Annotated in this window: 52 protein-coding genes, 6 tRNA genes and 1 other annotated feature (1 of these 59 running past the window's edge); of the genes, 5 read left to right on the forward strand and 53 right to left on the reverse strand. The window is 37.2% G+C overall.

What is annotated here, in order from left to right:
- Nucleotides 1–117 precede the first annotated feature (117 nt).
- From D1839_RS03365 to D1839_RS03380, 4 genes are all read right to left on the reverse strand, one after another.
- Nucleotides 118–2,022, reverse strand: a complete 1,905-nt coding sequence (locus D1839_RS03365; protein WP_120378674.1) for an LTA synthase family protein — start codon at nucleotides 2,020–2,022, stop codon at nucleotides 118–120.
- A gap of 667 nt (nucleotides 2,023–2,689) precedes the next feature.
- Nucleotides 2,690–3,673 carry an ROK family glucokinase gene (locus tag D1839_RS03370; RefSeq protein ID WP_286164723.1) on the reverse strand — a complete coding sequence of 328 codons (984 nt, stop codon included), beginning with the start codon at nucleotides 3,671–3,673 and terminating at the stop codon, nucleotides 2,690–2,692.
- Nucleotides 3,674–3,675: 2 nt separating this feature from the next.
- Nucleotides 3,676–3,888, reverse strand: a complete 213-nt coding sequence (locus D1839_RS03375) for a YqgQ family protein (RefSeq protein WP_120378673.1) — start codon at nucleotides 3,886–3,888, stop codon at nucleotides 3,676–3,678.
- Nucleotides 3,889–4,108: 220 nt separating this feature from the next.
- Nucleotides 4,109–5,566 carry a spore germination protein gene (locus tag D1839_RS03380; RefSeq protein ID WP_120378672.1) on the reverse strand — a complete coding sequence of 486 codons (1,458 nt, stop codon included), beginning with the start codon at nucleotides 5,564–5,566 and terminating at the stop codon, nucleotides 4,109–4,111.
- Nucleotides 5,567–5,709: 143 nt separating this feature from the next.
- Here D1839_RS03380 and D1839_RS03385 point away from each other — a divergent pair, with 143 nt between their 5' ends.
- Nucleotides 5,710–6,570, forward strand: coding sequence for a hypothetical protein (locus tag D1839_RS03385; RefSeq protein ID WP_120378671.1), 861 nt, complete (start codon nucleotides 5,710–5,712; stop codon nucleotides 6,568–6,570).
- Nucleotides 6,571–6,898: 328 nt separating this feature from the next.
- Here D1839_RS03385 and D1839_RS03390 read toward each other — a convergent pair whose 3' ends face one another.
- The 4 genes from D1839_RS03390 to rpmG all read right to left on the reverse strand — a co-directional run bounded on the left by D1839_RS03390 (nucleotide 6,899) and on the right by rpmG (nucleotide 9,974).
- Nucleotides 6,899–8,458 carry a rhomboid family intramembrane serine protease gene (locus tag D1839_RS03390; protein ID WP_120378670.1) on the reverse strand — a complete coding sequence of 520 codons (1,560 nt, stop codon included), beginning with the start codon at nucleotides 8,456–8,458 and terminating at the stop codon, nucleotides 6,899–6,901.
- A 385-nt stretch (nucleotides 8,459–8,843) separates the two neighbouring features.
- Nucleotides 8,844–9,032, reverse strand: a complete 189-nt coding sequence (locus D1839_RS03395) for a hypothetical protein (RefSeq protein ID WP_120378669.1) — start codon at nucleotides 9,030–9,032, stop codon at nucleotides 8,844–8,846.
- 89 nt (nucleotides 9,033–9,121) lie between these two features.
- Nucleotides 9,122–9,679: a 5-formyltetrahydrofolate cyclo-ligase gene (locus tag D1839_RS03400; protein WP_120378668.1), complete on the reverse strand. Its 558-nt coding sequence runs from the start codon at nucleotides 9,677–9,679 to the stop codon at nucleotides 9,122–9,124.
- Between the two features lie 145 nt (nucleotides 9,680–9,824).
- Nucleotides 9,825–9,974, reverse strand: coding sequence for a 50S ribosomal protein L33 (gene rpmG / locus D1839_RS03405; protein WP_050353076.1), 150 nt, complete (start codon nucleotides 9,972–9,974; stop codon nucleotides 9,825–9,827).
- 321 nt (nucleotides 9,975–10,295) lie between these two features.
- Here rpmG and D1839_RS03410 point away from each other — a divergent pair, with 321 nt between their 5' ends.
- Together D1839_RS03410 and D1839_RS03415 are read left to right on the forward strand one after the other, a co-directional pair.
- On the forward strand, nucleotides 10,296–10,514 hold the full coding sequence (locus D1839_RS03410; RefSeq protein WP_120378667.1) for a hypothetical protein: 219 nt from the start codon (nucleotides 10,296–10,298) through the stop codon (nucleotides 10,512–10,514).
- A gap of 17 nt (nucleotides 10,515–10,531) precedes the next feature.
- A complete protein-coding gene (locus tag D1839_RS03415) occupies nucleotides 10,532–11,119 on the forward strand; it encodes an endolytic transglycosylase MltG (RefSeq protein ID WP_120378666.1) in 588 nt (195 codons plus the stop codon).
- Between the two features lie 98 nt (nucleotides 11,120–11,217).
- Here the strand turns inward: D1839_RS03415 and phoU are convergent, their stop codons facing one another.
- The 12 genes from phoU to D1839_RS03475 all read right to left on the reverse strand — a co-directional run bounded on the left by phoU (nucleotide 11,218) and on the right by D1839_RS03475 (nucleotide 20,722).
- Nucleotides 11,218–11,874 carry a phosphate signaling complex protein PhoU gene (phoU, locus tag D1839_RS03420; RefSeq protein WP_120378665.1) on the reverse strand — a complete coding sequence of 219 codons (657 nt, stop codon included), beginning with the start codon at nucleotides 11,872–11,874 and terminating at the stop codon, nucleotides 11,218–11,220.
- A 447-nt stretch (nucleotides 11,875–12,321) separates the two neighbouring features.
- Nucleotides 12,322–14,394 (reverse strand): peptidoglycan D,D-transpeptidase FtsI family protein, encoded by a 2,073-nt coding sequence (locus D1839_RS03425; RefSeq protein WP_120378664.1) that lies wholly within the window; start codon nucleotides 14,392–14,394, stop codon nucleotides 12,322–12,324.
- Nucleotides 14,395–14,524: 130 nt separating this feature from the next.
- Nucleotides 14,525–15,796: an MFS transporter gene (locus D1839_RS03430; RefSeq protein ID WP_120378663.1), complete on the reverse strand. Its 1,272-nt coding sequence runs from the start codon at nucleotides 15,794–15,796 to the stop codon at nucleotides 14,525–14,527.
- 253 nt (nucleotides 15,797–16,049) lie between these two features.
- Complete coding sequence (locus D1839_RS03435) at nucleotides 16,050–16,661, reverse strand: superoxide dismutase (RefSeq protein WP_120378662.1); 612 nt, start codon at nucleotides 16,659–16,661, stop codon at nucleotides 16,050–16,052.
- Between the two features lie 284 nt (nucleotides 16,662–16,945).
- A tRNA-Phe gene (locus D1839_RS03440) sits at nucleotides 16,946–17,021 on the reverse strand.
- Nucleotides 17,022–17,057: 36 nt separating this feature from the next.
- Nucleotides 17,058–17,150 (reverse strand) — tRNA-Ser (locus D1839_RS03445).
- Between the two features lie 10 nt (nucleotides 17,151–17,160).
- Nucleotides 17,161–17,237: transfer RNA gene (locus D1839_RS03450), tRNA-Ile, on the reverse strand.
- A 14-nt stretch (nucleotides 17,238–17,251) separates the two neighbouring features.
- Nucleotides 17,252–17,327, reverse strand: a tRNA-His gene (locus tag D1839_RS03455).
- A gap of 19 nt (nucleotides 17,328–17,346) precedes the next feature.
- A tRNA-Met gene (locus tag D1839_RS03460) sits at nucleotides 17,347–17,420 on the reverse strand.
- A 4-nt stretch (nucleotides 17,421–17,424) separates the two neighbouring features.
- Nucleotides 17,425–17,499: transfer RNA gene (locus tag D1839_RS03465), tRNA-Asn, on the reverse strand.
- Nucleotides 17,500–17,771: 272 nt separating this feature from the next.
- Nucleotides 17,772–19,397: a Na/Pi cotransporter family protein gene (locus D1839_RS03470; RefSeq protein ID WP_120378661.1), complete on the reverse strand. Its 1,626-nt coding sequence runs from the start codon at nucleotides 19,395–19,397 to the stop codon at nucleotides 17,772–17,774.
- A gap of 695 nt (nucleotides 19,398–20,092) precedes the next feature.
- A complete protein-coding gene (locus D1839_RS03475; RefSeq protein WP_120378660.1) occupies nucleotides 20,093–20,722 on the reverse strand; it encodes an NfeD family protein in 630 nt (209 codons plus the stop codon).
- An 80-nt stretch (nucleotides 20,723–20,802) separates the two neighbouring features.
- Here D1839_RS03475 and D1839_RS03480 point away from each other — a divergent pair, with 80 nt between their 5' ends.
- Nucleotides 20,803–21,129, forward strand: a complete 327-nt coding sequence (locus D1839_RS03480; RefSeq protein ID WP_120378659.1) for a hypothetical protein — start codon at nucleotides 20,803–20,805, stop codon at nucleotides 21,127–21,129.
- 150 nt (nucleotides 21,130–21,279) lie between these two features.
- Here the strand turns inward: D1839_RS03480 and D1839_RS03485 are convergent, their stop codons facing one another.
- Entirely contained in the window at nucleotides 21,280–21,651 is a 372-nt protein-coding gene (locus D1839_RS03485) for a hypothetical protein (RefSeq protein WP_120378658.1), read from the reverse strand.
- Between the two features lie 176 nt (nucleotides 21,652–21,827).
- Between D1839_RS03485 and D1839_RS03490 the strand changes: the two genes are divergently transcribed.
- A complete protein-coding gene (locus tag D1839_RS03490; RefSeq protein ID WP_120378657.1) occupies nucleotides 21,828–22,112 on the forward strand; it encodes a DUF2624 domain-containing protein in 285 nt (94 codons plus the stop codon).
- A 581-nt stretch (nucleotides 22,113–22,693) separates the two neighbouring features.
- On the opposite strand, the gene D1839_RS03495 is transcribed toward D1839_RS03490, so the two are convergent.
- The 32 genes from D1839_RS03495 to dnaK form a co-directional block, all read right to left on the reverse strand.
- A complete protein-coding gene (locus D1839_RS03495; protein WP_120378656.1) occupies nucleotides 22,694–23,587 on the reverse strand; it encodes a deoxyribonuclease IV in 894 nt (297 codons plus the stop codon).
- Nucleotides 23,588–23,612: 25 nt separating this feature from the next.
- Entirely contained in the window at nucleotides 23,613–24,923 is a 1,311-nt protein-coding gene (locus tag D1839_RS03500) for a DEAD/DEAH box helicase (RefSeq protein ID WP_120378655.1), read from the reverse strand.
- Between the two features lie 32 nt (nucleotides 24,924–24,955).
- The gene (locus D1839_RS03505; protein ID WP_120378654.1) at nucleotides 24,956–26,071 is read right to left on the reverse strand and encodes a Nif3-like dinuclear metal center hexameric protein; all 1,116 of its coding nucleotides are present in this window, start codon (nucleotides 26,069–26,071) and stop codon (nucleotides 24,956–24,958) included.
- Complete coding sequence (locus D1839_RS03510) at nucleotides 26,061–26,768, reverse strand: tRNA (adenine(22)-N(1))-methyltransferase (protein WP_120378653.1); 708 nt, start codon at nucleotides 26,766–26,768, stop codon at nucleotides 26,061–26,063. Before D1839_RS03510 ends, D1839_RS03505 begins: the two co-directional genes overlap by 11 nt.
- Before the next feature lie 714 nt (nucleotides 26,769–27,482).
- Nucleotides 27,483–27,860, reverse strand: coding sequence for a cytochrome c550 (cccA, locus tag D1839_RS03515; RefSeq protein ID WP_120378652.1), 378 nt, complete (start codon nucleotides 27,858–27,860; stop codon nucleotides 27,483–27,485).
- A gap of 171 nt (nucleotides 27,861–28,031) precedes the next feature.
- Entirely contained in the window at nucleotides 28,032–28,280 is a 249-nt protein-coding gene (locus tag D1839_RS03520) for a hypothetical protein (protein WP_147358272.1), read from the reverse strand.
- 343 nt (nucleotides 28,281–28,623) lie between these two features.
- On the reverse strand, nucleotides 28,624–29,748 hold the full coding sequence (gene rpoD / locus D1839_RS03525; protein ID WP_120378650.1) for an RNA polymerase sigma factor RpoD: 1,125 nt from the start codon (nucleotides 29,746–29,748) through the stop codon (nucleotides 28,624–28,626).
- A 30-nt stretch (nucleotides 29,749–29,778) separates the two neighbouring features.
- Complete coding sequence (dnaG, locus tag D1839_RS03530; protein ID WP_120378649.1) at nucleotides 29,779–31,596, reverse strand: DNA primase; 1,818 nt, start codon at nucleotides 31,594–31,596, stop codon at nucleotides 29,779–29,781.
- Between the two features lie 634 nt (nucleotides 31,597–32,230).
- Complete coding sequence (locus D1839_RS03535; protein WP_120378648.1) at nucleotides 32,231–33,031, reverse strand: pyruvate, water dikinase regulatory protein; 801 nt, start codon at nucleotides 33,029–33,031, stop codon at nucleotides 32,231–32,233.
- 24 nt (nucleotides 33,032–33,055) lie between these two features.
- Nucleotides 33,056–33,685 (reverse strand): helix-turn-helix transcriptional regulator, encoded by a 630-nt coding sequence (locus D1839_RS03540; RefSeq protein ID WP_120378647.1) that lies wholly within the window; start codon nucleotides 33,683–33,685, stop codon nucleotides 33,056–33,058.
- 360 nt (nucleotides 33,686–34,045) lie between these two features.
- Complete coding sequence (gene glyS, locus D1839_RS03545; protein ID WP_120378646.1) at nucleotides 34,046–36,127, reverse strand: glycine--tRNA ligase subunit beta; 2,082 nt, start codon at nucleotides 36,125–36,127, stop codon at nucleotides 34,046–34,048.
- A gap of 1 nt (nucleotide 36,128) precedes the next feature.
- A complete protein-coding gene (gene glyQ, locus D1839_RS03550) occupies nucleotides 36,129–37,007 on the reverse strand; it encodes a glycine--tRNA ligase subunit alpha (protein WP_120378645.1) in 879 nt (292 codons plus the stop codon).
- Nucleotides 37,008–37,064: 57 nt separating this feature from the next.
- Nucleotides 37,065–37,237 (reverse strand) — a binding site (T-box leader).
- A gap of 55 nt (nucleotides 37,238–37,292) precedes the next feature.
- Nucleotides 37,293–38,036, reverse strand: coding sequence for a DNA repair protein RecO (recO, locus tag D1839_RS03555; RefSeq protein ID WP_120378644.1), 744 nt, complete (start codon nucleotides 38,034–38,036; stop codon nucleotides 37,293–37,295).
- Between the two features lie 39 nt (nucleotides 38,037–38,075).
- Nucleotides 38,076–38,222 carry a YqzL family protein gene (locus D1839_RS03560; RefSeq protein ID WP_120378643.1) on the reverse strand — a complete coding sequence of 49 codons (147 nt, stop codon included), beginning with the start codon at nucleotides 38,220–38,222 and terminating at the stop codon, nucleotides 38,076–38,078.
- Nucleotides 38,223–38,424: 202 nt separating this feature from the next.
- Nucleotides 38,425–39,327: a GTPase Era gene (era, locus tag D1839_RS03565; protein WP_120378642.1), complete on the reverse strand. Its 903-nt coding sequence runs from the start codon at nucleotides 39,325–39,327 to the stop codon at nucleotides 38,425–38,427.
- A 427-nt stretch (nucleotides 39,328–39,754) separates the two neighbouring features.
- On the reverse strand, nucleotides 39,755–40,117 hold the full coding sequence (locus D1839_RS03570; protein ID WP_286164722.1) for a diacylglycerol kinase family protein: 363 nt from the start codon (nucleotides 40,115–40,117) through the stop codon (nucleotides 39,755–39,757).
- Entirely contained in the window at nucleotides 40,107–40,577 is a 471-nt protein-coding gene (ybeY, locus tag D1839_RS03575; protein WP_120378640.1) for an rRNA maturation RNase YbeY, read from the reverse strand. The genes D1839_RS03570 and ybeY overlap by 11 nt, the downstream gene beginning before the upstream one ends.
- The gene (locus D1839_RS03580) at nucleotides 40,578–42,725 is read right to left on the reverse strand and encodes an HD family phosphohydrolase (RefSeq protein ID WP_199689938.1); all 2,148 of its coding nucleotides are present in this window, start codon (nucleotides 42,723–42,725) and stop codon (nucleotides 40,578–40,580) included.
- A gap of 642 nt (nucleotides 42,726–43,367) precedes the next feature.
- Nucleotides 43,368–44,342 carry a PhoH family protein gene (locus tag D1839_RS03585; protein WP_120378639.1) on the reverse strand — a complete coding sequence of 325 codons (975 nt, stop codon included), beginning with the start codon at nucleotides 44,340–44,342 and terminating at the stop codon, nucleotides 43,368–43,370.
- Nucleotides 44,343–44,344: 2 nt separating this feature from the next.
- Nucleotides 44,345–45,553 (reverse strand): sporulation protein YqfD, encoded by a 1,209-nt coding sequence (gene yqfD, locus D1839_RS03590; protein ID WP_120378638.1) that lies wholly within the window; start codon nucleotides 45,551–45,553, stop codon nucleotides 44,345–44,347.
- The gene (gene yqfC, locus D1839_RS03595; RefSeq protein WP_050353107.1) at nucleotides 45,537–45,845 is read right to left on the reverse strand and encodes a sporulation protein YqfC; all 309 of its coding nucleotides are present in this window, start codon (nucleotides 45,843–45,845) and stop codon (nucleotides 45,537–45,539) included. Before yqfC ends, yqfD begins: the two co-directional genes overlap by 17 nt.
- Before the next feature lie 470 nt (nucleotides 45,846–46,315).
- Nucleotides 46,316–46,834, reverse strand: a complete 519-nt coding sequence (locus D1839_RS03600; protein ID WP_120378637.1) for a hypothetical protein — start codon at nucleotides 46,832–46,834, stop codon at nucleotides 46,316–46,318.
- 31 nt (nucleotides 46,835–46,865) lie between these two features.
- Nucleotides 46,866–47,858: a flotillin-like protein FloA gene (floA, locus tag D1839_RS03605; protein WP_120378636.1), complete on the reverse strand. Its 993-nt coding sequence runs from the start codon at nucleotides 47,856–47,858 to the stop codon at nucleotides 46,866–46,868.
- A gap of 72 nt (nucleotides 47,859–47,930) precedes the next feature.
- Nucleotides 47,931–49,271, reverse strand: a complete 1,341-nt coding sequence (locus tag D1839_RS03610) for an NfeD family protein (RefSeq protein ID WP_199689937.1) — start codon at nucleotides 49,269–49,271, stop codon at nucleotides 47,931–47,933.
- Between the two features lie 480 nt (nucleotides 49,272–49,751).
- Complete coding sequence (locus D1839_RS03615; protein ID WP_120378634.1) at nucleotides 49,752–50,201, reverse strand: GatB/YqeY domain-containing protein; 450 nt, start codon at nucleotides 50,199–50,201, stop codon at nucleotides 49,752–49,754.
- A gap of 14 nt (nucleotides 50,202–50,215) precedes the next feature.
- Nucleotides 50,216–50,392 (reverse strand): 30S ribosomal protein S21, encoded by a 177-nt coding sequence (gene rpsU, locus D1839_RS03620; protein ID WP_019377991.1) that lies wholly within the window; start codon nucleotides 50,390–50,392, stop codon nucleotides 50,216–50,218.
- Nucleotides 50,393–50,528: 136 nt separating this feature from the next.
- A complete protein-coding gene (gene deoC / locus D1839_RS03625) occupies nucleotides 50,529–51,197 on the reverse strand; it encodes a deoxyribose-phosphate aldolase (RefSeq protein WP_120378687.1) in 669 nt (222 codons plus the stop codon).
- Nucleotides 51,198–51,401: 204 nt separating this feature from the next.
- On the reverse strand, nucleotides 51,402–52,754 hold the full coding sequence (mtaB, locus tag D1839_RS03630; protein WP_120378633.1) for a tRNA (N(6)-L-threonylcarbamoyladenosine(37)-C(2))-methylthiotransferase MtaB: 1,353 nt from the start codon (nucleotides 52,752–52,754) through the stop codon (nucleotides 51,402–51,404).
- Nucleotides 52,742–53,512, reverse strand: a complete 771-nt coding sequence (locus D1839_RS03635) for a 16S rRNA (uracil(1498)-N(3))-methyltransferase (protein WP_120378632.1) — start codon at nucleotides 53,510–53,512, stop codon at nucleotides 52,742–52,744. The genes mtaB and D1839_RS03635 overlap by 13 nt, the downstream gene beginning before the upstream one ends.
- 19 nt (nucleotides 53,513–53,531) lie before the next feature.
- Nucleotides 53,532–54,476 carry a 50S ribosomal protein L11 methyltransferase gene (gene prmA, locus D1839_RS03640; protein ID WP_120378631.1) on the reverse strand — a complete coding sequence of 315 codons (945 nt, stop codon included), beginning with the start codon at nucleotides 54,474–54,476 and terminating at the stop codon, nucleotides 53,532–53,534.
- Nucleotides 54,477–55,007: 531 nt separating this feature from the next.
- On the reverse strand, nucleotides 55,008–56,135 hold the full coding sequence (dnaJ, locus tag D1839_RS03645; RefSeq protein ID WP_120378630.1) for a molecular chaperone DnaJ: 1,128 nt from the start codon (nucleotides 56,133–56,135) through the stop codon (nucleotides 55,008–55,010).
- A gap of 193 nt (nucleotides 56,136–56,328) precedes the next feature.
- Nucleotides 56,329–57,671 carry the 3' portion of a molecular chaperone DnaK gene (dnaK, locus tag D1839_RS03650; RefSeq protein ID WP_120378629.1) on the reverse strand. It continues 496 nt past the right edge of the window, so 1,343 of the gene's 1,839 nt are visible here — the last part of the coding sequence; its start codon lies beyond the right edge, outside the window; it ends in the stop codon at nucleotides 56,329–56,331.

Below are 57,671 nucleotides of genomic sequence, written 5' to 3' on the forward strand. Positions count from 1 at the left end.
CACCTCGTATCATACCAAGGGGGCATTTTTTATTCAATCCTCATTTTGCTTTATTACAGGAATGCTTTCTTATCTTTTTAAAAAAAGCTGACCCCAATGGTCAGCTTTTTTTATTGCTTATTTTTTATTAAAGTTGATAAAACGGAACAAATCACCATAAATCAAATCATCAGAATATCCTAGTTCTTTTTCTACTTGCTCCCGAATGGAATCGCAAGCATTAGGAGCCGGGTTACTTTCAGATTGCTCATCCGTTTCTTCTATTATCGGTTCTCCTGTCTCTCGATTGTAGCACGTATCACTTGTGTATATATATTCATTGCTTATAAAGCTGCCATCACGTAAAGCAATAAAATCTTTACGCTGATCGCTAAATAAATCATTCCCGAATTGAATATCCTGCTTATTCTTAATGCCTAACAAGTTTAGCAGTGTCGGTTTCATATCGATTTGACCAGCTACCTCGGATTTCACCTCGCCATTTCCATAACCAGGTATATGAATAAATAATGGGACACGTTGTAATTGGACATAATCATATGGCGTAATTTCCTCTTTCCCTAAATATTGACTCATTGCGCGATTATGGTTTGCACTAATCCCATTATGATCACCCATAATAACAATTATGGAATCGTCATAAAGTCCAGCTTGCTTTAACTCCTCAAAAAACAATTCAATCGACTCGTCCATATACCTTACTGTTGGAAAGTAGTTATTCAACGTATTGGAATTGGAATCATACGGCTCAATTGAACGATCCTCTTCTTCTAGATCAAACGGAAAATGATTGGTTAAGGTAATTAATTTAGAATAAAACGGTTGTTCCATCTTCTTTAAAATATCGGTTGATTGTTCAAAGAAAGACTTATCCTTCAATCCCCAGCCAATCGAATTCGCTTCTGTAACTTCATATGACTCTTCACCATAGTAGCGATCGAATCCTAAACTCTTATACATCTGATCTCGATTCCAAAAACTTTTGTTGTTGGCATGTAATACACTCGTATAATATCCATTTTTACCTAAAATTTCTGGCATGGCATGATATTCATTCTGTCCATGGGTAAAGAATACAGCGCCTCGAGAAAGCGGATATAACGAGTTTTCAACGAGAAACTCTGAATCAGACGTTTTACCTTGTTCTGTCTGATGATAAAAATTTTCAAAGTAAAACGTATCTTTATCCTTCGTTAAGGAATTTAAAAACGGTGTAATTGGCGCTCCATTTACTTTATTATTAATCACAAAGCTTTGAATGGACTCCGCATTAATAAAAATCACATTTCTATTCTTTGCTACACCAAACAATTCAGACGCTTCACTTCTCTTCATATTCTCATCCATATAAGCTTGAATTTCCGGTAATTCAGTACCATCTGCAAATACGCGTTGTGTTTTCGCTTTTGCTTGTGTCGCAATATCATAAATATGGTAATTAAACAAACCAATATTCTTCACTAAATACTCACGATCAAATGCACGAGTAAACAATTGCGGACGTTCCATTTCCGCCAAAAAGAAATTTCCGGCTACCAATACAAGTGACATCGCTAGCGCAAAAACTTTCCCGCTTTTTGGATAGCGCGCCACCATTTGCTCGGGACGCCGCTTGCTGATAAGCCAAATAATAATCACATCTGCGAACAGTAAAATATCATACGGCTTAATTAGTGTTAAAATACTTGATCCCAAATCAGCAGCATTACTTGCTTGAAAAAGCTGTGGAATGGTTATAAAATCGGTAAAAGAACGATAGAATACGAGATTCGCATAAATAATCAATGAACCAATTAAAACCGCATATCGCAAAAACTTCATTTGCCTTTGTTGTTTTTTAAACCAGACGCTTATAGCAAAAACTAAAAATGCAGATACGAACGGATTAATAAATAAAATAATCTCTTGCATCATATTCTCTAAATCAATGGAGAACATAAATCGGTATACAAGGTACGTTTTTGTTCCAAACAAAAACGTTGCTAAAATAAACAAAGGTAATTTGTTAAATTGTAACTTCATACAACTTCCTCCTAGTTCTTTTCCCCTCTCTTCTTGGTTTAACAAGTAAAAGTTTTTTATTTATGTTGGTTGCTAATTCAAGCCAGTTATTCTCTCATGCGCTGAAATAGTCTGACATGATGTGAATTACAGAAAGATCGTTAGCAAAATTAGTAGAACAAAACATACTGCATGATATATGCATCTTACAACATGAAGGTTACAGTTCTAGATAAGTTTCTATACCCTTTCTTTTTACGAATTAAACCTTTTGTAAAGGCTTGTATACCTGTAAAAACCTGCTGCTTGTCACAAATAAGTTATTGCAATATCATTCAATACTTTTAAAACACTCTTGATAAAGACAAAATTAGCGGCTCACAAAACCAGACGCAAGTGATCAATAAAGTGAATCTTCCATCAGAATGGGTTTTTTTATCCCCTACTGATTGTCCGTAATGGTATGACCTAAAGACTGCTTACGAAATAGGGCATTTAGGTGCTGTTAGCTCCACTTAGACATAAGTGTAGGTTGATTCTCCAATTCTTGAAGTGAGATCCTTACAGCACTTTATATGCAGAGCAAATTTTACTGCTTCAAACAATGAATTTCAACTACTTCTTTAAATTTCTATAAACAGACATATATAATTAGACGTTTTAGTTATTAAAAAAGTTTCATAGATTGCTAAATTTCTTCACCAAATATTTTTTTCTCCAGCTTCTGCTTAACTAGAAAAGCTGCTCCAATAATCCCTGCATCATTTCCCAACTGAGCTAATTTCAATTCACAATTCTCACTTATCTTAGGGAGTGCATAGCGAACAAACGCTTCTTCAATAGCCGTCAGTAAAGGTTGTCCAGCTTTTGAAACCCCTCCACCAATTAATACTTTTGCTGGACTAAGTGTCACACACATATTTGCAATAGCCATGCCTAAAACGTCCATTGTATATGCAACAATTTCCTTTGCCTCTGGATCACCTTCTTCCGCTAATTGAAAAACATCTTTAGAAGTCAACGCTCCGTTTGTAGCTAAGATTTTTGCTAATCCGCTTTCAGGTGAAGACTGTGCTTTTTCTACCGCCTGTCGTGCAATACCAGTAGCAGAAGCTATGGTTTCCAAGCAACCTTTCCTACCACAATTACAATTAGAACCATTTACATCGACAATGACGTGACCGATCTCTCCTCCAATACCTGCTTCTCCACTAACAACTCTACCGTTTGCAATAATACCGCCGCCTACACCAGTACCAAGTGTAATCGCTATTAAATTAGCTACTTGATTGCCTGCTCCACGCCAGTTTTCTCCCAAAGCAGCTACATTTGCATCATTGTCAACAAACACTGGAAGCTTGGATCTTTCGCTGAGCAATTCGCCTAATGGATAACTTTTCCAACCAATATTTACCGCTTCATATACAAACCCTGTCTTATCTTCTATAAATCCAGGAGCACCAACCCCTATCCCAAGTATTTGGCTTTGTTTATATTGTAATTCATGCAGCTTTTGACTAACCGAATTCCAAATATCATCTACTATATGTTGACCCCCGCCCTCGGTATTTGTTGGGACTTCCCATTTGTAGATAATATCACCTATGTCACTAATCAGGCCTAATTTTGCAGTTGTTCCACCAATATCCATGCCAATAATAATTTGTTCCACAGCTATAGACTCCCCTTTTTCTGCTTTTGCATTGTTGTTATCTCTTTTTTTAGTAATAATTTTGCTTCCATGAATAGTTTGTTTTCTATAAAGCCAAGCTGATATAGTTCATTCATTTCTAACTCCATCATCTGCAAATCTCCTAATCGACTCCCAGTATAAATAAATGTACCATATTTCCTTAAAAATTGCTGTATTTCGTAAATCGATTTCATAAAATCACCAAATTTATTATACTAAATATACGAACGAAAGAAAATTACTATGAAAAAAATGAAACTTTTTTCAAAACTTGACCAAAACTGCTCTTATTCTCAAGTATTGCATTAATATTAATATATTTCGTTTATATAAAAAAACTCGACTTCAAGCGCCGAGTTTTTTCCAATTCGTTTGTAAATACGTTTGCCTTCAAGATGGCAAATCTACATCCGACTACCGATCTGGATCTTTTGGATGTAAAAAAGCGGGTCTGCGATTTTTCAGCGGAATTGGCGATCGTAGAAACACATCTCGGAAAGGACGGTACGAAAATGGGATAAATGGCCAAAAGTAGGCTACGTGGAAAGATTCCATTCTGACCAAATATAGTATCCAAATTGTTATCCCTGCAATATAGCCAACTCCCCCGAATAAAGCTACAGCCAAAAGCAAGAAAATACGTGCTAAACGATTTGCTAAGCTTAACTCATAACTCGGTGTCGCATATGTACCAATAGCAGCTACCGCTAAATACAACACAACCTCATGGGAAAACCAGCCTACCTGAACCGAAACTTCACCAATCATAATAGCTGCCACTAAACCAAGAGCGGTCGCTAATGAAGAAGGGGTGTGAATAGCTGCCATACGTAAAACGTCTATCCCCACTTCTGCCAATAAAAATTGAACAAGCAGCGGCACGACACCTGTTTCATCAGGTCCAATATACTGCAGATTCGCTGGCAAATAATCAGGATGCTTTGTAAATAAATAATATAAGGGAAGAATAAAAATGGAAGCTAAAACTGCAAAAAAACGTACAAACCGCAAATATGCTCCGACTAAAGGTTTTTGTCTATATTCCTCGGCATGCTGCAGGTGGTGGGCATATGTAGCAGGGGTTATCGTTACACTTGGTGAACCATCAATAATAATAATGACGTGTCCCTCATAAAGATGTGTTGCTGCTGTATCAGGGCGTTCTGTATATCTGACTGTTGGATAAGGGTTCCAGTGCCTTCCACTAATATATTCTTCAATCGTCTTTTCTGCCATGGGAAGTCCATCTGTATCAATCGCTTTGAGCTTTTTCTTTAAACTATCTACTCTGTGTTCATCAGCTATGTCTGCTAAATAGCAAATACAAATATCCGTTTTCGACCTTCTACCAATTTGCATATATTCCATGCGCAAGGAACGATCTCGAACCCTTCTCCTCGTCAATGCTGTATTAAAAATAATCGTTTCCACATATCCGTCCCTAGAACCGCGGACAACTCTCTCTAAATCTGGTTCCTGTGGAGTACGAGCAGGGTACGTTCTGGCATCAATAATGATGATTTTGTCTGCCCCTTCTACAACTAAGGCGGCAGGTCCACCAAGAATGAGATCACTCGCCTCATTTAAATCATCCGCTTCATCCACTTCGATATAAGGAATATATCTTTCCAATAATTTCTTTAGTGCATCCGGTTCCAAATCTTCGGCATCCAGTTCCGCGAATAGCTGCATGATATAAAGTAAAATATCATCCTTACCAAAACCATCAATGACAAATAAAGCCATTTTAATACCTGCATACTCCAAATCACGTTGAATAATATCAAAGCTTTGGTCGACCGCCAATCGCTCATGGATATAGTCGCGATTTTTTTCAAATGATGAAAATAGTGGTTGTCCTTCCTTTTGCATATGCTCACCTGTTCCATTTTAATTACTATGGATAGTGTTCAACAACAAGCAACGTTCTATACATTTCCTGCATAAAACCAGCATACCTCTCATGAACGCAACATAGAATGTATGAGACAAGCATGCTAAAAGGACGTGGATTGATGAAAAAATGGTCTATCATAATCATGATTGTTGCATTAGCTAGTTTTATTACCTTTGTCTATATAATTAGTTTACAGGCTAAACCTACGATTACTTATTTTCCAATCGATGAAGAGCTCTCTTTTACGGCTGCTGAAACAGATTTACAACTCCTTACTGAAAAAGGGAAAGATGACTATGAAATCATGTGGAAAGCATCTTCTACAACGGAAACTCCCGTGTATTTAAGGCAGGACATTTCCTTATTATTTGATAATGGAAGGCTCAGGGGAGCGGTGTCTAAGTGGATACAGGATACGGATGCGGTTCATTTAAAAAAAATGCTTACTTTAGAAGATAGTAGTTTATATGAGGCTATTTCATTCCATCATGGCGAAATTCATAAACAAGGTAACCAAATTAATAGTGTCCAGCAAATGTCAAGTGATCATCTTTACGTTATTGACTCACCTGCTGCAGCATTAGATTCATTCAAAACGCCGTCTACACGTTACGAAAAAGAGTGGAAAGCTTTACTCGACCGTGCATCTATGCAACAACTTACATACTGTTGGAACACTTTATTTGATTATTTCAAGATTGATGAAAAAGCGTATTATCATGTGCCAGTAACACATTTGGATAAATTTAATAATCAGGCTCTTCCCGGTTTAACACAGGCGCAAACTGATAAGGTTATTGGACAACTTTGGGAAGGTTTATATAAGAATTATCTATTACCCATCGTAAACGCTGAAAAAGAGGTTGACAGCTATATTCCAATCATTCTATTTGATAAACAAAACAAGCATTTGCTTGTGCTTTATGAAGTGAATGGGAAAAAGGAAAAGCTGATTCAAAATTATTCCTTTTCCCAATAAGTCCTTATTCGATAAATATTATATAACCTTGTTTGATTATAAAGATAAACAAAAAAGGTTATCCGTATATAAGGTGCTCCGCTTTAGGAGTTGGATAGTCATACTGCAAACAAGTATAAGTTGGAGCTAACAGCACCTAAATGTCCAATTTCGTAAGCAGTCTTTAGGTTATACCATTATGGTACGAACAATCAGTAGGGGATTAAAAGAAACCCCACTTTGATGGAAGATTCACTATATTTGGTGGTGAAAATTTTTATGCAGATATAAGTTGCTTTGTGTAAATGATGCGCCCTTTCCTGTTTGTTTATGGTTAAGAAGCAAGATGTTAGTTAACTTTTTCACCTGTGATCTGCTCATACATATCGACAAAATCATCATTATTAGGATCTAATTGATAAGCTTTTTCGATTAATTTTTCTGCTTCCTCCATATTTCCTTGCTGATAGTAAACTAAAGCAAGGTTATAATGCGCTTCGGGAAAATTTCGATCCATTTGTATACTTTGTTTTAAATCTTTGATGGCTAAATTCTGTTGATTTAATTTTATATATGCATAAGCACGGTTAAATAATATTGCCGCTTTCCATTCTTCGTCACCTTCACTATTACGTAATGCATCGTTTGCTTCCGTGATAACTTGTTCATAATTTTCTTCTTTTACTAATTCATCGATTTGCATCATATAATACATTGGTGAACTCATGTTATTAGCTACTCCATATTGTATGATTCCATAAGCAAGTGCTAAGTAGACAAGAACTGCACCAATTTGCTTTCTCCATTCTTTTTGTTTAGGTAAATGGACAATGCCAGAAGCAATAAAACCTGCAACTAAACCACCAAGATGAGCGCCGTTGTCGATTGCAGGGATCGAAAAGCCAAACACAATGTTAATACCAATTAACATAAGCACGTTGGTTCCTATCGTTTGAAAAAAAATCCGGCGATGATGAAGGCCAAAAAATAGTAAGGCTCCGAATAAACCAAATAAAGCCCCTGACGCACCTGCAGCAATATTTGCAGAGAAGGCAAAGCTTGCTATCCCGCCCCCAATTCCGGCAAGAAAATAAATGATTAAAAATCGAAGCGAACCGTAAATCCGCTCGACTAATGCACCCAAGTAGTAGACAGCAATCATATTCATCACTAAGTGTAACAAACCAATATGTAAAAACATGGAGCTGACGAGTCGCCACCATTCTCCGTTTTCGATGATGGCAGGGTTAAATTTAGCACCAAATTGTATCAGTGTTTGTATATTTTCGCTCCCACCATTTGTTTCCAACAAGAGAAATAAACTCACACATAAAAGTAATATAATATATGTAAGTCTAGGCTTTCCAAAAGAAAACATCCCTTCTGTATGTTTCTTATCATCCAAAACCCGCTGTCTTAAAAATTGTTTGTAAGTAGCTACTCGTTCTTCTTTTACTGTTTCTTCATTTAAGAAATCAACATCGAGATACGGAATTCCAATTTCTTTTTCCAATCTTTGCTTTTCTTCTTCATAATGAGAATGAGACAAATAATATAATTTCATCGTGATTGGTTGTTTTTCATTTAACTTCATCGGTTGCTTTAAGAACTCCCAAGAATCAACAGGAGCGTACTTTGATATATAAATATTATGTATTTGAATATGTTTTGCTCTTAAAAACTTCTTCATTGCTTTTACTTTTTGAAAAACAACTGCGATATCTTTTTTTAAATGGTTCTTCCAATCAAATCCTTGATTGATCAATCGTAAGACCTTCGAGTCCTTCCCAGCATTTTTTTCTAGCCAAATTTCATTTCCTTGTTCATTTACATAAAGAACATCATATTTATCGCGGGAAACAAATTGATAAGCCATCCTATACATTGCATACTGTTCATCTAAATACATTATCACATCTCCCCTAACGTTCTCTGTTTCTATTATTCTTTCCTATTTCCTTTTGTACAAGTTATTTTACCATTTATGTATAATCAAGACGAATTCATAGTCTCTATATGTATTATTTATTGAAGATAACGTTTACGGGACTTCTTCTGTTTCCAAATCATTCAGCCCCCACTAATAGCATCCATTTTCACAAAGCGAATATCCTATTAGGGGGGATTCCTCCCCCACTGATTATTGGTATCGCAAGGGTATGACCAAACGGTTCTTAAACGAATCAGAAATTTATGCAACTTTATTTGCCACTTAGCCTTTTTAGATCGCAATTCTTAAAGTAAGCGTTTTACGGAATTTTATATTCTTATAAAAAATCGTAATCCGAATATTCTCAATTGGATTTGCCTTGAAACATCCATGGAATAAATTTACGGCGGATGGAAGGAGAACTCATAGATAACTGTACAGCAAATTTTCTTAAAATGCCAATTGCCAATATTGTATTTAATATCCGATAACGCCATCTAAATACTAAAGCAACCACAGCCATAGCACCAGCAAATAATACGATCATACGCATAGGAACACCTCTTTATCATTGATGTTCTTAGTTATGAACACAGCTGGTATATTTTATGCAGACAAAACCAATCTACCATCTACTTTTTTCTAAAGCACTAAACCTGCTTCTGTAATTAAATGCTGTACGGGTATATCAAATACGTTCTTTGGTATAGATCCAATTAATTGACTGCTATGTAAAATGGATATAGTAAAATTCGGAAAACCTACTAAAAATCGATCATAATACCCGCCTCCGAAACCAATGCGGTAGCCTTTCTGATCAAATACAATACCTGGTACCACTAATAAATCAATGTTAGCAGGAAGTATACATACGGTTTTACTTGGGTCTGGCTCTAACAGATGATAATAAACAACTTCTAATTGATCATATGTATGAAATGCGTAAAAATCCATTGTTTTTGTTGCAGGCACGCACTTTGGTGCACAAACGGTTTTACCTTGTTCCCAAGCTTGTTTAATTAGCTCATTTGTATCCCATTCAAAACCTTTCGAAATCGTAATCCCAATTGTATCTGCATTGTTCCAAAGGGATGAAGTAACCAATTGATGATGTAACTGCTGTTCAACTTTTTCACGTTGCACCGCATCCATTTGATTTAAGATAGCTATGGTGGACTTTCGAAGTTGTTCTTTTGTCATTAGAGATCTCCTCCCTTTTTAAAATTGAAAAGATTTGTGCGGAAATATTAATAGAATATTTAGCATGTGATTTGAATTTCCGTTTTTATGTATTGAAAATAATAATAAAACCCTTATCTCAAAGATAAAGGTTCTATTATAATCGTTATTTTGTTTCACGATGTAAAGTATGTTTTTTAAGACGTGGACTGTATTTCATAAGCTCAAGACGCTCAGGATTAGTACGTTTATTTTTAGTTGTAATATAATTACGATCTCCCGTTTCTGTACAAGCTAAAGTAATGTTAACGCGCATCATTTTTCCCTCCAAACTTTACCAAATTGTTGCTTCATTAGCGATAATTTCATTTCAGACTTATTTATAATACCAAATGTTAGACAAACAAGCAAGAATTTAAATGAGATAAACTTTATCGTTAGGGATATTTCGAAAGTAAACCTGTTTAAAATGGGAATCCAATGTACATACATGGCTCCTTCCATAGAAACGTATATATGTTTTTTGTATTGTTTAGAAGCATATTTCTGCTTCTTTCTGCAAAATATAATAAATTTGTAATGGCATTTCGACATCATTTTATGTTATAACTAGTATTGAATAGAAGGAGGGAAGCAGATGATATATGCAATTATTTCCATTATTGCAGTCGGAATCGTTTTACTTGCTATATCCTTTTTCATGAATGATCGAATCGAGCAGGTTGAAAGTCAATTAGAACAATTTTCCATTACAACGATGCAAGATACATATCAAATGAAAAAGAAAATTAAGATTCTGGAAGAAGAACTATTAACTGATAACTTCACAGACAATCGTATAGAAAACAAATCGTAACAAGGGAGGAGGACAAAATGAAACAGCCTATACGCCTATTTGGTATTGGCCTCTTAACAGCTGGTATAATCATGTTAGGGGTTTATTTTTTCACGAATGGAAACATTCAAACCGCTGACAACCTCTCTGATGAAGAGCTGGTTACATTGGTGGAGGATAAAGGTTACCATGTACTGACAAATTCTGAGTATATTGCGGTATCTGTAGATGAAGATGAAGCAACCGCTGCAAAAAAGCAGCAACAGCCAGGTACAAAAGCTAACTCTGCAGAAAATAAATCCGATAACAACGAAGAAAAGCAAGAAAACCAGAATGCCAATAGAGAAGATAAAAACAAAGCTAAGCAAAATGATGATAAAAAGCAAGCAGCGGACAAAGAAGAAAATAAAGAAGATGAAAAGAAGACATTTACAGTAAATATTAAAGAAGGGATGCCTTCTTCAGAAATTAGTGACCAGCTCGAAGCAAATGATATCATTGATGATGCTGCAAAATTTAGTGCGTATTTAGAAGACAATGATTATAGTCAAAAAGTACAGCTGGGTAAATTTAAAGTGTCCAGTGACATGAGTTTACAAGAAATTGCTGAAGCAATTACAAAATAAAGCTGAGAAGCAGAACTAAACTGCTTCTCAGCTTTTTTATTTTCATACATTAGTAATGCGACAGCAGCAATTGAAGCGAATGTGCTAATTTAATAGAGTTAATTTAAATTATAATTTTCACCTTTAATCAAGTATAAAATACTTTCTCCGATATTTGTAATATGATCCCCAAAGCGCTCTAAATACCTTGAGCATAGAGAAATTTGCATAATATATTGAATCTTATCTGGATTCGTTGCTGTTTCTCCTAATAATTCACTTAGAATGAGTTTATTTTCCCTATCGACAGCATCGTCCATTTCGGCTAATTGAGCTGCAAGCTTGTCGTCTTCTTCCGTGAAAGCTGTGATAGCTGTGTGAAGCATATTTACCAACGTTTCTTGCATCGTGCTTAACCGATTCGGGATGAGCACTTCTTTATTTTCTCCCAACCGAATGGTAGATCGTGCAATATTTCTAGCATTATCAGCCATCCGTTCTAAGTCGGCCACAATCTTAATAGCCGTTATTAGACGTCGTAAATCCGTTGCTACTGGGTTTTGTTTTGCAATTAAAAGCACGACTTTATCATTTATTTCTATGTCTTTCTTATCAATTACTTTGTCGGCCTCGATTACTTGCTCAGCTAGGCCAATATCCTGATTATATAACGCTCGAACAGCGTTTGCCAAAGCTTTTTCTGTTAAATTAGCCAATTCAACAATTTCCTGATCTATTTCTTTCAGCTCTTGGTCAAACTGCCCCCTCGTCTGCATATCATTACCTCCTATTTATCAACGTGATACTATCATAGCAAAACACTATGTACCTATTATTGAGTAAACATTAATTTTTTGTAAATTTTACGTTAACACATATTTCAGTTAACGATTAGGGGATTTAGATGCTGTTACCTCCCGCTTGCTCCCATCTTCTTTCCTTAAAGTGGGAGTCTACAACGCATTTTTACGGGAAAAAGGAATCATACCACTACAATAGGGGTATGCCGACGTACGGTCGGCAAGCCCGTTTTCAGTCGGTCTTCCTCTTAGAGGTGAACCGATGATGCCTTTTCGTAGTGCGTTTCGTGAAGCCGCCTAGTTGCTGGGCGCTTAAGCCAGACGTGGCTATTCCGTTATATCGGTATCACAAAGCCAAAATTTTTATGTTTTCTTATCTTTTAAAAAAAGAAACGTACAGACATGGACTGTACGTTTCTTTTTCTATTCGTCTTCCGATGCTGTATCTGTATCATCTTTATCGCTATCTTTTTTCCCTTCAAAATAAGCATCCATTATTTTAAAACCAATTTCATAGTTAACCTTATACCCATTGCCAAGCCCTACATTCGGAACCATTACGGCAAAAGCGATTTCAGGGTCGTCATAAGGGGCATAGCCTACTAATGAAAGGTTTTCTGTTTCCGCAATTTGCTTCCCATCTTTATAGATCGCATTTTGTGCTGTCCCTGACTTTCCAGCAGGTTTATAATCCCTTGACGCTCCATAGCTAAATACGGTTCCTCTCTGCTCTTGGAAAGCTTGTCGGAACCCCTCTTGCACTCGATCAATATATGCTTGATCCATTTGAATCTGGTTTAATACTTTTGTCTTCTCACTCCGATACACGCTTCCTAATTGCTTGTCGGATCTGCTTGGTTCACGCATTTCCTTTAAAAAACGCGGGCGCACACGATAACCATCATTAGCAATCGTTGAAACATATTGCGCTAGCTGCATGGTCGTATACGTATCATATTGTCCAATCGCCTGGTCCATTAATAGTCCAGCTGCAGATTTAGTCGGACCTTCATAACCAACACTTTCAAATGGGAAATCGATTCCAGTTCCCACTCCTAACCCAAACTGCTGAAAATAATTTCTCATCTCCTGCCATGCTGCAGGATCAAACGCCGCCTTTCCATTTTGTGGAAACGGATAGCGATTCTCCCCACCCATTTTAAGAGCAATATAAAACATATACACGTTGGATGATCGTTTCAACGCTGTAATGTCATTTACGGATCCTAAAGCTTGATAAGAGCCTTTTTGTGGCGTTCCTTTGATTTTTATCGGTCGATCAAAAAACGTCTGGCCTGGTGAGATGACACCTGAATCCAGCCCAGCTAATACTGTCGCACCTTTAACAACAGATCCAGGACGATGTGCATCATAAAGTGTTTTTATCGTGGCATCTTTATACTTATTACCATCTTTCGTTTGTCCACTGACAGCGAGAATTTCACCTGTTTTAGGATTTATTGCTACTGCCAAAGCATCTTTTAGGTATCGATTATCATAAGGATGCTTCTGAATGGCTGTTTTTAACTCTTCTCGCACAATTTTGTCCACTTTTTCCTGAAAGTCCATATCCATCGTTAACACTAAATCTTTTCCGCGCTGCCCTTCTACGACTGTATTGCTATCCACTACATCTCCTGATTTTGTCGTTGTATATTGAATTTGTTCTTTTCGTCCACGGAGGACATCCTCATAATATTCCTCTAAACCGCTTTTACCAACGCGATCATTTCGACTGTAGCCTCTGGTTAAATAGTATTGCTCCTTATCAGCTAATATACCTTGCTCTTGTGATGTTATCGATCCAAGTAAGCTTCTCATTGTATCATCATAAGGGTACTCCCTGTTCCAGTCTGTCGTTGCATTGATTCCAGGAAGTTCAGCTAGATGTTCTGAAACCTTTGCATATTCTTGCGCCGTTACATTTTCGTTTTTAATAATTTGCGGTGTTAATGAATATGCTTTGTCTAATTCCGCTTTAATCGCAATAACTTTGAGCTCCTGTTCTGAGAACCCAGATATTTCTTCTTCCGAGATTCTATCTAAAATGGTATTGTATTGCTCTGAAGTGTCTAACTTTGCAGCTTCTTCCTTTTTTAAACGCTTATCTGCTTTTTTCTTGTTTTTTAAGTACCAATATTCTTTCTTGTTCCGCTCCGTTACCTTACCGTTTTCCATAGAGATATACTTTGCCAATTTTTCCGCTAGTTCCAAACGATCTTCTGCTTGCGTTCCCTTTGGCGGGGTGTAGGTAATAGAATAGAGCGGTTTATTATCGACAATGACTTGATGATTACTATCATATATTTTCCCTCTAGGTACGGGAACTTTTGTTGTATCTTTTACAGTACGGTCAATTTCTTTCTGAAATTCTTCGCCATTTAAAATTTGTACAACGCCCAACTGTAATATGAGCCCCGCAAACATTAAAAAAACAATAAAAAACAATAGGTTTATTCGAAAGGGAAGCTGCGCCTTTTTCTTCTTTTTCTTCATTGTTTCTCCCCCATATGATGTCTCTCTTCTATCAAGCAATTTATATTATATCATTTTTATGTCATGCATTTCATCTATTTTTAAATTCTTAGGCAGCTACTTCAATTACAACTGTTTATAAGACGCTATTCTACCGATTTTTTTCGTCTGTTAGCTGTTCTTTAAGCAACACTTTGTTTTCCATCTTACTTTCCAAGTATATATGTTTTACAAACAAATAAATAAAGATATGACCTGTGCCAAACATAGCCAATAAATACGGGATGATTAACTCAGCATCCATAAGGGAAACGGAAAGCAGAAAAACGGAAATGGAAATGACTCTTCCTATATTTACAAACAGCTCACGCACGACAATATATTCCACGCGATATTCCTTTGCTTTCCAAGCTTTTCCTATAACGTCATAGGTTAAAGAAACATATGGGATCATTATGATTGGATAAGCGCTTCCGATAAACACAGCGTAAATTAACAACTGTACATAGCTAATATCAAAAATAATTAGCGCTATGGAAAAATATAATATTAGGCTGCCAAATAATATTGATTTTTTTCGCATCGAAGGCTTGATTAATTTGGTCCCAATAAAATAAAAGACGAGCGAGAATCCTGAAAATACTAAATTAAACATTCCTAAAGAAAACTCACTCTGGGTAATTAAAAACACCCAAATTGCAATAATAAATGCAAATATGCCCTCGCGCAGCCCTTGGAAAATATGAGCATTTTGAATTCTTTTCCAATTTTTATTATGGTAGCGTTCTGCTAACACCCTGCGAAAATAAAAATTCCCCTCAGCTTTTCTTTGTTTTAGAAAAAAACTAATCATCACGGCGCAAATAAACAGAAGAAAAGAAACGGAAAATATAACAGTGTAACCAATATTTGCTTCCATTTTTGCAATGATGAAGCCTGCTAATAACGGTCCTATCATTCCACTGAATGATTGCAGCACACCTAAAAATCCATTAAAAAAATCCCGTGTATCTGGTTCGGTTATTTCAAAAGTTAATACGTTAAAAGCTAGCCAGTAAAAACCATAACCGATGCCTAATAGTCCTCCTAACATAAAATTAAAGTAAGCCGCCTTTTCTCCTATTAAAAGAACATTTAAAAAGAAAAGTGAGAGAAAAATTACTCCTAGCCTCAATACAATGACGCGGTCTACCTTCTTAGCTAATTTACCAGCAATAATAAAAGTGATCGGCTGAAAAATGTAAATAGCTAGGTTGTAGACAGCAATTGTTATATAGTCCCCTGACTGTTTCCACAGATAAATATTTACAAATGTATTGGATAAAAACAGACCTAATGAATACAAACCGCCGATTAGAAGTAAAAAGATAAAGTCCTTATTTATATTATTGTTGTCAAAATGAAAGAAGTGGCTTTTCTGCATATCTGATTCCCCTTTTTTATGTCAGTCCTAGTTTGGGCAATTGAGAAACAGATATACAAACGAAAATATGAAGGAATGTTATGTATAATTGCTAAATCATTTTTATCCAATCAGCGCAGTTTACACGTCGTATATCAAACTTGAAGTACTGTATATACGAAGAATTAAGCTGGAACCCTCAAAGCAGTTCATATTTATGTAACCAAATAAAAAGCATGTGACTCATCACATGCTTTTTATTGTTGTATCTATATTATTTTGCTTCATTATAGTTTTTAGCTACTTCGTTCCAGTTAACAACATTCCAGATCGCTGAAAGATATTCTGGACGTCTGTTTTGATATTTTAGATAATATGCATGCTCCCAAACATCTACTCCGAAAATAGGCGTTTTACCTTCCATTAATGGAGAGTCTTGGTTTGGCGTGCTCATAATTTCCAGATTTCCATTATGCACAACTAACCAAGCCCATCCTGAACCGAAGCGTCCAGCTGCAGCACTTTCGAATTGCTCTTTGAACTTATCGAAGCTTCCAAAAGCATCCTTGATTTTAGTAGCGAGTTCTCCTGTCGGTTCTCCACCACCATTTGGGGAAAGAACTTTCCAGAAAAGACTGTGGTTAGCATGTCCACCACCATTGTTTCTTACTGCAGTACGGATATTTTCTGGCACAGCATCTAAATTGCTCATTAAATCTTTCAAAGATTTATTTTGAAGCTCTGCATGTCCTTCTAAAGCACCATTTAATTTAGTGACATACGTATTATGGTGCTTCGTATGGTGAATGTTCATTGTCTCCTTGTCAATCGTAGGCTCTAATGCATCATAAGCATATGGTAGCTCAGGTAATTCAAATTTAGCCATTATTCCTTCCTCCTCATATCCATTTTGTAAAAAAGGATCGAATGTTCACCCTTTTATTGAAAGGGTACCAAAGCTTATTAGATGTTGCAAATCATATGCATTTATTTACCAAGTTAAACGAACAACTCTATCTCAACCACTTAAATGGAGTATTAAAAAGGCGATTGCTTGAAAAGGGTGGAAAAAATCATATGCTAGAGGAAATTAATGATTGTAGGGGTATACAGTAGTTCATTTTTATCCAATACAAATACAAAAAAACAAGCATATGCTTGTTATAATCATGGTGGCTCGGGACGGAATCGAACCGCCGACACAGGGATTTTCAGTCCCTTGCTCTACCGACTGAGCTACCGAGCCTGCATATAAAGTTGTATTTCGAAAAAATGTTATGTATGGAGGAGGTAGAGGGATTCGAACCCCCGCGGGCTGTTACACCCCTGTCGGTTTTCAAGACCGATCCCTTCAACCAGACTTGGGTATACCTCCGAGTACATAATGGTGGACCCTGCAGGACTCGAACCTGCGACCGATCGGTTATGAGCCGATAGCTCTAACCAACTGAGCTAAGGGTCCAATTCGTTTATTAATGGGGCGACCGGTGGGGATCGAACCCACGTGTGCCGGAGCCACAATCCGGTGCGTTAACCACTTCGCCACGACCGCCGTACGAATTATATAATAATGGCGGTGGAGGGGATCGAACCCACGACCTCACGGGTATGAACCGTACGCTCTCGCCAGCTGAGCTACACCGCCGATTTGGCTCCACAGGTAGGATTCGAACCTACGACCGATCGGTTAACAGCCGATTGCTCTACCACTGAGCTACTGTGGAACAGTTTAGAATGCCACTTCATATTATAGCGACAAGATATAATTTACCACGTTCGACAACTTCTGTCAATTGTTTAATAAAGAAAAATTTGATTTTGTTCAGTTATGTATATCATATATCGCCATCTCTTAAAAACGACAATATTAACTATAGCATTATTCGATTGGGAATGCAATACAAAAAGACAAAATTAAAATTTTCTATTTTTTATTAAAGTAACCAAATCCTCCTCTGCCTCATCCCAATTAGAGACAAGGCAGAAAAAGTAAGGGTTAATCTCCTAATACATCCTCAGCAATATTCACAGCATGATCCCCGATCCGTTCTAAATTACTAATAATATCAACAAACACAATCCCCCCAGAACCACTGCAAACTCCTTCATTCATACGGATAATATGTCGTTTACGGAAGTTCCGCTCCATCTTATCGATTTGGTCTTCTTTTTGAATAACAGCAAGTGCTTCCTCTCGATTCATATCTTCTAGAGCTTCTACTGCTTGTTGGACAGTGGAAATGGTTAATTCAAACATTTCATTCAAATCTTCTTTTGCCTTATCTGTTAAATGCACTTTATTGGAAATTTTATAGTCGATAAGCTCAACAATATTTTCAAAATGATCCCCTATGCGTTCAATATCACGAACAGAGTCCAATAATGTAGAATGCTTTGCGCTTTCTAATTCAGAAAGTGATTCCGTTGACAAACTTATTAAATAATTCGTAATTTTCCGATCTAAATTATTTAAAGCTCCTTCAATTTGCATCGCCATTTCAGAATGCTTCATTAAATGTGTATTTAAATACTTATTTGTTTCTTCTAAACCTTTATAGGCATACTCCCCCATGCGAACAAGTTCCGATTTTGCTTGGTCTAACGCCAATGTCGGAGATTGCTGTATAAAGATAGGATCCAAATGTTTTGGCTTGTATTCAATAATCGAATCTTCACCAGGAATCATTTTTGTTACCAACCAAGCCAATGCCCCAATAAATGGAAATTGGATAATTGTATTGGTAATATTAAAGCTTCCATGAGCAAACGCTAACGTCATTTCTGGACTAAGCGAAAACTGGTCCTGTAAGAAAGCGACAAATATCGTAAATAAATCAAGAATAATGATAAAAATGGTAGCTCCCACAAGGTTAAAAATAACATGTGTAAATGCAGCACGTTTTGCCGCTACAGTTGCCCCAAGAGAAGCTAATACGGCTGTAATGGTTGTACCAATGTTATCTCCAAATAGAACAGGAATAGCTGCTTTTAACTCCATTGCACCTTCAGCAAATAGACCCTGTAAAATACCGATCGTTGCACTAGAACTTTGCACAATTAATGTAAAAACCGTACCGATGACAACTCCAAGAATTGGGGTGTCACTCATGCTAACCGTTAATTCTTGGAATGCTTCCAAACTTCGTAATGGCTTCATTCCGTTACTCATTAGCTCTAAACCAAAGAATAATGCACCAAATCCAAATACAGCTTGTCCAATCGCATTTGCTTTTTTATTTTTAAAGAAAAACAACAGAAAACAACCGACTGCGATAATCGGTAATGCATATGCTCCAATATCAATTCCAATAATAAAAGCTGTAATAGTTGTACCTATATTCGCTCCCATAATGACACCAATTGCCTGTCTTAATGTCATAAAACCAGCATTGACAAGTCCTACAGTTAAAACCGTTGTACCCGAACTACTTTGAATTAAAATGGTAACAATGACTCCAGCGAGTACACCCATAAACGGATTGCTTGTAAATCTATCTAAAATATCTCGTAAACGATCGCCGGCTGACTTTTGAAGGCCTTCTCCCATATATTTAATACCAAGAAGGAAAATACCTAGTCCACCGATGAATTCAAAAATCAGTTTCTGAATATCAATTTCCAAAATTCATACCTACCCTTCATCATGTTGAATCTTGTCGCACCATACCAATATTAAATATATATAAACTTTTTGTAAAGTAGTTATAAATATTTTTAACACTAAATTTACAATTGGGCTTTTTATTCTTTTTATTTACGTTAGAATATGACCATACTCCAAAAAACTTCGCTTATGAAAAACAATAAAAAAGAATCAGGTGTCTTATTTAACACACCATCCATTTTCCAAGTCTAGCTGGTTATAAATTTCAAGTATATGACTAATGAGGGTTACACTTTAACAGGAAGTCTGACTTTAAATACAAAAGAAAGGCTGTCATCAACACCATTATAATATTTTGCGTTGTTAAGCAAGCTGCTATACCTCTTGTTTCCATTACGACTAAACATAACCTCTATTTAAAAAGCAACTATTGCATCGTTATTCGTTATTAAAGCAAACGGATTTTAAACGCAAAAAAAGAGCACCCACTGGTGTTCTTTTTTATAAGATAAGAAAATATAAAATGAGGTACTTGGGGATAACGAGATAACCGACTAGCCATGTCCAGCGCATGATCCCAGCAACGATGCGACTTTAGAAATGCACCCTATGTTAAGGTATCATCGGTTCTTCGCCTCACCCTGATTTGTTTATCTCCGTTGATTCGTTCCATTCGCTACGTTGCTGAACGGGTGTTTGTGCCTTATTCCGTGTTACTCCATTTTTTCTACTAAGATTCGAGTGCCATCTACTTGAACGACTCTAACCTTTGTGTCTTTTTCAATCCATTGCCCGTTTGATATGGCACTGTAATCTTTTCGATGAATCCGAATAGTACCAACTGGTCTTAGGTCCGTTAATGTAATCCCTTCTTCACCAATCAGCTTCTCATAGGTTTCATTCATGGAATTATAACCAGCCTCCTTCGTTAGCTGATCTTTTAGTGTGATTTTATTCCACATTTCTCTGCGCTTAAATACTTTTAAAAATAATAGCGAAGCTCCACCCCCTAAGAGTACCCCTAACACAGCATATAATCCAGATGTTAAACTTGGAGCAGGAAGTGCCACAGCAGTTAGCATACTTGCTAAACCGATCGTCGCCAGCGTTCCATCATTTATTAATTTGCCATCAATGATAATAAGTAATAATCCAACAAAATAAATAATAAGCATAATAATAATCGAGCTTGTTTCAACATATGCTCCAAAATATACGGTAATAAACCCGATTCCTAATAATCCAAAAACACCCCGCATATTAACTAGAATTTCACCGATGAGGAATAAAGTAGCGAATCCAGTAATTAATATCCCTATCCATTCCATCTCAAAAACAGTCAAAATGGTGACCCCCTCTCCATACTACTTATATTTTATACGTTTTTGGGTAACGAATGGTTTCATAACAAGGAGTTAATTTTATGGATTTTATCAAAAAAATGATTTCCTTAATCGCTTGTTTTATGGCTATTTATATTATTTATCAGGATATCACGCAAGAAAATATCCATTCCCAAAAAGAAGGTGAGGCTGTTCGTGATGCCCCCTCTTCTACTATTTATCATGTTATCCCTATCAAAGTACAGGCAGATGACACCGTTCTTTCTATTGTTGAGCGGATAAACCCTCAATTACATCAAGATTTAGATGTAAGTCAGATTTTAAGCGATTTCCAATTGAGTAACCCTAACTCAGATCCTTTTTCCCTATCACCGGGTGAAATATACTATTTTCCTAAATATTATTAGACAAACAAATGTAGATAAGTCCATTTATTCCTTTAATTCGCCAACGTGTGTCAAAACTATACATTTTACCTTTTATTATTCTTAAGGGAGGATATTTTACAACATTCTCATCATTGAACAAAAAAACAGGAAGGAGCAAGCGCCCTTCCTTTAAACAAATGGTAAAATAAACAATGTGATTAGAATAGAGACTGCTCCTGCTGCTATTGCAATATTCCCTAATGCATCTGCACCTCTACTCCTAGACATAAATCCAAGAACAATACCTGCAGTACCAAAAACGATTGGCCAGATAAAAAACGAAATAATGGATAACGCAATACCAACCCATCCAAAGGTTGTACTTCCATCTATATCTTCATTTACTTCTGAGCCTACATCATCTGCAGTTATTTCAGTAGCAAATTCTTCATCCCTTGAGCTGTCTGGTTCAACACCAACGAAATCTTGGTTTTTTCTTTCTTCACCATAATTCGGTGGTTCTTCAACATCCTTCATTCCTCTATTCGGATATTGATCCATTGTATGAGACCTCCTTTTTCATTTGAGGTACACACTTAGCTTATGTTTTTTTATCAATTTTACAGATGTTATTAATTGGAAAAGGCTTGTATATACTGAAAATTAACAAGGACAAGTTGAGTTTACTCCCCGTAAAACATATAGTAAGGTAGAACGTTTTAAAGGGAGTTAAAGGGATGGCAAATTTCATTAAAGATATCATTCAAAAGAAATTAAAACAGTTGTCCGTTCAGGAAATAATTTACTATGGAAAACAATATGGATTTTCTTTAACGGCTCAAGAGGCAGAACAGATAACCAATTACTTAAAACAGCATAATGTAGATCCATTTCATGCAGAAGGAAGGAAAAAAATGCTGCAAGAACTAGCGCACATCACAGATCCAGCAACAGCAAAAAAGGCACAAAAATTATTTAATGACCTTATTCATTCTTATGGACTGGGCCATTTATTTCGTTAACGATGTAGGCATAGCAGAAATTTAATTAGTGGTTTTGCTTATTCCTTCACGAATAGTAAATACCACAAGCATATGACCCAAAGGACCCTTGAAAGGGCGTTGAACATTTGTCTTGCAGTGTATCCACTACTTACACTTAGGAATATCACATCCTAATAATACCCGTTCCATGCAGATAAAGTGATTCTTCCATGAGGTTTCATTCATCTCAGACTTGGTGTAGACAGATTATTCTAATCCTGAATTAGGGTCATGCATACACGTGATAAAAAAGTAGAACAAAGGCGCAAGCGCCCGTTTAACAACGTAGCAACTGGAACGAATAAACGGAAATAAAGGAATCATGCCACTAAAACACGGGTAAGCCGACGTCTGGGCGGCAAGCCCGTTTTTAGTCGGCCTTCCTCTTAGGGACGAACAGATGATGGCTTATCTTAGGGCGCATTTAACCCGTGTCGTTGCTGGGCTCATACGCTGGACGTGGCTATTCGATTATTTCGTTATCCACAAGCACTAATTTCCATGAAAAACCCCTTTATCTCATAACTTTTCGTGAATAAAGGGGTTTTCGTTCACAATTTTTATTGCGCCATAATTTTTTCTATTAGTTCGTTATCGAATTTCCCAGTTTTGATCATTTCGATTTCATATCGGTATGGAGGCTTTTTATTTTTCTTGTCTTCTCCTACATAAGGTGTCTCCAAAATTTTCGGTAACTCCGTTAATTGCGGATGGTTAATGACATATAATAAAGCATCGAAACCGATATGACCAAAGCCGATATTCTCATGTCGGTCCTTATGTGCTCCTATCTCATTTTTACTATCGTTGACATGAATTACTTTTATTCGGTCTACGCCGATAATTTTGTCAAATTCATTTAGGACCCCATCAAAATCATTCACAATATCATATCCGGCATCATGTACATGACATGTATCGAAGCAAACAGATAGTTTTTCATTATGGGTTACCCCATCTATAATTTTAGCTAATTCGTCAAAATTTCTACCTATTTCAGAACCCTTTCCAGCCATCGTTTCTAGGGCAATTTCAACATCCTTATTCTTTTCTAAAACTTCATTTAACCCTGTCACAATTTGTTTGATCCCTGTATCAACTCCTGCACCGACATGAGCACCTGGATGTAGAACAATTTGCCTTGCTCCAATAGCGTCCGTTCGTTCGATTTCACTTCTTAAAAAATCGACTCCTAATTGAAATGTTTGTGGTTTCGTAGAGTTCCCAATATTAATAATGTACGGCGCATGGACAACAATTTCCTCAATACCATGCTCTTTCATATGCGCTTTACCTGCTTCAAGGTTCAACTCTTCAATGGGCTTCCGGCGCGTATTTTGCGGCGCGCCTGTATAAATCATAAACGTATTCGCACCGTAAGATACCGCTTCTTCCGAGGAACCTTGTAACATTTTTTTACCGCTCATCGATACATGTGACCCGATTTTCAACATTACGTTCACCTCTCCTAAATACGTACTACCTCTTTTTATATTTGCTTTTGGATAATCGCTTTTTAATCGCTTCTTTTTCCTGTTGCAATTTTTTCTTATATCCTGGTTTTACTTTTTTGGCTTTTTTTACTCGTTTCCATGCTTCCTTATCCATATCAGTCCCCTGTTTTGAGCGGAGCGAACGTTGATTCCACGGTTTTGCCGTATGCCATTCTCCATCACGAACATCCACATACGTAAAAACTAAACCTTTTTCTTCCAACTTTTTAATGAGTGGTAAGTCCTCCGACTGATAAATGCTAATCGCCGTGCCTTCCATACCTGCTCGTGCTGTTCTGCCAACACGGTGGATATAAAAGTCTTCTTCTTTAGGCAACTGCGCATTAATCACGTGGCTAACGCCTTTAATATCGATGCCACGCGCTGCCAAGTCTGTTGCCACGATATATTGATAGCGTAAATTTTGAATCTCTTTCAATACACGCTTTCGCTCTCGAGGAGATAACCCACCATGAATCAGACCTACCTCTATTCCCTTCCCCTGAAGAGAAGCAGCTAATTCATTTGCTTTCTCTTTTCCATTTGTAAAGATGATAGCCAAATAAGGCTGGATCACCTTCGAAATCTCAGCGATGATCGTTGCTTCTTCTCTTTGCTTCAAGTGAATAAGGCGGTGCTCCATCGTTTCGGGAGAAATTTCATCAGCAATTTTTATGTGTACCGGATGTTGCAAATATTTTTTAAAAAAGTGCTGTAAAGCTTGCGGGATGGTAGCTGAAAACACTAATATCTGCACATTAGGATGACACCGAACTAATAGTTGATCCACTTCTTGGATAAATCCTAAATCAAGCATTAAATCTGCTTCATCTATGACGAAGGTATTGGCTGTATAAATAGATATTGCATTTTCCTTCACCATATCCAAAATTCTACCTGGTGTTCCGACAATGATTTTAGGAGGCTGCTTCAGCTTTTCCATCATTTTTTGTTTATCGGTACCACCAACCAACAGCTTTGCAGTCCACTTCCCTTCTTTATCAGCATAGCGAACGATCTTTTTAACTTCATCATATAACTGTGTAGCTAGTTCCCTCGTTGGTGCTGTTATAACTGCTTGAACTTGATTTTTATCCTCATCGATCCCATTAAGCAATGGCAATAAAAAAGCATGACTTTTCCCTGAGCCTGTCTTCGATTGTCCAATTACGCTCTTTCCATCTAAAACAGCTGGAATAACTTGCTTTTGGATTGATGTTGGTTCTTGAAATTCTAACTGTTTAATTACTTGCTCCATAACAGGAACAAAAGTAAATTCTTGAAATGTATGATTCATGCATGTACCCCTTCCCATTTCAGAGTATTCATTTACACATATTGAAATGGATCTGTATTCGTTGTTGAAACAATTACTTCTACATTTGTATCGTTAAAGCAAGATACTAAATATTCCTGCACTGAAGTTTTCATCACTTTTTCAGCGTAGTGCCCAGCATCTATCACTGCCAAGCCCATTTCTTGTGCGTCTTGGGCAAGATGGAACGTCATGTCCCCTGTTATAAACACATCGGCCCCTTGTCTATTAGCTTGATAAATATACTTTTCTCCGCTTCCTCCAAGCACCGCAACCGTTTTAACCTGCTTGTCCAACCTTCCAATAACACGTAGATGATCGAGCTTTAAAGAAGCTTTAACGTGCTCACAAAACGCCTTTAAATCGACAGTTTTTGCTAATTCGCCTATTCTTCCAAGACCATATACGTTTCCTTCATTTTTTAACGGAAACAAATCATACGCTGGCTCTTCATACGGGTGCGATTGCCGAATTGCCCTTAGTGCAGAAGGTAATTTACTTTGCTCAATAATTGACTCTAGTTTTACTTCTTCTACTCGTTCAAGCTGATCTACAGATCCAATGAAGGGGTCGGTTCCTTTTAGCGGCTTAAAGGTTCCTAGTCCATTTGTTTGAAATGTACAATGGCTGTAATTTCCGATATGCCCAGCTCCCGCTTCACTCATCGCATTTCTTACTTCTTCTACATGTGTTTTTGGAACATAAACAACTAGCTTAATCAACGGTTCGCTTTCCTTCTCAACGAGAACATGAGTATTTGTTATACCTATAGCATCACATAATGCATCGTTTACCCCATTTCTCGTTATATCTAAATTAGTATGTGCAGCATATACCGTTATATCATTCGATAACAGTTTTTGTATAATACGGCCAGTAGGTGAATTTGTATTAATTTGCTGGACAGGTTTAAATAATAATGGATGATGAGCGATAATAACATCCACATTTTCAGCAATTGCCTCATCTACAACAGACTCCAGCACATCTAGAGTAACCATTATTTTTTTTACGGGCTTGTTGTGACTCCCAACTTGCAAGCCGACTGGATCCCAGTTATAAGCCAATTGTCTTGGCGCTAGTTGTTCCATATATTGAAAAACATCACCAGTAATGCATTCACTTTTCATCTTTGGTTACCTCCTTCATCCATTTCCATTCTTGCATAAATTGTTCCTGTTTCGTTTGATCTACTTTGGTGGCTTGATTCATTTGTTCTAACACACGCTCCAGCTTATTTGCTTCCTGTGCCCACTTTTTGTAGAACGCTGGTGGCTTTTTACGCAATAATATAGGACCAAATAATAAGGCTTTCTCATCCATTATATGTTGTTTTTCAAAAATCCTTAAGCGCTTTGCGTTGATTATTTCATAGCAGTGTCCGTTCTCTTCTATTATATCTTCATCAGTAATGGTAAATCCATGAATACCTAACCATTTCCGAACGGCTCTTGCATCTACATTCGGCTGCGCAATAATTTGGTCTGTGGTTGGTAGCTTGTCTTGTCCTCTATCAAGAATATCTCGAATTAATGTACCACCCATACCAGCAATGACCACTTGCTGCACCTCATTTGTTTGTATTATTTCTAGCCCATTGCCAAGCCGAACTTCAACCTGCCCTTGAAGACTATACGCCTGAACTGTCTCCACTGCTCTTTGATATGGACCTTTATTTACTTCTCCTGCAATAGCAACTGCCATAGGATCTTTTTGACATACATAGCACGGTAAATATGCATGATCCGAGCCAATATCTGCAAATATTGCTCCTTTAGGCAGAAATGAAGCTACTTGCTCCAGTCGTTTCGAAATCTTAACGTTCACGTTCTATCCTCCAATCACGAATTATTACGTAAAAAGGTATGAATTAATAAAAGATTCAAGGCTTTTTAGTGAAGACTAGCATCCGAGCACAATAATTAAAACTCACCCGTGGCGTTCTTTCATTCCTACTGGGGATTAGTCCACAGGTGAGATTTAAAAACCCTAGAATACAAATAGGAAATTTAGATGCCATTATCCCAACTTAACTTCTATTTATCTACTTGGGATTCTGAAGCGAACCTTACGGCACCTTACATTCGGGATTAAGATGCGTAGTGGACGTTTATTGTTGAACGCCCCATGGCTTGTAAGCCTTTAATAAGGAAAGTGGCTAGCACTTAACATTTATCTATTTACAAAACCTTCTTCGCTTAAAGAACAAAGGCGTGGGGCGGCCGATTAGCAACGTAGCGACTGGAACGAAGCAACTAAAGTTTTAGGAATCATGCTCCTGCAACAGGAGTATGCCGACGCCTGAGCGACAAGCCCGTTTTTAGTCGGCCTTCCTCTTAACCACGAACCGATGATGACTTGTCGTAGGGCGCATTTCTAAAGTCGCCTAGTTGCTGGGCTCTGAAGCCGGACGTGGCTATTCCGTTATATCGGTATCCCAATGCCAAAATTTTCATGCTTTCTTATCGTACAAAAAGATAAAGAAAAGCTTTCTGTTACAGAGCAGAAAGCTTTTCCTTTGTATCCTTCCTTCGCAAATGCTTATTGCTTTTCTGCTAACCATTCTGCTAACACTTGCGCTTCTGCTTCGTTAGCCATTCCAGCAGGCATTTGCCCTTGTCCATTAATGATTATATTTTGGATTTCATCTTTCGATAATTTGCTACCTACCTGGGTTAAGTCTGGCCCCATGCCCCCAGATAAGTCACCACCATGACAACTTGCGCAATTCGTTTCGTAAATGGCTTCAGGATCATCAGCCGTTTCCCCTTCTTGGCTTTCTTCCGTCTTTTCCCCGCCGCCTTCTGCTGCTTGTTGGATGTCATCACGTTGACCTAACCCTACAACTGAAATTACAATTACTGCAAGTATCCCTAAAATTGCAATTAATGCATAAGGGATAACAGGGTTCCTTTTCATTCCACTTCCTCCTTATGTAATCCCCATTTGTTATTAGTTCTTGCTGTTCAAAAAAGGCGCGAACCGCTAGATTTTCGCCGTCCTTTTTTTGAAAGAGCACTGGTAACTCCAAAAGACTATATTCATTTTACTTGAAAAATACAATTCTTTAAAGTGTTTCGCTATGAAATTTTATAAAATGGTATAAATAAGTAAAAACAAAGCAGAAGTAAAACCAATAATCGTTAAAAAATAGATTTTATTAAACCATCCATATAATATCCAAAATAAAAAATGTCCTCCAATTAGCCAAAACACAATAACTCCACTAAAGAAATACGTGGTTACATGTACGGTAAATAATAACGCGACCAGTAACGCAATGACTAAAGGAAAATAAAGAAAATTTGCTTGCTTTTTTTTCGCTGACCAATACACCATTAAGGAGTAACCTAAAAAAAGAATTAAAAGTGCTAGTTGCAAAAATATCTGAAATTGCGTAAAATAGACAATAAGAACTGAAAACGGTATCATAAGCAACAAAAAAGTAACTTGTGCTGCGAAAATCAGCTTATCTTTACGGTTTGATGGGGCGTAGTTTCCCTTCGTATATAATGTTAACAAAAAGTCGCAATATTCAGTGGGTAATAATTTATGTTTTTTCCAAAACTCTATTTCACTGATTATAATTTGTTTTCGCTCTTCTATTTGTAATCACCCCGTTTCAGCTTGTGACATAGAAAAGTCACCAGGCAATGGCGACCATTGCCTAATGACAATTACTTTATTGATCCAAAAAATCTTTTAATCGTTTGCTTCTGCTAGGGTGTCTTAGTTTCCGTAATGCCTTTGCTTCAATTTGACGAATTCTTTCACGGGTTACGCCAAATACTTTTCCTACTTCTTCTAGTGTTCTAGTACGACCATCATCCAAACCAAAGCGTAATCGAAGTACATTTTCTTCACGATCTGTAAGTGTATCTAATACATCTTCTAGTTGCTCTTTAAGAAGTTCATAAGCCGCGTGATCAGAAGGAGAGACTGCTTCTTGATCTTCAATAAAATCACCTAAATGAGAGTCATCTTCTTCACCTATAGGTGTTTCAAGCGAGACAGGCTCTTGCGCAATTTTTAAAATATCTCGTACTTTCTCTGGCGAAAGCTCCATTTCTTCACCAATTTCTTCAGGTGTTGGCTCTCTGCCTAAATCCTGTAATAATTGTCTCTGCACCCGAATTAACTTGTTAATGGTTTCAACCATGTGTACAGGAATGCGAATTGTTCTAGCTTGATCCGCTATTGCTCTAGTAATGGCTTGCCTAATCCACCATGTTGCATAGGTACTAAACTTGAAGCCTTTACGGTGGTCAAATTTTTCTACAGCTTTAATAAGACCCATGTTCCCTTCTTGAATTAAGTCTAAGAACAGCATGCCACGACCGACATACCGCTTTGCGATACTGACAACTAGACGTAGATTCGCTTCAGCGAGACGTTTTTTTGCCTCTTCATCGCCTTGTTCGATTCTTGTCGCTAAATCAATCTCCTCTGCTGCTGACAATAAGTCAACGCGCCCAATCTCCTTCAAATACATACGTACAGGATCATTTATTTTAATACCTAGGGGTACACTGAGATCATTTAAATTAAATTCTTCTTCTTTTGCTATTTGCTGCATCGTAGGGTCTTCTTCGGATTCACCGATTATTTCAACCCCCTGTTCTCCAAGGTACTCATAAAATTCATCCATATGATCAGGCTCAATAGCAAAATTAGATAACCGATCAGCTATTTCTTCATATGCCAGAACACCACGTTTTTTTCCAATTTCCACTAACTGATCTTTTGCTTGTTCTAATGTTAGTTCATGCTCATTTTCTTTCGTTTGTGAAGACTTATTTTCGGCCATGAGTCCCCCTCCTTCCAGAGTACAATAAAATCAATTTGTATTCTTCAATTGCTGATTTATTTCAATAATCTGTTTAGCAATTTGCGCTGCTTTTATAGGGTCATTTTGTTTTTCTGCAGATTTTTGCTGTTCTTTTAATGATTGTATTGTCACCTTTTCTGTCTGGTTAGCTACAATCTTTTGAATATAATCATTTAATTCCTTATCGCTTATATTTTCCTGTAACGGTAACATGGCAATTTCTGTTACTTCCTGCTGCAGGTTTGTTTCTTTAATCTTTTCCAAAAACAAACTAACATCAGGCTCGTTTCCTTCTTCATAATAAGCATATAAATGAGTAGCAATAATCTTATGTGCCTCTATATGAAAACTTGCTCCAATTTTTTCTTGAACCTTCGCCGCTATACTTTCGTCTTGTAGCATATATGCAATTAGCTGCCGTTCTGCATTATGAAATGCGGGCAATAATTTTGTTTTTACCGTATTCCACACTGTACTACTAGTATATCTGTTCTTTGGTTGATTATCCTTATTTATTCCAATCTTTTCACGATATCTGGAAATTTCGTCTTTTAAAGCATCCATGGAAATCTCAAATTCATTGCTTAGTTCTTTCAGATAATATTCCCGTTCAATAGGGCTATCAACCATAGCAAGCCGCTTTAGTACTGTTTCAACATATTCTATACGATCAGCTTCCAGATTTAATTGATAATCTTTCTTCAAAAATCGCATATAGAAAGTCATAAAAGTATCACTAGCTTTAATTACTTCATTTTTAAAAGCTTGTCCTCCATGCGTACGAATAAAACTGTCTGGATCCATATCTGATTCCAGATATGCAACTCTCACTTCGCATCCGCATTGTTGTAATAAGACAGCAGCTTTGTAAGCAGCAGCCAACCCGGCGCGATCCCCATCATAGCAAATAATTACGGTATTTACATAGCGTTTTAGTAATTTTGCTTGAAATTCTGTTAAAGCAGTACCAAGAGTAGCTACTGTATTTCGAACTCCTGCTTGATACGCAGCAATGACATCCATTTGCCCTTCTAATAAAACTGCCTCGTTTTCTTTACGAATATATCTTTTAGCCAGATCAAAATTATAAAGTAATTTTCCTTTGTGGAACAATTCACTTTCCGGGCTATTAATATACTTTGGCTTATAATCACCAACTGCTCGCCCTCCAAAGGCAACTGTTTTTCCTAAATGGTTACGAATCGGAAAAATAATTCTCCCACGAAAACGATCAGTAGTTTGTCCTAATTCATTTATCTGAAGTAGACCAGCCTTGACAAGCAATTGTTCGTGATATCCTTTTTTTTTGAGAAATTCGGCTGTAAACTGATCTGTATTCGGACTAAAGCCCAGTTGAAAAGCATCTGCAGCTTCTTCATCTATCCCTCTATCTTTTAAATATGCATAACCTTCCTTTCCTTCTTTCGTAAAGCGCAATAAATGATGATATAGTTTCGTCAACCATTCATGTGCAGATAACATATCTTGACTTTCCTGAGACAAAGAAGTTTCTTTTTGCCTTTGTACATTTTGCGGCATTGAAATTCCACTTCGTTCAGCTAAAAATTGGATAGCTTCGTAAAATGAGAAGTGTTCCATTTCCATTAAAAAGGTGACAACATTTCCACCCTTTCCACAGCCAAAACAATGAAAAATTTGTTTGTCTTGAGTTACAGAGAAGGATGGCGTCTTTTCTCCATGAAAAGGACATAATCCAAAATAATTTTTCCCCTGTTTTTTTAGCTGGATATAGTCCCCGATAATATCAACAATATCATTTGCCTTACGAATTTCTTCTATAAATGATTCAGGAATTTGATTAGCCATAAGACATCACCATGCTATTAATTATTCGCCTTCCATAATGAAAATCCTTTAAATTTCGACAATATTTTTTTTATTCCCGAAAAAAATTCCTTCTAAATAAGGTGTGGAGACAAAGTTGAAGGATAAGGTTGACATAAATTTGTTATTTTAAACTCCCTAGATATAAAATATCCTTTTATCATACGTAGAACAAATAGAAGTATTGCTCTTTATTAACAGTATTCTATATCAATGTTATAAATTCCTGCTTGAAATAAGATATTTTAGTACGTTTGCATCAAAAAACGACATTAACGTCATACGAAATACTCAAATCGTATCGTTAAAACGAATTAACATACAAAACCTCATTCTATTCTATTTACGTATAAAAATCAAAACTTGCTTTTTTTAACAAATCAATCATAGATATTCTGATTAAATTTAACATATACATTTACTATTTAAATAAATCATTTCTATATGTGTACAGTACAAAATGTTATTATAATATAATCCAAAAAAAAAAGCTAATAAAACGTTCCTAAATTTTTATTATCTCCATCCCAGTTACTTCTTAATCATATGCTATTCGGTTTCTTCTCTTTTTATTGCAAGGAAAAAGTTTCAGGAGAAAGATCAAATTCTCTCTCCCTCACTTTTTAACGATCTGTCTAATACTATTAGCTGTCTCCTCAACAGCTTTATTAGATACGTCAATGACTTTACAGCCAATTTTATTAACAATTTTATCAAAATACTCTAATTCTTTATGAATACGCTCCATGTTCGCGTAAGTTGCCTGATCTCCAAGACCTAAAGCCCGTAATCTTTCTTTACGAATTTCATACAACTTTTCAGCACTAATACGCAGCCCTATACATTTTGCTGCCTCCACTTCAAACAATTCCTCGGGAGGATCGACCTCAGGAACAATTGGCACGTTAGCAACTTTCAGACGTTTATGTGCCAAATATTGCGAAAGGGGAGTTTTGGAAGTTCTGGATACACCGATTAAGACAATATCTGCTCTTGCGATGCCCCTGGAATCCCGTCCATCATCATATTTCACTGCAAATTCAATCGCCTCAATCCGTTTAAAATAATCTTCATCCAGCTTATGAACCAAGCCCGCTTCCATGCGTGGGGCATGCTCAAATACACGTTCCATGGATTTAAGTACGGGTCCCATAATGTCAATAGCCTCAAGATTCATTTGCTTTGCCCGTGCGTTTACATAGTTTCTCAGAATAGGATCAACAAGCGTAAAACCGATAAGTCCCTTACTCTCTACCGCAAGCTGTAAAGCTTCATCAATAGTTTGTTTATCCTCTACGTACGGAATACGTTGAATTTTGTATGTTCCATGATTAAATTGGCTTAAACCAGCCTTAATAACTAGTTCCGCAGTCTCTCCTACTGAATCTGATAATACATATACAGGTTGCGTATACATCACCATATACTCCTCTCTCTTTTGTTAAACATGATCATCCATAATCAATTCAACAAATGCTTTCGTAATTGTCGTCTTTGTTATTCTACCGACAACTTCCAAGCCGGACTTTGAATCTTTAACGACTGGGATGCCATCAATTTGTTTGTTCATTAGCTTTTGAGCTACATCTACTAACAAATCATCTTTCCGGCAAACTGTTATATTAGGCATTCTTGTCATGATGATATGCACCGGAATGGCATTTAAATCTTGCTTCCCAATACTTGCACGTAATAAATCCTTTCGTGATAATACTCCTGTAAGGCAAGACTCTTCATCAACTACAAAAAGTGTACCCACATCTTCTAAAAACATCGTTGAGATTGCATCATATACAGAAACACTTTCCTTCACAACAATCGGTATATGTTGATATTCATGTACTTTTAATTTTCTTACCTGTTCCGTTAACAATTCATTGCCCGTTTTTCCTGTGTAAAAATAGCCAACTCGAGGGCGGGCATCTAAAAAACCCGCCATGGTTAAAATGGCCAAATCCGGACGTAATGTCGCTCTCGTCAAATGAAGACGCTCAGCGATATTCTCCCCAGTGATTGGACCATTTTCCTTTACAATTTCAATTATTTCTTCTTGTCTATTTGATAAATCCATGCCTTCACCACCTCAAGACGATCTAACCATATACCTATTATAGACGAACCAAGACAGAATGAGAAATCATTCTATACTTTTAAATCTATCATCGGTTTGCAGATAAAAGGAATAAGAATGCCAAAATAATGCCGGTTGCACAAGAAAACGAACGAATAAAGAAGTTTTCTGTGCCATATCTATCCCGAATGGAAGACCCCTCTCCCCTCCTACTAAGAGCCCGAGTAGACTCAAAAAAGTCTGCGGGCGGCATCTAAATCCCCGATTCGTTCGCCCTGTACACGGTCGATCTCAGGAGGTGTGCTACGTAGAAAAAGTTTTTTGTCTTTTTCAAGGACACCTAAGATTTGGCTATTTCAATCAAAAACTTTGTTTCCACTCGATTTTCGTTACATCTGCGTAGCTATAGATTAATTGACCAATTTGATGCAACAGTGCTAATCGATTATTACGAATATCGTCTTCGTCTACCATCACCATATTTTGATCAAAAAATTGGTGAATCGGCTCTGTTAATTGTTCTAACAGTTGTAAATCCTCTTTAGCATCCCGAATTGACTGACGATATGCTTGATTAACGGAATAATATTTTTCATATAACGCTTTTTCAGAATCGGTTTTTAATAATGTCGGATCCATAACGATGGAATCTGCTTTTTGGGCTAAATTTAATACGCGGACAAAAGCTTCCTGTGATAATTTGAAAGTTTCATCATTCCGTTTTGATGATAAAATTTCCGCTTTTGCTAAACTATACGTAAAATTACCAATCGCTTGATGTAATACGGCATGAATAATGTCCTGTTCAATTCCTGTTTCTTTTAAAATATAAGCCGCGCGATGCAAAAAGAAATCTTCAATGATAGTAGCTGCTTCATCCTGATTTTCAAGCTGTACTTTGGAAGTAGCATATACTTGCAAAGCTAGTCCGATAAGCTTTTCGACAGATATATCCCATTTATTCGCATGGATCATCCTTAAAATCCCAATTGCTTGGCGGCGCAATCCATACGGATCATGGGATCCTGTTGGTACTAGCCCAACAGAGATACAGCCTGTGATGGTATCTAATTTATCAGCGATACTAACAACCGTACCTACCGCTGTTTCGGGCAAAGCACCATTTGCAGATTTTGGTAAATAGTGTTCTCGAATTGCTTGAGCGACGATCGCATCTTCTCCATAAAAAGCAGCGTACTTTTCGCCCATAACCCCTTGTAGCTCGGTAAACTCATTTACCATACTGGTAGTTAAATCAAATTTACTTATTTCTGCAGCGCGGACAGCGCGATTAATATCTGCAGTCGGTAATTCAATATGCTGACTAATGAGTCGAGTTAGTATGATGACGCGTTCTACCTTTTCATGAATGGTTCCTAGATCTTCTTGAAACACAACTCGCTTTAGTTTCGTTAAAAATTCACTCATGGAACGCTTTCGATCTTCATCATAGAAAAACGCTGCATCAGAAAGCCGTGCATGCAACACTTTCTCATTGCCTTTAATCACCGTATTCAATGACGTATCGTCACCATTACGAATCCCAACAAAATATGGTAATAGCTCTCCTCTCGATTGCGCTCGAACAGGAAAATAACGTTGATGTTCCTTCATTGAGATAATGAGTACTTCTTCAGGAATGGATAAAAACTCGCGTTTGTACGAGCCTAGAAATGCTTGTGGGAATTCTACCAAATTCCTTACTTCATTCAATAATTCTTTATCAATCGGAATGTGAACCGATTGTTCTCGTTCTAATTCACGTATCCCTTGTAAAATTGCTGCTTCACGTTTTTTTGCATCTACGATAACAAACTGTTGATGTAATTGTTCTTCATAGCTCTTCGGTTCATTAATGGTTATTTGCGTTCCTAAAAACCGATGACCAAAAGTAGTGTTACTACTAGATACATTTGCGATTTCAAAAGGAACAACAGCTGACCCAAATAAGCCAACTAACCAGCGAATTGGTCTGGCATACCGCATTGTTTGTGTACCCCAGCGCATATTTTTGCCAAAGTTAATCGATGTAATAATATCTTTAAATCCAGGTAGGAGATCCATCGTATTCTTTCCTTCAATATGTTTTTTGACAAAAATATAGGTTGTGCCGTTAAACGGTTTTGTATAAATATCATCCGTTGTTTTTCCTTGTCCCTTCGTAAAACCAACGGCCGCTTTTGTCCAATTACCGGTCTCATCTTTTGCAATCTTCTCTGCAGGCCCCTTCACTTCTACTTCCATGGACAATTGTTGCTCAGCAAGTCCTTCAATAAGTACAGCTAAACGACGTGGTGTAGAATACGTTGTTAAATTCGTAAATGAAATACGCAAGCTTTCAAGCCAAGCAGCTGTTTTATCATGTAATTGCTTCTCTGCATCATCAATAAAGCGAGCTGGTAACTCTTCCAGTCCGATTTCAAATAAAGCATCTGTTGCCATGTCATTGCTCCTCCTTTTTCAACATTGGAAATCCTAGTCGCTCTCTTTCAGCTACATACGTTTTAGCAATACCTCTTGCTAAATTGCGAATTCTTGTAATATACCCTGTTCGTTCTGTTACGGAGATAACACCTTTTGCATCTAGCAAATTAAATGTATGGGAGCATTTAAGCACATAATCATAGGCAGGGAATACTAGACCCTTCTCCATCGTATCTTTCGCTTCTTGCTCATATTTTGTAAACAAATCAAATAACATTTCCGTATTGGATGTTTCAAATGTATACGTCGAATGTTCATATTCAGGTTGGAAAAAGATATCTTTTACTGTTACCCCGTTTGTCCATTCTAATTCAAATACATTCTCTCGATCTTGAATATAGGAGGCTAATCGTTCAATCCCATAGGTCAATTCCACAGCAACTGGATTTGCCTCTAATCCGCCAATTTGCTGAAAATACGTAAATTGTGTAATTTCCATACCATCCAGCCACACTTCCCATCCAAGCCCTGCTGCACCTAAAGTCGGATTCTCCCAATTATCCTCAACAAACCGAATATCATGGATAAGCGGGTCAATGCCTAATTTTTCCAACGATCCTAAATACAGTTCTTGAATATTATCCGGAGAAGGCTTCATAATAACTTGAAATTGATGATGCTGATAAAGTCTGTTAGGATTTTCTCCATATCTTCCATCTGCAGGTCGCCTTGAAGGCTCCACATAAGCAACATTCCATGGCTCTGGACCAAGGCTGCGTAACAGTGTCATTGGTGACATGGTTCCCGCTCCCTTTTCAACGTCGTACGCCTGCATGAGAATACAATTTTGCTCTGACCAATATTTTTGTAACGTTAAGATCATCTCTTGAATATTCATCATTTTTTCCTCCATTACAGTAGTGCAATACAAAACCCCGTCCCTATGTCCTTTGGACATAGGGACGGGGTTTAAACCGCGGTTCCACCCTATTTGCTTCTTTATAAAAGCCACTTTTACTAACCATGCTCCGAAGCGCCTTTCCTCTTGACCTAACTACTCAGCTTACACTATCCTGAGCTCGCTATCGATAGGGGCACAAAAGTACTGTTCTTCATCTCAGCATATATTCGGTATATAATCCTCTATGTATGAATAATAAGCGAAACAGTAATGACTGTCAACTTATTTCAACAGATCCAATTGTTGCAAAAACTTTCTTGATTTTAGATAGTATCCACCGTAATAATCATAATAATGATCTAATAACTCCCGCAATAATCGTTTATTTGATTCTTTCACAGAGATGCTTGTCACTTGTTGTAATTCAACAGAAGCAAAGATCGATAATAATTTTGCAACCCCTTTTGGTAAATCAATAGCTTGTGAGTCCATACTTCTGCACGATGAACATAACAAACCTGCTTCCTGAATAGAAAACGCAAACGGAGGCGTTGTCGTTTTACAATGACTACAACATGCCACTGTTGGTGCGAATCCGCCTTTTTGATATAGCTTCAATTCAAACATCATCAGCGGGATTTGAGCGTCTTCTTCTTTATTAATCCATTGCATCGTTTGGAAAAATTGTTCAAAAATAAATACATCTGGTTTTTTATCATCCATTAATTTATCGGTTAATTCTACAAGATATGCTGCATAAGCTGTTTTAACAATATCTTCACGTATGGAACGAAAAGAATCGATGACCTCCGCTTGTTGTATCGTACTGAGACCTTTATTAACATACATTAGAAATTCTGCATAGATAAATGGCTGCGTCACAGCAGCCATTCTACTTTTTGGTTTTTTAGCACCTTTTGCAATAGCAGAAAGCTTACCTAGCTTTTTACTAAAAATCGTTATAATTTTATGTGTTTCCCCATAATCACGCGTTTTTAACACAACACCCTGTATTTTTTCTAACAATTAGCGTCACCTTTCTCTAAGCGAACTTCAAACTATACGTTATAGTCTTGTATCCATAGGAGTTTCATTTGTCTCATCTTGTTGTTGTGATTCATAAAGGCTTTGTTCATTTTCTAACTCTTTCATGATTAAATAGGTTTCAATGTTTCCCGTTTGACTAAATAACTTCCAGGTTAAATCGATCACAAGAAACCCCCACCTTTCTTTAAAATGTTTGAAAATGTAACTTATTACTTAGAATGACCACAAGAACAAAACAAATGAGTATTAAAATTTACCATGTATTATTGAACCATAGTAACAAATAGAACTCTCAATTATAATTACACTTTGGTTCTAACGTAAAAGCAGTTCACATTAGGCAAAAACAGCTTGTTAATATGGTTATTTAATACTCATCACTGCGAAAGCCAAACTCTTGAAGTTGACTTTGCTTGTTTCTCCAATCTTTCTTAACTTTTACCCAAAGTTCTAAAAACACGTTTGTACCAAGTAGTTTTTCAATATCCTTCCGTGCAGCTTTTCCAATATTTTTAAGCATTGATCCTTGCTTACCAATTAGAATCCCTTTTTGTGTCTTTCTTTCCGTAATGATAGTTGCTTGAATAAGCAATTTACCATTTTCACGATGTACCATATTCTCAATAACTACCGCTATAGAGTGTGGTACTTCTTCTTTGGTAAATTGCAACACTTTTTCACGAATTAATTCACTAATGATAAAGCGCTCTGGATGATCCGTGATTTGGTCCTCCGGATAATATTGCGGTCCTTCTACTAATTGCTCCTTCAAAACATCTAACAAATGGTTTACGTTATTACCCTGCAAAGCTGAAATCGGAATGATTTCTTTAAAGTTATGCTTATCCTTATATTGGTCAATCAGCGGCAGGAGTTCATCTGGGTGGACAAGATCAATTTTATTTACGATTAAATAGACAGGCTTATTCACCTTTTGCAGGCGATCTATAATAAATTGATCCCCTTTTCCGTATCCTTCACCCGCATTAATCATAAATAGAATTGCATCTACTTCATTCAATGTATTTATAGCTGTTTTCACCATAAAGTCACCAAGCTGATGTTTGGGTTTATGAATACCAGGTGTATCAATAAACACCATCTGGGCATCCGGAAGGGTTAATACACCTTGTATTTTATTTCTAGTTGTCTGAGGTTTATCACTCATAATTGCTATTTTTTGTCCTATCACTCGGTTCATAAAAGTAGACTTTCCAACATTTGGTCTACCAATAATTGCTATAAAACCTGATTTAAATTGTTTTTCCATCTGGTTGCCTCCGAAACGTCATAAATGTTTTATTCATATCATACTATAAAAAAGCACTCGTTTCATGTAATCGACAAAAGCTTTAATATTTTTTATTCCTACATTTCTTTTTTGACAATCTTCTCGCCTTCCGTTACTTTATGTAAAAATTTAGGGATAAATACTTTTTCCACCATTTATAATCACTAATAACGAGTAGCAAATTTTATCAGCATTCGCCAAATACCAAAAAGCCACAGCAAAAAACGCTGCGGCAGACAATATTTTTTAATATTTTTACACATAACTTCCTGATTTTATTGCTGAAAAAGGTTAAAGCATAGCAGTATCTTCATGCTTTGTATCAAATAGGCGAGGCTTCTATGACTAAACATAAGCTCATCTATGATTAACCATTACTTCTTCTGGTAAGTTTAGCATAATAACATTACATAAGTAAAACAATTTTGGGAATAAAAACAAGACAACCAATAATCGCAGCTATCATGGAAGCTATAAGGACAGCCCCTGCAGCTATGTCTTTAATTTGTTTAGCTGCAGGGTGCACTTCCGGTTTCATATAGTCTATCATCTGTTCCACAACAGTATTGAGCATTTCCGTTATAAGTACCATTCCAATCAAAATTACAATAATGATCCATTCGATGAGACTTATCTGTAAGATCAATCCTGCAATTAAAACTAGAATTGCAGCAAATAAGTGAATTCGAAAATTACGCTCACTTTTTATAACAAAACGAATCCCTTCCCAGGCATAAGAGAATCCAATAACTGATTTTTTATCTTTCAATTCCAAACGCACCTAGAATTTCGTCTTGTCTGGAAAACATCCGCTTTTCATCCTCTTTAGATAGATGATCGTATCCTAGTAAGTGAAGGAAACCGTGCAACGCTAAAAATGTTAATTCTCTTTCAAGTGAATGATTATATGCCTCTGCTTGCTCCTTCGCTTTATCAACGGATATCACAATATCCCCAAGAAGAATGGGCAAATTCTCATCCAGTATATTTACCTCTTCTTCTCCTTCCTCAAGTTCTTGCATAGGGAAGGACAGAACATCTGTAGGCGTGTTTTTTTGACGATAGTTACGATTTAATTCTTGAATTTCCTTATTATTAACAAAATTAATGGAAACTTCAGCTTGTTGAGTAACCCCTTCTTTACTAGCAGCAAATGTGATTAACCGTTGAATCACATCGATATAATCACTTTCCACTGAGTTGGTTTTGTCATGAAAATCAATATACACTTATTTTGCCTCCTTCATGGGATATTGAATACGTGAGTGAAATATCCCCTTCAATGTACTGCATGTTGTTTGTTGAATTATATTTAGCTCTTGTAAAGTGATGGGGCATTCATTTAACTGACCATCCATTAACTTATCTTGAATAATCGATGCAACTATTTCTTCTATTTTCTGTTCTGTTGGTTCGTGCAGAGAACGTACCGCAGCCTCTACCGAATCACATATACTAATAATCGCTGCTTCTTTCGTTTGTGGTTTTGGTCCAGGGTAACGATACGTTGCTTCTTCCACATCCTCATTTTGTTCCTTATCCTTGAAATAAAAATATTTCAGCAAAGAAGTGCCATGATGCTGTTTAGCTATGTCAATAATTTCTTTAGGTAAACGATGTTTTTTTAACATTTCTGCTCCATCGTAAGGGTGACTAATAATGATTTCAGCACTTTCTTTTGGCTCAATAAAGTCATGTGGGTTACGAATTGCTAATTGGTTTTCAATGAAATAATGAGGTCGAACAGTTTTACCTAAATCATGGTAATACGCACCAACTCTTGCTAGTAAACCATTTGCACCAACCGATTCACAAGCTGCTTCGCTTAAATTAGCCACCATTACCGAGTGGTGATAAGTGCCGGGAGCCTCCGTCAGCAATTTCTTTAATAACGGATGATTCGGACTCGATAATTGCAATAACTTTATGTCTGACAATATTCCTAAAGCAGCTTCAAAATAAGGTAATAGGCCAATCGTTAAAACAGCTGACAGGAAAGCGGAAGCAGCTGCAAAAGATAATGGAATCCACATATCTCCTAGTGCATATTTCTCAAATGAAAGAAATATAAATAATAGTACAGTCGTTATATTGACCGTTGCAATTCCTACTCCAGCTTTCATTACCGCAAGTCGGTCTTTTACATTTCGTAAAAAGAAAATAGCTGCCAATTGAGAAAGCATAAAATAAATACCTACTTCAACATTTAAAGAGCCAGGAATTTGATGGTTAAAAATAACACTTCCTAAAATAGCGAACAACGTGCTAAAAATAACCGCTGAACGCTCATGAATTAACTGTTTCATCAATAAAGCTCCTGTAGCGATTGGCATTACATAGAACAACTGGTTAACTTGTGTTGTATAGATACTCACGATTTTCATTAAGGCAATAGTCATCATACTGATAACAACAATAGCAATTATTTTTGCCATATCCAGATGATTTTTTTTTGAGAGCCAATTCATTTCATGAGCTATCGCACTTGCAATCAACAAAACAAGCAAAGCCAAGCCAATTCCAGGAACAAAATTACGTTCCTTATCCAGCACTCCAACTAGATCTAACTTTTCGTATACTTCGTTAGTAATCACTTGCCCTTCACGAACGATAATCTCACCAGCTCTTATCACAACAGGCTCAACATTACTAGCGGCTTCCTTTCTAGCGGTCGAGGTCTTATCCACATCAAAAAAAGAATTTTCAACTACTGCAAATTCACTTAAACGGGTCAACACTTCTTTCATATCAGCATCTAAATCGGCATATTTAACTTCTTGTTGTACATTGGAAATAGCACTTTGGGTGTTTTCCGTGCGCACGCCATTATTTAAGGTGTCTGACACGGCATCTAAAAAAAATGCCTTTCCTTGCTCTCGTTCTTCTTTGGGAACTTGGATGAGCTGTGACAAAAGATTGTCGCTTACTCCCTTTTGTATGTCAACAGATAGAATTTGCTTTAATTGCTGGACCTTCTCTTGTTCGGAAATAGGGGCTGTCTCTTTATCCCCCTTATTTTTTTCAGATGTTTTTAACTCTTCTTCCAGTTTAGTTATTGCATCAAAAATCTCTGTAATATAAGCGATTCGTTCATCTGTGATTTCCTGATCAATGTTATATCTATCTTCTACAGCTTGAACCGTTTCTCTTGTTTTTCGTTCCGTTTCTTGCTTGTTTTCAATGGTTACTGGAGAACGAATGGTTTCTTTTGCTCTGCTAAATCTTTCTATTTCATACGTCTCAGTCTGTACATTATCAATCATGATTAAAAAGAAAAACAAACCTAATATAAGAGTAGCAGTTGTAATCATTCCCCATTTATTAAAACGTTTTGTAAATGAAAACCAAGTACGCGGATGAAGCTTTTTCTTATCCACTGCTCTCTTCCTTTCTAAAAACCAAAATTTAACTACGACTGAATCATAAAGTGAATCTTTAATCTGTAGGGGTTTTCATTCATCTCCCACGGGTTGTTAGTACCGTAGTGGTATGAGCTAAAGGCCTCTTAGAGCTCTGTTATTCTCGCTAACTTGGTGCGTTACAGATTACCCTGCTCCTGAGCGGTAGTCTTACGACACCTTTTATGTGGGATAAATAATGCTTCAGTCACCGAGAGGTGCTTTCGAGCCCTGTTGAGATAATAATTTCAAAGGCAAGGTACTTAGCATGTCCTTGAAAAGCCTGCGTGCGATCTATCGCTGTCAATGCCTCCCTTATGGTTGAAAAAGTAAAAACATATATGCTTCGTTCAAACATCATGATGTAAACGAATCGGCAATTACGTGTCCTTCTCTCCTGCTTAGACTTCTTTCCATCGCCCTCAGCTCAAGAAGCAGTAGACTTAAAAAACTTTACATTCAGGAGCCAAAAATAAACAAGCCCACTGCCTTCATTCTTTTATATTTCTAAATATGCTCTTCAAATCAATCAAACGCAAAGCAAATGCTATTTTTTCAAAACTGGTACGATGAGAATAGCATTAATTTTATTGAACATCATGTAAAAAGCAGAGCCCAGGCTTAACTTACACTGTTATTGCTGTTTTTATCATAGGCATCAATAATTCGCTGAACAAGGGGATGCCGCACTACATCCGTTTGCTCTAAATAAACGAATGCCATACCTTTTATCCCATTTAACAGATGACTGGCTACTCGTAGACCTGATTGCATACCTTTAGGTAAATCAATTTGCGTTATATCACCGGTAATTACCATTTTGGAGCCAAAACCTAATCTCGTTAAAAACATTTTCATTTGCTCCGGTGTTGTATTTTGTGCCTCGTCTAAAATAACAAACGCATCATCTAATGTTCTTCCACGCATATAAGCTAATGGAGCGATTTCGATGGTCTCTCTTTCAATCAAACGCATGGTATGTTCTGTTCCTAAAACATCATGTAAAGCATCGTAAAGTGGTCTTAAATAAGGATCGACCTTCTCTTTTAAATCACCCGGCAGAAAACCTAGACTCTCTCCTGCTTCTACAGCAGGTCTTGTTAAAATGATCCGTTTTACATACCCATTTTTAAGTGCGTGAACTGCCATTACAACAGCCAAGTATGTTTTCCCCGTACCTGCTGGACCGATTCCAAATACGAGATCATTAGCTTTAATCGCGGAAATATATTTTTTTTGTCCTAGTGTTTTAACGCGGATAGGTTTCCCCTTTGCATTTTTTGTAATTTCATCTTCAAATAAGGTTTCAAATTGATTTATTTTTCCTTTTTTCGCTAATTCTACTGCATAAACGACGTCTCTTTCTGTTATGGTTAATCCTTTACGAATTACGGAGAGCAATGCTTGTAAGACATCTTGAACAAGGCCAATCGTATCTAGATTCCCAGAAACGCGCACTTGCTCTCCTCTCGTTACAATTGAAACCTGAAGCATTTCTTCTAATTGATGCAGGTGTTTATCATTATTGCCAAACAGCGCTAACGCTTCATTTGGACTTGTTAATTGTAAATCAACTGCTGTTAGATTTTCTGGCATATTCAATCTCCTTGACGTAAAGGTTGTGTTGCAATAATATTTTCTTCTACACTCATATATAAGTTTAATTTAACTTTACCATTCTCTATAGTTTCATGCAAAACTTTTTCTGAAAGGATGCTTGCTTCACCTAATTCTAATTTTAATTGTTCTTTCGCTTGTGTAATTCCTGCCTCTATTGCTTCTTGTTTTGTCCGTTTCACTGATGTATACGTTTTTTCATGGAGTTTGGTTTCAATTATTTTTACAGGCAAGTCCCATTTTAAAAATCGAAGCTTTGCTTCTTGTTTTTCTTGTTGTATATTCTTAAAATCCGGTGAGCCAAAACCCCATACGGGTATGTTAAAATCACCAAAACCAAGATGGTATTTTTTCTCTTGGTTTCCGGTTAATTGTTCAGAACTTGTCTTTAATGGCACACTTACTTTCACTTCATACCAGGTTAACGCTGTTATATCTCCGTCGGCCGCTACATATTTGATTTTCTTTTTTTCATTTTCTTCTGATTCTTCTTCATCCACCATTTTTCCAGAAACTAGTAAATCACCTTTTTCCACATAATCATGCACTTCTACTTTGGGAACACCCTGGGAAACGTACATTTTCTTGATAATCCCTTTTTTAGCAGCAATTAAGTTTCGAGGTTTTGGTTCTGCTTCTTCTTTAACAACGATTTTTTCTACACCTTCCAATTGAAAGGTTGTCCCTTTTTGATCAATGCCAACCCAAAGCAATTCAGGGACATCGCTTAACAATTGCTGTTGAATTTGCTTTGGAGAGTTAAGTGAGAAAATCCATGAACCTGGCTGGATACCGTATTCCTTCAATTGTTTACCTATTTTTTCCTCAATGTCTTTAGGCACACCGGTTATTTTGACATCCCATACGATATTAGACAAAATAAACAGAAATAAACAACTTAATATAAATGCAAACAGCAGTTCTTTTTTTCTTAAGTAACGACGAATGATAAACGGAAATCCTTTTCTATCAATGAATTTAATTTTATAATGCATACCTCGTCGTAGCCCTTTTATATATTTTGTATCCTTGAGGCTTATCGTACCTTGACACGCTTGATTACTTGTCTTCATTACATCCCATATCCGTATTCCATGACTCGTACAGTGCTGAAAAAACAGTTCCGGTCGATCGCCAGTTACAACGATAGTTACAGCTCCAGCTGCATTAGGTTTATTTTTTTGTTTCATATCCTTCTCCTCCATCTGGAATAAAGGTTATATCTCTAATCGTTCCTTCTAACAAGATCTCTTCAGGTAACATGAGCTTTAAAACAAAGGCTGACCCTGTAATTCGTATATAGCCTTTGTTGGCCTTAAGTTTTAATTCTGTATCTGAATAGCTCGCCAAGCCTTTATGATTTTCAATATAAACATGCAATTGACCAATCACCGTAATTCTTGGCAGTTCAAGTAATACATCTGAAGGAAGTGCAAAAGACTTCGTTAACCATGGTCGAATTTGTTGATGCCATTTTTTCACAAATGCAGCCCCCTCTCACCTATATATTTATGATTCATCCACACAATTAAGAACAATGAAAGAAAAGCTCTTAGAGAAAGACAGAAGAGAAAATGGGAGCACGTCATGTATGTTATAGAAGTATGGAGTGGTGGGAGAATTTCCTTGAAAGCTATATTTTTTAAAGCCCACGTAGCAAACGTATGTGTTGCTACAAAAAACTATTGAAATTAACAGCAGAACAAAGGCGCAGAGCGCCCGGTTAGCAACGTAACGAACGGAACGAAAGTTTTAGGAATCATGGTGAGGTGACGAAACGATGATGCCTTATTGGAGGGCGCATTTCTAAAGTCGCATCGTTGCTAGGCTCATGCACCGGACGTGTATATTCGGTTATTTCGTTATCCACAAGTACCTCTTTCTTTAGTTTCCTATACAATAAAAAAGCCAACTGTACTTGTTTGCTGTACAATTGGCTTCCATGATAATTATTAAATTTGCTTCCTTTTCATTTGGTCAGAAAGGATACTGCGATAAGGGTTCTTAGCTCTAGGTTTACCTAATACTTCAGCCATGATAATCCCATTAACTAACCCTTCTTGCGTCAAATTATTAGCAACCTGACGCTTCAGCTTTTGCTTGTGTAGGTGCTTTTTTCCATCATGCCGCTTGGTTTGAATGGACTTAGCATGCTGCTGAAATTCCTCCAACGGCGCTTGCAAATTTGTTCCTATTTGCCTTGCTAACTGCTCCATTTGCTCTTGTTTTTGTTCGGAAGCGGACGCTGTTGAAAAGGAGTCTCTTGCGCGTTCTTGACGTTTCATAGGGTTGCTTGGTTTCTTGACAGTCCCTCCCCCAAAAGGCGGAACTGGCTTATTCGTAGGCTTAGAGTGTTTGCTTTTCTCTTCTTTGTCCCTGCTAAAAGAATCTTTAAAGAAACCAATAATTCCCGCAATTACTGCAAAAATGATAAAAGCATTGCCAAAAATAGCTTCGAAGAGTTCTTCCATATAACTCCCCCTTTACTTGTCGCAATTTTCACTATTGTTCGTGATCATCATTACCGTTCCCGGAAAGTTTGCCAATAGAATCTCGCATATCTGTATCTGCATCGATATTTTTATAATTCATATAATCCATAACACCAAGGTTTCCAGAACGTAGCGCCTCTGCTAAAGCCAATGGTACATCAGCTTCTGCCTCCACCACCTTAGCACGCATTTCTTGTACTTTAGCAAGCATTTCTTGTTCTTGCGCAACAGCCATTGCACGACGCTCTTCTGCTTTCGCTTGCGCGATGTTTTTATCCGCCTCAGCTTGATCAGTTTGCAGGATTGCACCAATGTTTTTACCAATGTCTACATCCGCAATGTCAATCGACAGTATCTCGAAGGCTGTACCTGCATCTAAGCCACGATTTAAAACATTGTGAGAAATCGAATCTGGATTTTCTAGCACTTCTGCATGTGTATGTGAACTACCAATTGTACTTACAACACCTTCTCCTACACGAGCAATCACTGTTTCCTCACCTGCACCACCGACAAGACGGTCGATGTTAGCGCGCACCGTAATTCTTGCCTTTGCTTTCACTTCAATTCCATCCATTGCAATACCCGCAATAAACGGAGTCTCAATTACTTTAGGATTAACACTCATTTGAACGGCTTCTAGTACATCACGACCAGCCAAATCAATCGCCGCTCCTCGTTCAAAAGGCAATTCAATATTTGCACGGTGAGCTGCAATCAGAGCATTTACAACCCTGTCTACATTACCACCTGCTAAATAATGGCTTTCAAGCTGATTCGTTTTTACGTTTAGTCCAGCCTTATGCGCTTTGATCAGCGGATTAATAACCCGATTGGGAACAACTCGACGAAGTCTCATCCCTATTAATTGAAAAATACCCACCTTTACACCTGCTGCTAAAGCGCTAATCCAAAGCATTACTGGAATAAAAGTAAATAAGATAGCTACAGCAATTAAAATAACCGCGATAATAATTAACGGCATTATACTTTGTAAGTCCATCTAGTTTCCTCCTTATTATTTTTGATATATTGTAAAACTTATTATTCGTCGGAAGTCCGATACGAACAGAAGTTAAACGTCCTCTGAAGGTATTTGCCGTACAACAATACGTACGCCTTCTACTTTTACAATTTTAACTTTTTCATTTTCATCGATAAACCGTCCCTCTGAAATGACGTCTAAACGTTCCTGATCAAAAACAGCTGTACCAGCAGGGCGTAATGGTGTAACAGTAATTCCTTCCAAACCTATTAGCTCTAAGCGATTTACCGAAGACACATACCCCAGTTCTGTTGTCGTTTGGTCCTTAAGTATAATATGGCGAAAAATACCTTTATCCATTCCCATTCTGCGGAAAAGTATAATGGAAACAATGAATGATAGCAAAAACGCAATCCCAATACTCATGGACATATGACCAATATCATATCCTGACATAAACAAAGAACCAATAATTGCACCTGCTCCAAGCAAGCCTAATATACCACCAGGAACAAAGAATTCAGCAATAATGAGACCTATCCCTAATATAAGTAAAATAACAGCTTCCATACCAGCTAAACCAGCTACGATATGTCCGTAAAAAAATAGCACAAGCGAAATGAGCCCCATGATTCCGGCGACGCCAAATCCAGGTGAGTATAGTTCTACAACCAGACCAAGACTTGCAATCGATAATAAAATTGGGATGACAACAGGATTGGTTAAAAATCTGGCTACTTCTTCAGCCAAAGTTGGTTCCTTTTCCATAACCGTTGCATTTTCTAAACCTAATCGCTGCAGAAGATCATTCCTATTATCAACGGTGCCTTCAGAATACCCGACTTCTAATGCTTCAGATGGCCCTAAAGTTAAAAACTTACCTTCACCTGCATTTAATTCTGGTAGCTCTATAGACTCATCGGCCATTGCCATCGCGTATTTTGGATCCCTTCCTTTTGATTCTGCAGCGCTTTTCATCGCAGCTATCCAAGCTGATTGAGCTTTTTCATCCGCTGCATTTCCGTCAGATGTTATTACACCACTCGCTCCCATAGTAGCCTGCGGACGCATGTAAATCGTATCTGTATTTAAAGCAATATAAGAGCCTGCTGATAATGCTCGATTGACAATAAATGAAGTCGTTGGAACATCTAGATCCTGCAAAATAGTTGCAATCTCTCCAGCCGAATCGACTCTGCCCCCTGGCGTGTTAATTTCAAAAATAATATGATCTGTGTCCTCTTCTAAAGCCTCCTTAGTTGCTCGATCCAGAAATGCTTGCAACCCTCTTTCAACTTCTTTTTCTATTGGGATGATATGAACGGTTTTATGATTCGCATCATTTGCGGATACACCAAATTCAACATAGAATATAGTAATTAAAATCGTACTTAAAAAAATCATATATGTAAACAGTCGTTTAACTGCCAATTGCATTCACCTCCTTCATGATGTACTATGCTATACGCATATTTCTCAATAAAGGTTTCAATTTAAAGTAAATTTATTAAAATATACCATAAATAATTCAATGACACTATCTCTATAGAACCTTTGATCTTCTTCGGATTGCAAGGAATTATCAACATCTAAAAAAGCAATTAACAAACCATTTTACTTCATTATTCTTTACCTATCAAGCTCTTTAGAAACATTTTTTGAAAGTATTTCCAATTTTATTGTTGTTTATTCTCACGGGCGTATAGTCCCTTTCTTGATGTTATCTAGTATGGAAATACAAACGTTAAAAATGGATACATTGTAGAGCTAATTAATTACGAGACCTGGTGGACACGTATACTTAGAAATACATATAACGTCGTTCTCCTACCTTGAATAGCCGGTAGTATTTATAAACCTCTTCTTATTAAGAAGAGACCCTAATCAATCGATTGACTAGGGTCTCTTTTTTTAGTTACTTAACTGTTTTTGTACAAGTTTGTTAATTTGTGAACCATCTGCTTTACCTTTTACTTTAGGCATAATCGCACTCATAACTTTTCCCATATCTTTTTTGGAAGTTGCATTCACTTCTTCAATCGTTAACTGAACTATTGCCTCTAGCTCTTCATTCGTAAGCTGTTTTGGCATATATGTTTGCAGAATATCTAATTCTGTTTCAAGTTGTTGCACAAGGTCATCGCGTCCAGCTGATTTGAATTCTTGGAGGGAATCTTTTCTTTGTTTAACTTCTCTCGACAAGATTGTCATTTCTTCGTCTTCAGATAATGGATCTTTTCCAAGCTTAATGGTTTCATTCTGTATAGAAGCTTTTACCATGCGAATTACACTAAGGGTAATTTTATCTTTGTTCTTCATCGCCTGCTTCATATCTTGGTTTAATGTTTCGAGTAATGTCACTGATTACACCCTCTTTAGAATTTACGCTTTCTAGCAGCTTCAGATTTCTTTTTGCGACGCACACTTGGTTTTTCGTAGTGTTCACGCTTACGATATTCCTGCAATGTACCACTTTTGGATACACTACGCTTAAAGCGACGAAGAGCATCTTCAAGAGACTCGTTTTTACGAACGCGAGTTGTATTTGACATGCTAATTTCCCTCCCTCCGAAGCACAAAACAGATTGTACTAGCATATGATTTTCAATTCACATGCTTTTTAAAGTATAATATAATCCTTTATTTTGGTCAACTGATTGTTTCCAAACAAACCATAATTTATACATATTAATATCCACTGCTGCCCTGCTCACCTTTTAGAATAGACACACCTGCGCTTGCGCCAATCCTTGTTGCACCAGCTTCTATCATTGCTTTTGTCGTTGCTAAATCACGAATACCACCAGAAGCTTTTACTCCCATATCCGGCCCCACCGTTTTGCGCATTAAACGAATATCTTCAACGGTTGCACCACCACCAGAAAATCCTGTTGATGTTTTTACAAAGGCAGCACCTGCTTGCTTCGCTAGTTGGCATGCTTGTACCTTTTCTTCTTCTGTTAATAAAGAAGTTTCAATTATTACCTTTGTAAGTGCTTGACCTTCTGTCGCTTTCACTACTGCTTCTATGTCTTCGAGAACCGTTTGTTTATCTCCGGATCTCAATGCACCGATGTTAATAACCATATCTACTTCTGTCGCACCATCCTTAATGGCTTGCTTGGTTTCCTCCACCTTTGCGAAAGTAGAAGTAGCTCCTAATGGAAAACCAATGACTGTACAAACCTTAACTGATGTTGCTTTTAATTGTTCGAAACAGTAAGGGACCCAATATGGATTAACACACACAGATGCAAAGTTATGCTCTTTAGCTTCCTCCACAATTTGAGCAATTTTTTCTTTTGTTGTTTCTGGCTTTAATTGCGTATGATCAATATATTTTGCTAAATTATCCATCAAATTCATTCCTTCCTAACATAGTTGTACGTACCTCTTTGAATATCATAGCATTTATTGCAAAAGAAATCTAATATGGTCCCAGAAAAGAGTTTGTTCAAACATTGTGGAAAAAAATGGATTGTCAGATTAATTCCATAAGAAAGCCGGCAAAAGTGAACAGGCTTTTTTTAGAAAGTATTTGTTCACGAATTGCCGCGTAAATTAGTTGGCACTCACTTTACCATATGCTGTTTCATCTAGCACTCTTACAAATGTTGCTTGATTAAGCGGGTAATCTGCTTTCGTTATTTTAACACGCACGAGCTTTCCAATCATATCTGGCGTACCAGAAAAAGCTACTTTTAAATAATTATCTGTATATCCAATCAAATGATTTGGATGTTGTTCGTCCTGAGAATGTTCTTCAGGTATTACTTCAAGTACTTCATTTTCGTAGTTTGAAGCATATTCCTTAGCTAACTGCTCTGATAATTCAATCAGTTGATGGACACGGTTATTTTTAACCTCATCATCAACTTGGCCCTCCATCCGAGCAGCTGGAGTACCTGTTCTGCGAGAATATGGGAATACATGGAGTTCAGAAAAACCAATTTCCTTAATAAAATCATATGTTTCTTGAAATTCTTCGTCCGTTTCCCCTGGAAAGCCGACAATAACATCAGAAGTTATTGCTAGCCCTGGTAGTGCTTTTTTCAATTTCATCACTTTTTCCTTATAATAGGAACTTGCATATTTACGACGCATTCTCGCTAATACCGAATCTGATCCCGATTGTAATGGAATATGCAAATGCCTGACAACCTTTTCGGACTGATCTAACACTTCCACGACTTGATCAGTAATTTGACTAGCTTCAATAGAAGAAATACGGATTCGCTTTAACCCTTTGACTTTGGATTCTAAATCGCGCAAAAGCATGGCAAAATTATAATCTTTCATATCTTCACCATATCCTGCTGTGTGAATACCTGTTAATACAATTTCTTTATACCCTGCATCTACAAGCTTTTGTGCTTGTTCAATTACATTTTGTGGGTCCCTTGAACGTAATAGCCCACGTGACCAAGGGATAATACAAAAGGTACAGAAGTTGTTACAGCCTTCCTGAATTTTCAAAGATGCACGAGTACGATCAGAAAACTCAGGGACATCCATTTCCTCAAAGACTCGATTTTTCATGATATTAGAAACGCCATTTACCGGTTCTTTTGATTTTTTATGCTGTTCAATATAACTGATCATATGCTTTCGATCTTGTGTACCTACAACTACGTCTACCCCTGGTATTTCCATGATTTCTCCTGGAGAAGTCTGGGCATAGCAACCAGTAACACAGACAACAGCTTCTGGATTTTTGCGGATTGCTCGTCGAATAACTTGCCTGCTTTTTTTATCACCTGTATTTGTCACCGTACACGTATTAATCACGTAAACATCTGAATTACGATCAAAATCAACTCTTTCATAACCATGTTCCTTAAACATGTTCCATATACCTTCTGTTTCATAATGGTTTACTTTGCAACCTAATGTATGAAAAGCTACTGTTGGCATGATGAACACCTCATTTCTTCAAAGTGGTACGATATACTAGCTAACGTATATAGTGCAGCGGTTTCTGTCCGTAAAATCCTTGGTCCAAGCCGTATTGCTTGAAATTCATTTGCTTTTAAAAGTTTCACTTCTTCATCTGAAAATCCGCCTTCAGGGCCAATGCATACAAGTAGACTTTGTTCTTTCTCAAGTCTTGCTAATGCCGAACCCAATGACTGATGTTGTTCTGATTTAGCTTCCTCTTCGTAAGCGAACAAAGCGAAGTCATAGTCTTTTGCAGCTTCTATGATTTCAGAAAGATCCTGACAAGGGTCTACTGATGGAATTTTATTGCGGTGGCTTTGCTCGCTAGCCTCTTTAACAATTTTATGCCATCGTTTTACTTTCTTTTCTTTTCGCCTTTCTTCCCATTTTACAATGGATCTAGCGGCTTGAAAAGGCAAAAATCGATGTGCGCCTAGCTCTGTCCCTTTTTGTAAAATCCATTCCAGCTTGTCACCTTTTGGTAGTGCCTGTGCAATAGCAATATCTACAGGTAATTCTGCATGATGAGTTAACCAGTTAACAATATCGGCATAAACAACCTGATTGTCTAAAAATGTGATTTGACAAATTGCCGCTTGTCCATCTGGATGATTACAAATAATCTCATCCCCTGCCTGAAATCGCATTACACGCTTCATATGGTGCACATCATCTCCGGTAATCTTGATCGTTTTCTCAGACCATGTATGTGCAGGTACAAAATAACGTTGCAATAGTTAACACCTTCTTCTACTATTGATTCGGTTTTAATGCAACAATGGAAACCCAATCTTCTAATTCGTTGACTTGAATGATCTCAAAACCTTGTTGCTCCAAATGTTCTTTTATCAATTGCTTTTTACTCTGTGTAATCCCAGATGTAATAAAATAACCACCAGATTTCAATCGCTCCCAAGCTTCTCCAATGAACCGCACAATCACTTCAGCTAAAATATTGGATACAATAAGATTCGCTTCCACCTTTACATGGTCCAATAAATTATTTTGCTTTGCAGTTATTTTTTCCTCTAAGTGGTTTAATTTTGCATTTAACACCGTACTCTTTACAGCTACATCGTCCAAATCATACGCATAAACGCGCGAAGCACCTAATAGTGCTGCTGCAATACTTAACACACCAGACCCTGAACCTACATCAATTACTGTATCATTTTTATGGAGAAATTGCTCTAATGCCTGAATACTTAATACAGTTGTTGGATGTGTACCAGTACCAAAGGCCATACCTGGATCAAGTTCAATAATGATTTCATCTGTATCTACAGGTTGATAATCTTCCCATGTTGGCGTAATGGTAATCCGTTTCGATATTTTCACAGGTTTGTAATACTTTTTCCAAGCAGTGGCCCATTCTTCTTCATGGACTTCACTTAAGGTGATCTGATTTCTACCTAAATCGATATCATATAACATTAAGTTGTTGATTGCTGATTTTATTTCTTCCACCGTTTCACCTAAAAAACTGTTGATAGGAAGATAAGCCTTAATATAAACCCCTTCCTCTGGGTATTCTTCTGGGTTTAATTCATATATTTCCCCATAAATAGAAGGATGTTCCCTCTCTAAATCTAATGCATCTTCAATTACAAGACCACTTGCTCCATTTTCATGTAAAATATTCGATATCGGTTCTATAGCTTCATTTGTCGTGTGGATACAAAGTTCAGACCATTTCATTTTGAATCACCCTTTTCTCATTTAACAAAGGTCCAAGCGCCCGTTTAGCAACGTATCAACTGGAACGAAGCAACTAAGGTTTTAGGTAACATGGTAAGGATACGTACCAATGATGACTTACTGTAGGGCGGATTCGTGAAGTTACCTAGTTGCTGGGCGCTTAAGCCGGACGTGACTATTCCGTTTTATCGTTATCCCAAAGCCAACATTTTTATACTTTCTTATCTGTTAAAGAAAACTTGGCTGGTGCCAAGTCTCCCATGTAATCGCCCATGTTTAGCTTTTAGTAAAATGGTACAAAGTATTTTTTCACCTATCAGTGGTTGCTTGCTAACATATAAGTGTTTCCATCTTTCAAGTAGTAATGTATGAATCACCCCTGAATGGAAAACTTATTAGCAGCGTAAACTATTTAAAACAACTAATTACTCTGCGATGAGGCTTGTGCTTAAAACTATTTTTACATAATAATTTGTTGGGTGAATTACATTTATACGAACCCATTATGTATACGGTGTGAGAAACACACCGTTATTCACTTTTGAATGCTTTCTTAAATCGTTCAAATAAGGAACTATCTTGTTCATCTGTTGCATCATTGCCACTGATATCATTAAATTCTCGTAACAATTCCTTTTGGCGATCGGTAAGCTTCGTAGGTGTTATTACTTTTACTTTAACATGTTGATCTCCATGACCGTAGCCCCTCACATTTGGCGCACCTTTACCTTTCATGCGAAAGACTTTACCAGATTGAGTTCCTGCTGGTATTTTTAGTTTTACTTTCCCATGAACCGTTGGCACTTCCACTTCATCTCCAAGCGCTGCTTGCGCGAAGGTTAACGGCAGTTCACAGAAAATATGGTCTCCTTCTCGCTGGAAGAATTCATGTGGTTTAATATGCACAACAACAAATAAGTCTCCTGGAGGCCCCCCATTAATACCAGTTTCTCCTTTACCTGATACTCGAATTTGTTGACCTTCATCAATTCCAGCTGGTATGGAAATATGAATTTTGCGGCGCTTTTTCACTCTTCCAGTACCGCCACATGTGGTACATTTTTCTGGGATAATTTTACCTGAGCCATTACAATAATGACATACTCTGCGATTAACAACCTTACCAAATGGTGTGTTTTGCTCCATATTTAATTGGCCTGAACCGTTACAATGCGAGCAGGTTTTCGCTTTCGTTCCGGGTTTTGCCCCAGAACCTGAGCAAGTATCGCATGTCTCTTCCTTAGGAATCGTAATCTCGGCTTCCTTACCAAAAATAGCCTCTTCAAATTCCAACTCCATCGTATATTGTAAATCGGCTCCTTGCTGTGGGGCATTTGGATCTCTTCTACGCCCGCCTCCACCAAAAAACATATCAAATATATCGCCAAAGCCACCGCCGAAGTCTTGAGCCCCGCCAAAGCCACCGAATCCTTGACTTTGAGGTCCAGCATGTCCGAATTGATCGTACTGCGCCCGTTTTTGTTCATCACTTAACACTTCATAGGCTTCTTTGGCTTCTTTAAATTTATCTGCCGCATCCGCTTCTTTATTCACATCCGGATGGTATTTTCTGGCTAATTTACGATATGCCTTTTTTATTTCATCCTTGGAAGCACCTTTTTCGACTCCAAGAATTTCATAGTAGTCTCGTTTACTCACTTGATCACTCTCCCCGATACACACTTTTGCATAGCTCTTATCTTACCACCATATATATGCATGTGGCAAATATGCGCAAACGATAAACGTGTAAAAAGTCAAAGCCAAGAGGAACCTGACTTTGACTTTTAATTTACAGGATGATAATGGAAGAAATGAACTGCCACTTTCCTTTATCTTCCTGTTCTAATGTTTACTTTTTATCCTTACCTTCTTCATCATCTACTTCTTGATATTCCGCATCAACGACATTATCGTCACTATTTGATCCTTGTTCACTTTGTTGAGCTTGTTGTTGTTGCGCCATTTGCTCATACAATTTAACCGATAGTTGTTGTACTTGCTCCTGTAACGCTTCTTTCTTTTCTTTAATTTTTTCAATGTCGTCCGCTTCTAACGCAGATTTCAATTCATCTTTTGCTGCTTCTGCTTTTTGTTTCTCATCATCAGAAACTTTGTCGCCAAGATCTTTAATTGTTTTATCCGTTGTAAAGATTAACTGATCTGCTTCATTGCGCAATTCAATCTCTTCACGACGTTTTTTATCTGCCTCTGCATTTTCTTCAGCTTCTTTAACCATACGTTCTACTTCTTCATCAGAAAGACCAGAAGAGGATTTAATCGTAATTGATTGTTCTTTATTTGTTCCCAGATCCTTAGCGCGAACATTAACAATTCCGTTAGCATCAATATCAAACGTAACTTCAATTTGTGGAACACCACGTGGTGCTGGTGGAATATCCGTTAATTGGAAACGACCTAATGTCTTGTTATCTGCCGCCATTTCGCGTTCACCTTGTAAGACATGAATATCAACGGCTGTTTGATTATCAGCAGCTGTTGAGAAAATTTGCGAATGACTTGTTGGGATTGTAGTATTACGTTCAATTAATTTAGTTGTTACGCCACCCATTGTTTCAATACCTAAAGAAAGTGGAGTAACGTCTAATAATACAACATCTTTCACGTCCCCTTGAAGGACACCACCTTGAATAGCCGCACCAAGTGCAACAACTTCATCCGGGTTTACACCTTTTGATGGTTCTTTACCAATGACACGTTTAATTGCTTCTTGAACAGCAGGAATTCTTGTTGAACCACCGACTAAAATAACTTTATCAATATCATTTGATGAATAATCAGCATCCGATAAAGCTTTACGAGTAGGTACCATCGTACGCTCAACAAGATCTGAGGAGAGTTCTTCAAATTTCGCTCTTGTTAATGTCATTTCTAAGTGTAATGGACCAGCTTCTCCTGCTGTAATAAATGGTAAGGAAATTTGTGTTTGCGATACTCCGGAGAGTTCTTTTTTCGCTTTTTCCGCTGCATCTTTCAAACGTTGCGTAGCCATTTTGTCCTTTGATAAATCAATACCATTTTCTTTCTTGAATTCTTGTACCATATAGTCAATGATAACTTGGTCGAAATCGTCTCCACCTAGACGATTATCTCCAGCCGTAGAAACAACTTCAAATGTACCGTCACCAATGTCTAGGATAGAAACGTCAAAGGTTCCTCCACCTAAGTCATATA

Source organism: Roseburia sp. 1XD42-34 (genome assembly GCF_009917385.1).
In the GTDB taxonomy this organism is placed as follows: Bacteria; Bacillota; Bacilli; order Bacillales; family Amphibacillaceae; genus Virgibacillus.

Bases quoted from the DNA above. Each gene is read 5' to 3' on its own strand.
- D1839_RS03600 (WP_120378637.1), bottom strand. From the start codon at position 46,834: ATGGAAGAACTCTTCGAAGCTATTTTTGGCAATGCTTTTATCATTTTT.
- D1839_RS03395 (WP_120378669.1), bottom strand. From the start codon at position 9,032: ATGCGTATGATCGTATTATTTGCTGGTGCTATGGCTGTGGTTGCTTTA.
- rpsU (WP_019377991.1), bottom strand. From the start codon at position 50,392: ATGTCAAATACAACTCGCGTTCGTAAAAACGAGTCTCTTGAAGATGCT.
- prmA (WP_120378631.1), bottom strand. From the start codon at position 54,476: ATGAAATGGTCTGAACTTTGTATCCACACGACAAATGAAGCTATAGAA.
- D1839_RS03430 (WP_120378663.1), bottom strand. From the start codon at position 15,796: ATGCAGAAAAGCCACTTCTTTCATTTTGACAACAATAATATAAATAAG.
- rpoD (WP_120378650.1), bottom strand. From the start codon at position 29,748: ATGGCCGAAAATAAGTCTTCACAAACGAAAGAAAATGAGCATGAACTA.
- glyS (WP_120378646.1), bottom strand. From the start codon at position 36,127: ATGGCAACAGATGCTTTATTTGAAATCGGACTGGAAGAGTTACCAGCT.
- D1839_RS03380 (WP_120378672.1), bottom strand. From the start codon at position 5,566: ATGCAAAAGGAAGGACAACCACTATTTTCATCATTTGAAAAAAATCGC.
- D1839_RS03485 (WP_120378658.1), bottom strand. From the start codon at position 21,651: ATGGATCAATATCCGAATAGAGGAATGAAGGATGTTGAAGAACCACCG.
- yqfD (WP_120378638.1), bottom strand. From the start codon at position 45,553: ATGAAACAAAAAAATAAACCTAATGCAGCTGGAGCTGTAACTATCGTT.
- cccA (WP_120378652.1), bottom strand. From the start codon at position 27,860: ATGAAAAGGAACCCTGTTATCCCTTATGCATTAATTGCAATTTTAGGG.
- deoC (WP_120378687.1), bottom strand. From the start codon at position 51,197: ATGGATAATTTAGCAAAATATATTGATCATACGCAATTAAAGCCAGAA.
- D1839_RS03495 (WP_120378656.1), bottom strand. From the start codon at position 23,587: ATGTTGAAAATCGGGTCACATGTATCGATGAGCGGTAAAAAAATGTTA.
- D1839_RS03400 (WP_120378668.1), bottom strand. From the start codon at position 9,679: ATGACAAAAGAACAACTTCGAAAGTCCACCATAGCTATCTTAAATCAA.
- D1839_RS03415 (WP_120378666.1), top strand. From the start codon at position 10,532: ATGAAACAGCCTATACGCCTATTTGGTATTGGCCTCTTAACAGCTGGT.
- D1839_RS03480 (WP_120378659.1), top strand. From the start codon at position 20,803: ATGGATTTTATCAAAAAAATGATTTCCTTAATCGCTTGTTTTATGGCT.
- D1839_RS03365 (WP_120378674.1), bottom strand. From the start codon at position 2,022: ATGAAGTTACAATTTAACAAATTACCTTTGTTTATTTTAGCAACGTTT.
- mtaB (WP_120378633.1), bottom strand. From the start codon at position 52,754: ATGCCAACAGTAGCTTTTCATACATTAGGTTGCAAAGTAAACCATTAT.
- D1839_RS03410 (WP_120378667.1), top strand. From the start codon at position 10,296: ATGATATATGCAATTATTTCCATTATTGCAGTCGGAATCGTTTTACTT.
- D1839_RS03490 (WP_120378657.1), top strand. From the start codon at position 21,828: ATGGCAAATTTCATTAAAGATATCATTCAAAAGAAATTAAAACAGTTG.
- D1839_RS03385 (WP_120378671.1), top strand. From the start codon at position 5,710: ATGAAAAAATGGTCTATCATAATCATGATTGTTGCATTAGCTAGTTTT.
- D1839_RS03390 (WP_120378670.1), bottom strand. From the start codon at position 8,458: ATGTATTTAGATGAACAGTATGCAATGTATAGGATGGCTTATCAATTT.
- floA (WP_120378636.1), bottom strand. From the start codon at position 47,858: ATGGACTTACAAAGTATAATGCCGTTAATTATTATCGCGGTTATTTTA.
- D1839_RS03535 (WP_120378648.1), bottom strand. From the start codon at position 33,031: ATGTATACGCAACCTGTATATGTATTATCAGATTCAGTAGGAGAGACT.
- D1839_RS03375 (WP_120378673.1), bottom strand. From the start codon at position 3,888: ATGAAATCGATTTACGAAATACAGCAATTTTTAAGGAAATATGGTACA.
- D1839_RS03435 (WP_120378662.1), bottom strand. From the start codon at position 16,661: ATGGCTAAATTTGAATTACCTGAGCTACCATATGCTTATGATGCATTA.
- dnaG (WP_120378649.1), bottom strand. From the start codon at position 31,596: ATGGCTAATCAAATTCCTGAATCATTTATAGAAGAAATTCGTAAGGCA.
- rpmG (WP_050353076.1), bottom strand. From the start codon at position 9,974: ATGCGCGTTAACATTACTTTAGCTTGTACAGAAACGGGAGATCGTAAT.
- D1839_RS03585 (WP_120378639.1), bottom strand. From the start codon at position 44,342: ATGCCAGAAAATCTAACAGCAGTTGATTTACAATTAACAAGTCCAAAT.
- era (WP_120378642.1), bottom strand. From the start codon at position 39,327: ATGGAAAAACAATTTAAATCAGGTTTTATAGCAATTATTGGTAGACCA.
- D1839_RS03425 (WP_120378664.1), bottom strand. From the start codon at position 14,394: ATGAAGAAAAAGAAGAAAAAGGCGCAGCTTCCCTTTCGAATAAACCTA.
- D1839_RS03500 (WP_120378655.1), bottom strand. From the start codon at position 24,923: ATGAATCATACATTTCAAGAATTTACTTTTGTTCCTGTTATGGAGCAA.
- D1839_RS03505 (WP_120378654.1), bottom strand. From the start codon at position 26,071: ATGAAAAGTGAATGCATTACTGGTGATGTTTTTCAATATATGGAACAA.
- phoU (WP_120378665.1), bottom strand. From the start codon at position 11,874: ATGCAGACGAGGGGGCAGTTTGACCAAGAGCTGAAAGAAATAGATCAG.
- D1839_RS03540 (WP_120378647.1), bottom strand. From the start codon at position 33,685: ATGGATTTATCAAATAGACAAGAAGAAATAATTGAAATTGTAAAGGAA.
- D1839_RS03520 (WP_147358272.1), bottom strand. From the start codon at position 28,280: ATGGTGTATTGGTCAGCGAAAAAAAAGCAAGCAAATTTTCTTTATTTT.
- glyQ (WP_120378645.1), bottom strand. From the start codon at position 37,007: ATGAATATTCAAGAGATGATCTTAACGTTACAAAAATATTGGTCAGAG.